This is a genomic window from Bradyrhizobium sp. UFLA05-109, from assembly GCF_054185165.1.
The window spans coordinates 112,976-167,554 of the sequence record NZ_JBBIAR010000010.1 but is presented as its reverse complement, the minus strand read 5'-3'; the positions used below and the strand labels follow the sequence as shown (position 1 = coordinate 167,554).

General features: G+C 63.7%; 59 protein-coding genes (2 of these 59 only partly in view). 23 read left to right on the top strand and 36 right to left on the bottom strand.

Features of this window, described 5'->3' with window-relative positions; all coding sequences use genetic code 11:
• A protein-coding gene (locus Q3C01_RS09890) for a class I SAM-dependent methyltransferase (protein ID WP_458145128.1) crosses the window boundary here: on the top strand, positions 1-941 show its 3' portion. It extends 310 nt beyond the left edge of the window; 941 of the gene's 1,251 nt are visible here — the last part of the coding sequence; its start codon lies off the left edge, out of view; the stop codon is at positions 939-941.
• Positions 942-952: 11 nt separating this feature from the next.
• On the opposite strand, the gene Q3C01_RS09885 is transcribed toward Q3C01_RS09890, so the two are convergent.
• Positions 953-1,153: a transcriptional regulator gene (locus Q3C01_RS09885; protein ID WP_458145127.1), complete on the bottom strand. Its 201-nt coding sequence runs from the start codon at positions 1,151-1,153 to the stop codon at positions 953-955.
• 544 nt (positions 1,154-1,697) lie between these two features.
• Here Q3C01_RS09885 and Q3C01_RS09880 point away from each other — a divergent pair.
• The gene (locus Q3C01_RS09880) at positions 1,698-3,209 is read left to right on the top strand and encodes a replicative DNA helicase (RefSeq protein WP_458145126.1); all 1,512 of its coding nucleotides are present in this window, start codon (positions 1,698-1,700) and stop codon (positions 3,207-3,209) included.
• Between the two features lie 40 nt (positions 3,210-3,249).
• The gene (alr, locus tag Q3C01_RS09875) at positions 3,250-4,533 is read left to right on the top strand and encodes an alanine racemase (protein WP_458145125.1); all 1,284 of its coding nucleotides are present in this window, start codon (positions 3,250-3,252) and stop codon (positions 4,531-4,533) included.
• A 180-nt stretch (positions 4,534-4,713) separates the two neighbouring features.
• Here alr and Q3C01_RS09870 read toward each other — a convergent pair whose 3' ends face one another.
• Complete coding sequence (locus Q3C01_RS09870) at positions 4,714-4,932, bottom strand: cysteine rich repeat-containing protein (RefSeq protein WP_458145124.1); 219 nt, start codon at positions 4,930-4,932, stop codon at positions 4,714-4,716.
• 41 nt (positions 4,933-4,973) lie between these two features.
• Between Q3C01_RS09870 and Q3C01_RS09865 the strand changes: the two genes are divergently transcribed.
• Both Q3C01_RS09865 and Q3C01_RS09860 read left to right on the top strand, forming a co-directional pair.
• Positions 4,974-5,744, top strand: a complete 771-nt coding sequence (locus tag Q3C01_RS09865; protein WP_458145123.1) for an exodeoxyribonuclease III — start codon at positions 4,974-4,976, stop codon at positions 5,742-5,744.
• 100 nt (positions 5,745-5,844) lie between these two features.
• Positions 5,845-7,065 (top strand): lanthionine synthetase C family protein, encoded by a 1,221-nt coding sequence (locus tag Q3C01_RS09860; protein ID WP_458145122.1) that lies wholly within the window; start codon positions 5,845-5,847, stop codon positions 7,063-7,065.
• Between the two features lie 125 nt (positions 7,066-7,190).
• Here the strand turns inward: Q3C01_RS09860 and Q3C01_RS09855 are convergent, their stop codons facing one another.
• Both Q3C01_RS09855 and Q3C01_RS09850 read right to left on the bottom strand, forming a co-directional pair.
• Positions 7,191-7,754 carry a cysteine dioxygenase family protein gene (locus Q3C01_RS09855; RefSeq protein WP_458145121.1) on the bottom strand — a complete coding sequence of 188 codons (564 nt, stop codon included), beginning with the start codon at positions 7,752-7,754 and terminating at the stop codon, positions 7,191-7,193.
• A 254-nt stretch (positions 7,755-8,008) separates the two neighbouring features.
• Positions 8,009-9,574 carry a winged helix-turn-helix domain-containing tetratricopeptide repeat protein gene (locus Q3C01_RS09850; protein WP_458145120.1) on the bottom strand — a complete coding sequence of 522 codons (1,566 nt, stop codon included), beginning with the start codon at positions 9,572-9,574 and terminating at the stop codon, positions 8,009-8,011.
• 150 nt (positions 9,575-9,724) lie between these two features.
• On the opposite strand from Q3C01_RS09850, the gene Q3C01_RS09845 reads away from it, so the two are divergent.
• Positions 9,725-9,967: a DUF1127 domain-containing protein gene (locus Q3C01_RS09845; protein WP_458145119.1), complete on the top strand. Its 243-nt coding sequence runs from the start codon at positions 9,725-9,727 to the stop codon at positions 9,965-9,967.
• A 312-nt stretch (positions 9,968-10,279) separates the two neighbouring features.
• Here Q3C01_RS09845 and Q3C01_RS09840 read toward each other — a convergent pair whose 3' ends face one another.
• Positions 10,280-10,648 (bottom strand): GFA family protein, encoded by a 369-nt coding sequence (locus Q3C01_RS09840; RefSeq protein ID WP_458145118.1) that lies wholly within the window; start codon positions 10,646-10,648, stop codon positions 10,280-10,282.
• A gap of 282 nt (positions 10,649-10,930) precedes the next feature.
• Here Q3C01_RS09840 and Q3C01_RS09835 point away from each other — a divergent pair, with 282 nt between their 5' ends.
• The 6 genes from Q3C01_RS09835 (at position 10,931) to Q3C01_RS09810 (ending at position 17,810) form a co-directional block, all read left to right on the top strand.
• Positions 10,931-11,659 (top strand): sulfite exporter TauE/SafE family protein, encoded by a 729-nt coding sequence (locus Q3C01_RS09835; RefSeq protein WP_458145117.1) that lies wholly within the window; start codon positions 10,931-10,933, stop codon positions 11,657-11,659.
• A 19-nt stretch (positions 11,660-11,678) separates the two neighbouring features.
• On the top strand, positions 11,679-13,124 hold the full coding sequence (gene radA, locus Q3C01_RS09830; RefSeq protein WP_458145116.1) for a DNA repair protein RadA: 1,446 nt from the start codon (positions 11,679-11,681) through the stop codon (positions 13,122-13,124).
• 162 nt (positions 13,125-13,286) lie between these two features.
• The gene (locus tag Q3C01_RS09825; RefSeq protein ID WP_458145115.1) at positions 13,287-13,916 is read left to right on the top strand and encodes a CvpA family protein; all 630 of its coding nucleotides are present in this window, start codon (positions 13,287-13,289) and stop codon (positions 13,914-13,916) included.
• A 31-nt stretch (positions 13,917-13,947) separates the two neighbouring features.
• Positions 13,948-15,459 carry an amidophosphoribosyltransferase gene (purF, locus tag Q3C01_RS09820; RefSeq protein ID WP_458145137.1) on the top strand — a complete coding sequence of 504 codons (1,512 nt, stop codon included), beginning with the start codon at positions 13,948-13,950 and terminating at the stop codon, positions 15,457-15,459.
• A 159-nt stretch (positions 15,460-15,618) separates the two neighbouring features.
• Positions 15,619-16,359, top strand: a complete 741-nt coding sequence (locus Q3C01_RS09815; protein ID WP_458145114.1) for an SDR family NAD(P)-dependent oxidoreductase — start codon at positions 15,619-15,621, stop codon at positions 16,357-16,359.
• A gap of 224 nt (positions 16,360-16,583) precedes the next feature.
• Positions 16,584-17,810: an ABC transporter substrate-binding protein gene (locus Q3C01_RS09810; protein WP_458145113.1), complete on the top strand. Its 1,227-nt coding sequence runs from the start codon at positions 16,584-16,586 to the stop codon at positions 17,808-17,810.
• A 65-nt stretch (positions 17,811-17,875) separates the two neighbouring features.
• On the opposite strand, the gene Q3C01_RS09805 is transcribed toward Q3C01_RS09810, so the two are convergent.
• The 8 genes from Q3C01_RS09805 to Q3C01_RS09770 all read right to left on the bottom strand — a co-directional run bounded on the left by Q3C01_RS09805 (position 17,876) and on the right by Q3C01_RS09770 (position 26,793).
• Positions 17,876-19,150, bottom strand: coding sequence for a TCR/Tet family MFS transporter (locus Q3C01_RS09805; RefSeq protein ID WP_458145112.1), 1,275 nt, complete (start codon positions 19,148-19,150; stop codon positions 17,876-17,878).
• Entirely contained in the window at positions 19,147-20,529 is a 1,383-nt protein-coding gene (gene der / locus Q3C01_RS09800; protein ID WP_458145111.1) for a ribosome biogenesis GTPase Der, read from the bottom strand. Before der ends, Q3C01_RS09805 begins: the two co-directional genes overlap by 4 nt.
• A gap of 50 nt (positions 20,530-20,579) precedes the next feature.
• Positions 20,580-21,143 carry a hypothetical protein gene (locus Q3C01_RS09795; RefSeq protein WP_458145110.1) on the bottom strand — a complete coding sequence of 188 codons (564 nt, stop codon included), beginning with the start codon at positions 21,141-21,143 and terminating at the stop codon, positions 20,580-20,582.
• Positions 21,144-21,173: 30 nt separating this feature from the next.
• Complete coding sequence (locus tag Q3C01_RS09790; RefSeq protein ID WP_458145109.1) at positions 21,174-21,827, bottom strand: tetratricopeptide repeat protein; 654 nt, start codon at positions 21,825-21,827, stop codon at positions 21,174-21,176.
• 170 nt (positions 21,828-21,997) lie between these two features.
• Positions 21,998-23,584: a class I adenylate-forming enzyme family protein gene (locus Q3C01_RS09785; protein WP_458145108.1), complete on the bottom strand. Its 1,587-nt coding sequence runs from the start codon at positions 23,582-23,584 to the stop codon at positions 21,998-22,000.
• 207 nt (positions 23,585-23,791) lie between these two features.
• Positions 23,792-24,376, bottom strand: a complete 585-nt coding sequence (locus Q3C01_RS09780) for an NnrU family protein (RefSeq protein ID WP_458145107.1) — start codon at positions 24,374-24,376, stop codon at positions 23,792-23,794.
• A gap of 77 nt (positions 24,377-24,453) precedes the next feature.
• Positions 24,454-25,020 (bottom strand): hypothetical protein, encoded by a 567-nt coding sequence (locus Q3C01_RS09775; protein WP_458145106.1) that lies wholly within the window; start codon positions 25,018-25,020, stop codon positions 24,454-24,456.
• Between the two features lie 153 nt (positions 25,021-25,173).
• Positions 25,174-26,793: a peptide chain release factor 3 gene (locus tag Q3C01_RS09770; protein WP_458145105.1), complete on the bottom strand. Its 1,620-nt coding sequence runs from the start codon at positions 26,791-26,793 to the stop codon at positions 25,174-25,176.
• Between the two features lie 155 nt (positions 26,794-26,948).
• Between Q3C01_RS09770 and sugE the strand changes: the two genes are divergently transcribed.
• A complete protein-coding gene (gene sugE, locus Q3C01_RS09765; protein WP_458145104.1) occupies positions 26,949-27,263 on the top strand; it encodes a quaternary ammonium compound efflux SMR transporter SugE in 315 nt (104 codons plus the stop codon).
• Positions 27,264-27,302: 39 nt separating this feature from the next.
• Here sugE and Q3C01_RS09760 read toward each other — a convergent pair whose 3' ends face one another.
• From Q3C01_RS09760 to Q3C01_RS09735, 6 genes are all read right to left on the bottom strand, one after another.
• Positions 27,303-28,271: a branched-chain amino acid ABC transporter permease gene (locus Q3C01_RS09760; RefSeq protein WP_458145103.1), complete on the bottom strand. Its 969-nt coding sequence runs from the start codon at positions 28,269-28,271 to the stop codon at positions 27,303-27,305.
• Between the two features lies 1 nt (position 28,272).
• Positions 28,273-29,142: a branched-chain amino acid ABC transporter permease gene (locus Q3C01_RS09755; RefSeq protein WP_254094789.1), complete on the bottom strand. Its 870-nt coding sequence runs from the start codon at positions 29,140-29,142 to the stop codon at positions 28,273-28,275.
• A gap of 73 nt (positions 29,143-29,215) precedes the next feature.
• The gene (locus Q3C01_RS09750) at positions 29,216-30,439 is read right to left on the bottom strand and encodes an ABC transporter substrate-binding protein (RefSeq protein ID WP_458145102.1); all 1,224 of its coding nucleotides are present in this window, start codon (positions 30,437-30,439) and stop codon (positions 29,216-29,218) included.
• A gap of 34 nt (positions 30,440-30,473) precedes the next feature.
• Positions 30,474-31,223, bottom strand: a complete 750-nt coding sequence (locus tag Q3C01_RS09745) for an ABC transporter ATP-binding protein (RefSeq protein WP_458145101.1) — start codon at positions 31,221-31,223, stop codon at positions 30,474-30,476.
• Positions 31,216-31,971: an ABC transporter ATP-binding protein gene (locus tag Q3C01_RS09740; RefSeq protein ID WP_183239622.1), complete on the bottom strand. Its 756-nt coding sequence runs from the start codon at positions 31,969-31,971 to the stop codon at positions 31,216-31,218. Before Q3C01_RS09740 ends, Q3C01_RS09745 begins: the two co-directional genes overlap by 8 nt.
• Before the next feature lie 411 nt (positions 31,972-32,382).
• The gene (locus Q3C01_RS09735; RefSeq protein ID WP_458145100.1) at positions 32,383-32,745 is read right to left on the bottom strand and encodes an ArsC family reductase; all 363 of its coding nucleotides are present in this window, start codon (positions 32,743-32,745) and stop codon (positions 32,383-32,385) included.
• A 103-nt stretch (positions 32,746-32,848) separates the two neighbouring features.
• Between Q3C01_RS09735 and Q3C01_RS09730 the strand changes: the two genes are divergently transcribed.
• The 3 genes from Q3C01_RS09730 to Q3C01_RS09720 all read left to right on the top strand — a co-directional run bounded on the left by Q3C01_RS09730 (position 32,849) and on the right by Q3C01_RS09720 (position 34,843).
• A complete protein-coding gene (locus Q3C01_RS09730; protein ID WP_458145099.1) occupies positions 32,849-33,220 on the top strand; it encodes a tRNA-binding protein in 372 nt (123 codons plus the stop codon).
• A gap of 204 nt (positions 33,221-33,424) precedes the next feature.
• A complete protein-coding gene (locus Q3C01_RS09725) occupies positions 33,425-34,057 on the top strand; it encodes a TetR/AcrR family transcriptional regulator (RefSeq protein ID WP_458145098.1) in 633 nt (210 codons plus the stop codon).
• 3 nt (positions 34,058-34,060) lie between these two features.
• Complete coding sequence (locus Q3C01_RS09720; RefSeq protein ID WP_458145097.1) at positions 34,061-34,843, top strand: sulfite exporter TauE/SafE family protein; 783 nt, start codon at positions 34,061-34,063, stop codon at positions 34,841-34,843.
• A 2-nt stretch (positions 34,844-34,845) separates the two neighbouring features.
• Here Q3C01_RS09720 and Q3C01_RS09715 read toward each other — a convergent pair whose 3' ends face one another.
• The 4 genes from Q3C01_RS09715 to Q3C01_RS09700 form a co-directional block, all read right to left on the bottom strand.
• Entirely contained in the window at positions 34,846-35,550 is a 705-nt protein-coding gene (locus Q3C01_RS09715; RefSeq protein WP_458145096.1) for a glutathione S-transferase family protein, read from the bottom strand.
• 133 nt (positions 35,551-35,683) lie between these two features.
• Positions 35,684-35,830, bottom strand: coding sequence for a hypothetical protein (locus tag Q3C01_RS09710; RefSeq protein ID WP_458145095.1), 147 nt, complete (start codon positions 35,828-35,830; stop codon positions 35,684-35,686).
• Between the two features lie 32 nt (positions 35,831-35,862).
• Positions 35,863-36,231 (bottom strand): hypothetical protein, encoded by a 369-nt coding sequence (locus tag Q3C01_RS09705; protein ID WP_458145094.1) that lies wholly within the window; start codon positions 36,229-36,231, stop codon positions 35,863-35,865.
• Complete coding sequence (locus Q3C01_RS09700; RefSeq protein ID WP_458145093.1) at positions 36,228-36,887, bottom strand: DUF429 domain-containing protein; 660 nt, start codon at positions 36,885-36,887, stop codon at positions 36,228-36,230. The genes Q3C01_RS09705 and Q3C01_RS09700 overlap by 4 nt, the downstream gene beginning before the upstream one ends.
• Before the next feature lie 1,137 nt (positions 36,888-38,024).
• Here Q3C01_RS09700 and Q3C01_RS09695 point away from each other — a divergent pair.
• Positions 38,025-39,350, top strand: coding sequence for a TROVE domain-containing protein (locus Q3C01_RS09695; RefSeq protein WP_458145092.1), 1,326 nt, complete (start codon positions 38,025-38,027; stop codon positions 39,348-39,350).
• A gap of 52 nt (positions 39,351-39,402) precedes the next feature.
• Here Q3C01_RS09695 and Q3C01_RS09690 read toward each other — a convergent pair whose 3' ends face one another.
• The 5 genes from Q3C01_RS09690 to Q3C01_RS09670 all read right to left on the bottom strand — a co-directional run bounded on the left by Q3C01_RS09690 (position 39,403) and on the right by Q3C01_RS09670 (position 42,733).
• Positions 39,403-39,720: a hypothetical protein gene (locus Q3C01_RS09690; RefSeq protein WP_458145091.1), complete on the bottom strand. Its 318-nt coding sequence runs from the start codon at positions 39,718-39,720 to the stop codon at positions 39,403-39,405.
• The gene (locus tag Q3C01_RS09685; RefSeq protein WP_458145090.1) at positions 39,654-40,400 is read right to left on the bottom strand and encodes a DUF899 domain-containing protein; all 747 of its coding nucleotides are present in this window, start codon (positions 40,398-40,400) and stop codon (positions 39,654-39,656) included. The genes Q3C01_RS09690 and Q3C01_RS09685 overlap by 67 nt, the downstream gene beginning before the upstream one ends.
• 34 nt (positions 40,401-40,434) lie before the next feature.
• The gene (locus Q3C01_RS09680; protein WP_458145089.1) at positions 40,435-40,968 is read right to left on the bottom strand and encodes an SRPBCC family protein; all 534 of its coding nucleotides are present in this window, start codon (positions 40,966-40,968) and stop codon (positions 40,435-40,437) included.
• A gap of 11 nt (positions 40,969-40,979) precedes the next feature.
• The gene (locus tag Q3C01_RS09675; RefSeq protein WP_458145088.1) at positions 40,980-41,327 is read right to left on the bottom strand and encodes an ArsR/SmtB family transcription factor; all 348 of its coding nucleotides are present in this window, start codon (positions 41,325-41,327) and stop codon (positions 40,980-40,982) included.
• Positions 41,328-41,545: 218 nt separating this feature from the next.
• Complete coding sequence (locus tag Q3C01_RS09670) at positions 41,546-42,733, bottom strand: serine hydrolase domain-containing protein (RefSeq protein ID WP_458145087.1); 1,188 nt, start codon at positions 42,731-42,733, stop codon at positions 41,546-41,548.
• A gap of 261 nt (positions 42,734-42,994) precedes the next feature.
• On the opposite strand from Q3C01_RS09670, the gene Q3C01_RS09665 reads away from it, so the two are divergent.
• The gene (locus Q3C01_RS09665; protein WP_458145086.1) at positions 42,995-43,537 is read left to right on the top strand and encodes a hypothetical protein; all 543 of its coding nucleotides are present in this window, start codon (positions 42,995-42,997) and stop codon (positions 43,535-43,537) included.
• A gap of 32 nt (positions 43,538-43,569) precedes the next feature.
• On the opposite strand, the gene Q3C01_RS09660 is transcribed toward Q3C01_RS09665, so the two are convergent.
• The 5 genes from Q3C01_RS09660 to Q3C01_RS09640 all read right to left on the bottom strand — a co-directional run bounded on the left by Q3C01_RS09660 (position 43,570) and on the right by Q3C01_RS09640 (position 49,489).
• On the bottom strand, positions 43,570-44,262 hold the full coding sequence (locus Q3C01_RS09660) for a GNAT family N-acetyltransferase (RefSeq protein ID WP_458145085.1): 693 nt from the start codon (positions 44,260-44,262) through the stop codon (positions 43,570-43,572).
• 5 nt (positions 44,263-44,267) lie between these two features.
• Positions 44,268-44,609 carry a Lin0512 family protein gene (locus Q3C01_RS09655; protein WP_458145084.1) on the bottom strand — a complete coding sequence of 114 codons (342 nt, stop codon included), beginning with the start codon at positions 44,607-44,609 and terminating at the stop codon, positions 44,268-44,270.
• A gap of 42 nt (positions 44,610-44,651) precedes the next feature.
• Positions 44,652-46,454, bottom strand: coding sequence for a chloride channel protein (locus Q3C01_RS09650; protein ID WP_458145083.1), 1,803 nt, complete (start codon positions 46,452-46,454; stop codon positions 44,652-44,654).
• 111 nt (positions 46,455-46,565) lie between these two features.
• Positions 46,566-48,206 (bottom strand): acetolactate synthase large subunit, encoded by a 1,641-nt coding sequence (locus Q3C01_RS09645; protein WP_458145136.1) that lies wholly within the window; start codon positions 48,204-48,206, stop codon positions 46,566-46,568.
• Between the two features lie 119 nt (positions 48,207-48,325).
• Complete coding sequence (locus Q3C01_RS09640) at positions 48,326-49,489, bottom strand: MFS transporter (RefSeq protein WP_458145082.1); 1,164 nt, start codon at positions 49,487-49,489, stop codon at positions 48,326-48,328.
• Between the two features lie 147 nt (positions 49,490-49,636).
• Between Q3C01_RS09640 and Q3C01_RS09635 the strand changes: the two genes are divergently transcribed.
• On the top strand, positions 49,637-49,990 hold the full coding sequence (locus tag Q3C01_RS09635) for an MmcQ/YjbR family DNA-binding protein (RefSeq protein WP_458145081.1): 354 nt from the start codon (positions 49,637-49,639) through the stop codon (positions 49,988-49,990).
• A gap of 149 nt (positions 49,991-50,139) precedes the next feature.
• Here the strand turns inward: Q3C01_RS09635 and Q3C01_RS09630 are convergent, their stop codons facing one another.
• Both Q3C01_RS09630 and Q3C01_RS09625 read right to left on the bottom strand, forming a co-directional pair.
• Positions 50,140-50,787 (bottom strand): O-methyltransferase, encoded by a 648-nt coding sequence (locus Q3C01_RS09630; protein WP_458145080.1) that lies wholly within the window; start codon positions 50,785-50,787, stop codon positions 50,140-50,142.
• A gap of 12 nt (positions 50,788-50,799) precedes the next feature.
• Complete coding sequence (locus tag Q3C01_RS09625) at positions 50,800-51,435, bottom strand: PadR family transcriptional regulator (RefSeq protein ID WP_458145079.1); 636 nt, start codon at positions 51,433-51,435, stop codon at positions 50,800-50,802.
• Between the two features lie 206 nt (positions 51,436-51,641).
• Here Q3C01_RS09625 and Q3C01_RS09620 point away from each other — a divergent pair, with 206 nt between their 5' ends.
• Positions 51,642-52,325, top strand: coding sequence for a VOC family protein (locus tag Q3C01_RS09620; protein ID WP_458145078.1), 684 nt, complete (start codon positions 51,642-51,644; stop codon positions 52,323-52,325).
• Between the two features lie 26 nt (positions 52,326-52,351).
• On the opposite strand, the gene Q3C01_RS09615 is transcribed toward Q3C01_RS09620, so the two are convergent.
• Positions 52,352-52,810, bottom strand: a complete 459-nt coding sequence (locus Q3C01_RS09615) for a MarR family winged helix-turn-helix transcriptional regulator (protein ID WP_458145077.1) — start codon at positions 52,808-52,810, stop codon at positions 52,352-52,354.
• A 147-nt stretch (positions 52,811-52,957) separates the two neighbouring features.
• Between Q3C01_RS09615 and Q3C01_RS09610 the strand changes: the two genes are divergently transcribed.
• The 3 genes from Q3C01_RS09610 to Q3C01_RS09600 all read left to right on the top strand — a co-directional run.
• Positions 52,958-53,359, top strand: coding sequence for an Ohr family peroxiredoxin (locus Q3C01_RS09610; protein WP_458145076.1), 402 nt, complete (start codon positions 52,958-52,960; stop codon positions 53,357-53,359).
• An 81-nt stretch (positions 53,360-53,440) separates the two neighbouring features.
• On the top strand, positions 53,441-53,680 hold the full coding sequence (locus Q3C01_RS09605) for a cupin domain-containing protein (RefSeq protein ID WP_458145075.1): 240 nt from the start codon (positions 53,441-53,443) through the stop codon (positions 53,678-53,680).
• A gap of 64 nt (positions 53,681-53,744) precedes the next feature.
• Positions 53,745-54,579 carry the 5' portion of a bifunctional helix-turn-helix transcriptional regulator/GNAT family N-acetyltransferase gene (locus Q3C01_RS09600; protein ID WP_458145074.1) on the top strand. 38 nt of this gene lie beyond the right edge of the window, so 835 of the gene's 873 nt are visible here — the first part of the coding sequence; the start codon lies at positions 53,745-53,747; the stop codon falls past the right edge of the window.

Sequence of the window (54,579 nt, the reverse complement as noted above, 5' to 3'; positions counted from 1 at the left end):
GGCATTTGAGGCAGTTCAACCTGCGTACCCGCGCCAAGACGAATGTTGCCCATCACTACGATCTGGACGGCCGGCTCTATTCGCTCTTCCTTGATGCCGACAAGCAATATAGCTGCGCCTATTTCGAGACCCCGGACACTTCGCTCGACGATGCCCAGCTCGCCAAGAAGCGGCATGTCGCAGCGAAGCTCGTCATCAAACGCGGCCAGTGCGTGCTCGATATCGGTTCCGGCTGGGGCGGGCTCGGCCTCTACCTCGCCGAGATCGCAGGCGCCGACGTCACGGGCATCACGCTCTCGACCGAGCAGTTGCAGGTTGCGAATGCCCGCGCGGCCGAGAAGAGCCTGACCCGGTCGGCCCAGTTCCTGCTCCAGGACTATCGCGACATCGACGGTCCATTCGACCGCATCGTCTCGGTCGGCATGTTCGAGCATGTCGGCATCAACTTCTATGAGATCTTTTTCCAGCGCTGCGCCGAGCTCCTCGCCGAGGACGGCGTCATGCTGCTGCATTCGATCGGCCGGTCGCAAGGGCCGGACTCCACCAATCCCTGGATCGCCAAATACATCTTCCCCGGCGGCTATATCCCGGCGCTGTCCGAAGTACTTCCCGCCATCGAGCACGCCGGGCTCCTCGTCTGCGACATCGAAATCCTCCGCCTGCACTATGCCGAGACGTTGAAGGCCTGGCGTGAGCGATTCATGGCGCGGCGCGAGGAAGCGGTGCAGCTCTATGACGAGCGCTTTGCCCTAATGTGGGAATTTTACCTGGCCGCCTGCGAGATGACGTTCCGCAAGCAGGGCATGATGAACTTCCAGATCCAGGTCACCAAACGCCAGGGCGTGGTCCCGGTGACCCGCGACTATATCGCGCATGAGGAGGCGCGGCTGCGCGGCCTGGAAAGCGGCAGCAGGCCGAGGCTGAAGCTGGCTGGCGAGTAGGAAAAATAAGGCTAGTGGCGCAGGCGCGAGGCCGGATAGCGCAGCGAGACCGGCAGCGCGAGCTGCGCTCGGAACTGCGCCAGCGTCTCGGCCGGCAGCTTGGATCGCTCAGGTTCCGGGCGGGACGCGTCCTCCATGGCAGCAATCAGCGCCGACAGCCAGATCCGGCTGCCCGCCTCGCTTTTCCGCCATGCCTGCAGCTCCTGCCGCATTGTCGCCTCGTCTCCTGACGGTCGTGGACCGGACCAATTCCTTGCCTGCCGGCTGGTTCCGGGCCTTACCCGAAAGATTCCGGGGGTCTGTGATCTGCTTCACAAAGTGGTGGTCGGAATTGTCCTAGACCGTCACCCATGAGCAAGAAGATCCAAACCTCCTTCGACGTGCAGGACGATCTCCGCACCGACTATGCCTTGATCGCCACGGGCGTTGCCGCCGCCCTGGTTGCGCTGGTCTACCTGCTGATCGTCTGAACAGTCGGCCGGCAAGCGCGCCACGCGCCTGCAAAATAGGTCTGCGCGCCGACACATAAGGTTCACATCATCCGGATTTTTCCGTGACCCGGCCTGAGCCAGATCAAGGCGCCCGGGGCGAAATCCGCAAAGCATCAGTCAAGCATCGCCCATGCTGCGACTGCTAATCATCCACCATTTTAAAGACCGGTTGATAGCAACCAGCTTTCGCTTCCGCTTTGGGAGCCGCGGGCGCCTTAATCGCCGCCCCGCATCCCGCCGGAAAAGTTGCTAAGCACATCCGACCATGGCCCTGACTGATTCGACCGTCCTGAAACTCGCGCCCGACGCCGGAACCCCCGCCTACCGGAGCGCACCGCACAATATCGAGGCGGAACAGAGCCTTCTGGGCGCCATTTTGGTCAACAACGACGCCTTCTACCGCGTTTCCGACTTCCTCGAGCCAAAGCACTTCTTCGAACCACTCCACCAGACCATCTTCGAGACCGCCGGCAGCCTGATCCGGATGGGCAAGATCGCCACGCCGGTGACGCTGAAGACGTTCCTGCCCGCCGATACCGACATCGGCGGCATGACCATCGGGCAATATCTGGCGCGGCTTGCGGCGGAAGCGACCACCATCATCAATGCCCAGGACTATGGTCGCACCGTCTACGACCTGTCGTTGCGGCGCGACCTGATCGGCATCGGCGAGGACATGGTCAATGTGGCCTATGACGCGCCGGTCGACTTCGCGCCGCGAGCGCAAATTGAGGACGCCGAGCGACGCCTCTACGAGCTCGCCGAATCCGGCCGCTATGACGGCGGCTTCCAGAAGTTCTCGCAGGCGTTGGCAGTCGCGGTCGACCTCGCGGCAAAGGCGTTCCAGCGCGACGGAAAGCTGTCCGGCATCTCGACGGGCATGCGGGACCTCGACACCAAGATGGGCGGCCTCCAGCACTCCGACCTCATCATCGTGGCTGGACGCCCGGGCATGGGCAAGACATCGCTGGCGACCAACATCGCCTACAATGTCGCCAAGGCCTATGTCGGCGAGCTTCAGGCCGACGGGACCCTGAAGGCCGCCAATGGCGGCGTGATCGGTTTCTTCTCCTGCGAAATGTCGGCCGACCAGCTCGCCACGCGTATCGTGGCCGAGCGCACCGGCGTTCCCTCCTCCCACATCCGCCGCGGCGGCATCTCGGAAGCCGATTTCGACAAGATCCGGGAGGTCTCGATCGAGCTCCAGTCGCTGCCGTTCTACGTCGACGCGACCGGCGGCCTGTCGATCGCACAGCTGATGGCACGCGCGCGTCGGCTGAAGCGCCAGAAGGGCCTCGATCTCCTCGTGATCGACTACATCCAGCTGCTGTCAGGCTCGGGCAAGCGCGCCAGCGACAGCCGCGTGCAGGAAATCACGGAGATCACGACCAGCCTGAAGGCGCTCGCCAAGGAACTCAACGTTCCCGTCATCGCGTTGTCCCAGCTCTCGCGCCAGGTCGAATCTCGCGACGACAAGCGGCCGCAGCTGTCCGACTTGCGTGAATCCGGATCAATCGAGCAGGACGCCGACGTCGTGCTGTTCGTGTACCGCGAGGAATATTACCTCGCCATGAAGGAGCCGCGCCCGGGCACGCCTGAACACGAGAAGTGGCAGCTTGACATGAGTATTGCGCACGGAAAAGCCGAAGTCATCATCGGCAAGCAGCGCCACGGCCCTACAGGCACCGTCGATCTCGCGTTTGAAGCCTCGGTCACGCGGTTCGGCGACCTTGCGCCCGACAGCCAGCTGCCGGCTCGCAGCAACAACGACTATTGAGTTCCTTGAACCAGACCGGCCTCTTGCGTAAAACGGCGCCATGACAGCGGCGTCCGCTCCGAATCTCATCCCGCAAACCGGCTTCCTCTCCGAGGAGGCCAACCAGGCCGCGCCGCTCGCCGCCCATGGCGGCGTGCTCACCGTCGACCTCGACGCGATCGTCGCCAACTGGCGCAAGCTCGAGAAGACCGCGGTGCCCGCCGAATGCGCCGCCGTGATCAAGGCCGACGCCTATGGCTGCGGTACCGAGCCGGTGGCGCGCGCGCTGTACGGAGCTGGCTGCAAGACCTTCTTCGTCGCGACGATCGAGGAAGCACGCATCGCCCGCGCGGCGGTGCCGACCGCGACGATCTATGTGCTCGGCGGCTTTTTCCAGAACACCGGCGAGCACTACGCCAAGATCGATTGCCGCCCCGTGATCGGCGATCTCAACGAGCTCGCTGAATGGGATGTGTTCTGCCGACGCACGGGCTGGACCGGGGGCGCGGCCATTCACGTCGACACCGGCATGAACCGGCTCGGGCTGACACTCCAGGAGGCGCAGGCCATCATTCCGCGCATCAATGCCGGCGATCACGGCATCACGCTGGTGATGAGCCATCTGGTCTCCGCCGAGCAGCTCAACAGCCCGGTCAACGCCAAGCAGCTCGCCACCTTCCGCTCCATCGCGAGCGAGTTCGCCGGCGTTCCCGCCACACTCGCCAATTCCTCCGGCATTTTCCTGGGCGCTCCCTTCCAGTTCGACGTGGTGCGGCCGGGCGCGGCGCTCTACGGCGTCAACCCGACGCCGGAGGCCGACAATCCGATGCAGCCCGTGGTCGATCTCAAGGCGCGCATCGTGCAGATCCGCAACATCGAACGCGGCGAGACGGTCGGCTATGGCGGCACCTGGAGCGCGCGGCGCCCCACGAAGCTCGCGATCATCGCGGTCGGCTATGCCGACGGCTACTTCCGAGCCGCCAGCTCCAATGACGGCACCCGCGGCGCCGAGGTGATCGTGGCCGGCAAACGCTGTCCGGTCGCGGGGCGCGTCTCCATGGATCTGATCGCGATCGACATCACCGATCTGCCGCCGAACGCGGTGCGGCGCGGCCACATGGTAACGTTGCTAGGCGAAGGCATCACCGTCGACGAGCTCGCGCATCATTTCGGCACCATCGGCTACGAGGTGCTGACGAGCCTCGGCCACCGTTATGCCCGGGTCTACAAGGGCGGCAATGTGGTGGAGCCGCTGGCGAAGCCGGAGCCCGTACAGGCAGCCGAGCAGCCGCCCTCCCCGCCGCCGATCGAGCAGCCCGCGAGCCCGCCGCCGCTGCCGACCTAACCGACATTCTCTCGTGCCCCGGAAGCAGCGCAGCGCTACTTCAGCGGTGCGCTGCAGAGCCAGGGCCCATCTTTCCGCATTGTAACCGTGCCGCCTTCCGGGTCCCGGCTCTGCGTCGCACCGCACTGGACGATGCTTCGCATCGCCAGGAGCGCTGCGCCGCGTCCGGGACACGAGTCTCTACTTCTTCCTGCTGTCGAGCGCCGTCTTGCAGGCCGCGCTGAGCTGATCGCGCTTGGCGTTGAGGCAGGCGATGATCTTGCCGCCGCCAGGAGCGATGCCGGCGCAGAATTTGTCATAATCCGCCTTGCACGCGCCGCGCGGATCGGACGATTGTGCCGAGGCCGCTCCGGAGAACGCGACGGCGACGACGATGGCGGCAAACTTCAACTTGGACATTGTATCTCCGGTGACAGAAGGCAGGAGCCGGTTAGCTCTACATGAAGATTGCGACATTCAACATCAACAACATCAATCGCCGCCTGCCCAATCTGCTGGCATGGATCCATGCAGCGAAACCCGATGTCGTCGCGCTTCAGGAATTGAAGGCTAGTGATGGCGAATTTCCGGCGGCGGCCATCAAAAAGGCCGGCTACGGCGCAGTCTGGCGCGGACAAAAGACCTGGAACGGCGTCGCCATTCTCGCGCGCAACGCCGAGCCGGTGTTGACCCGCGACCGCTTGCCCGGCGACGCTGACGACCTCGAGGCGCGCTACATCGAGGCCGCCGTGCGCGGCATCATCTTCACCAGCATCTATTTGCCGAACGGCAACCCGCAGCCTGGACCGAAATTCGACTACAAGCTCGACTGGTTCGCGCGCCTGAAGCGTCACGCAAAAAGCTTCCTCAAACAGGACCTGCCGGTCGTGCTCGCGGGCGATTACAACGTCGCTCCGACCGCGCTCGACATCTATCCGACGAAATCCTGGGACAAGGACGCCCTGATCCAGCCCAAGAGCCGCGCCGCGTTCGCTTCACTCGTCGCGCAAGGCTGGTGTGACGCGCTCCGCACGCTCCATCCCGAGAAACGAATCTACACCTTCTGGGACTACAAGCGTAACCGCTGGCCACGTGACGCGGGCCTCAGGCTCGATCACCTCCTGCTCAGCCCCGCCCTCACGCCGCGCCTGAGCAAAGCCGGCGTCGACAAGAACATCCGTGGCGAAGACGGTGCCAGCGATCACGCGCCGGCGTGGGTGGTGCTGCGTTAGGTGCGTGCTCGCAAATCCACTACCTTGGTTTGCCACGCGGCACGCTTTTGGATAGCTTCGTTCGATAGTGCGATCCTTACTTGCCTCATCTGACGTACAGATGGACAACGCTCAGGACCCCTACGCAATGATTACCCCCGGACGTCATCGTCCGCTTGCCCAGGACACCTGGAATGAATTGGTTGTTCGGGCCGCAATTGAAGAAATTGCAGCCGATGCGACCGCACATTTCCGTCCCGACATCTTCTGGCCGGCTCACCCGAGTGACGATGGGACGGGCGATGGCGACCCTAGCTTCTACAAAGGCGCCGCAGGGGTCATTTGGGCGCTAGATTACTTACACCGCATAGGTGCTACCCGCGTCGCCAAAGACTTTCGCTCTGTGCTGCCAAAGCTGATGGAGCGGACAATCATCGACCACGAAGCCAGTTCGCCGACCGATTATGAGAAGCATGGCTCGCTGCTTCGCGGCGACATGGGCGCGGCACTTCTTGCAATGCGCCTTGAGCCGACATCGAGCCTCGCCGACCTGGTTTATAGGCGCGCCGAAGCAAACAATGGACTGCCTATCCGAGAACTCATGTGGGGTATGCCGGGGTCGATGGTAGCGGCAGTCCATATGGGCGAGATGACAGGGGAAACGCGCTGGCGCGGCCTCTTCGAAGTGCAGGCAGCGCGGCTGTTAGCCGAACTGGAGGACACGCCACAAGGCCCACTTTGGACCCAGGATCTTTACGGTGCCAAAGATCGCTTTCTCGGGCCCGTTCACGGCTTCGCCGGCAACGTTATTCCATTATTGCTCGGATGGGATTGGTTGACGCCGCCACAGCAGGCGCACATAGCCGAATTTGTGCCGAAGTCGCTTGAAGCGAACGCGTGGCGGTACGATGTCGGAACGACGTGGGGCCCGAGAAGCAAGCGCGAGAAGCGGCTTTTCATATGTCAGCACTGTCACGGTGCGCCGGGAATGGTGACGACCTTTGCTGACGCGCCCTTCGCTACGCCAGAATTTGACGCGCTTCTGTTGGATGGCGGGCGCTTTGCCTGGGCCGCCGGACCGCTAACAAAGGGCTCGAACCTTTGCCACGGCACGGGTGGAAATGGCTACGCATTCCTCAAACTCTACCGACGCACGAAGGACCCGATTTGGCTCGACCGCGCGCGCCAGTTCGCCATGACTGCCATCGTCCAGTATCGCGGCGCTCGGATGGTTGCCGGTCGTGGTCGATATTCGCTTTGGACCGGAGACATCGGCCTTGCAATCTACCTCTGGGATTGCATCACAGGGGATGCCCAGTTCCCTACCATCGATGTGTTCTGACTCCAGCGAGTTGGGACCAGCATGGGTCGTGCTGAGGTAGGCCCACGCGGGCGATTTCCGCTGACGGGCCAGATGCGGCAACTCGTCGATCTTGCTCTCGAAGCAGATGTCGGTGGTGCCTTTGATCAAATCCGTTGACTGGCCTCGTAACGTGCATTCGCCTGCTCAAACATGCGGCGCCTCTGCTCGCGGTCCAAGGGGTGCTCGTCGAGGGTCAGCGAGTCCCATTCACTGCGCTCGACTGCAAGGAAATCGCCGCCGTAGATGTGGATTGCACCGGTCAACCGATCGATCGGGTTGATGACCGAGTGGATGATGTCGGGACCGAGTGCCACGGCGTCTCTTTCGCAGAGGGCCTTCGCGCCCGCTGCCTCGACTTTGTGTGGCGTGCTTGGAATGCGTCGCCAGAAGATATTGTCTTCTCGGCCTGAGTAAACGCCGATCACGGCCCACATGCGGTGATCATGAGGCATCACCATCATACCCGGCGCCCATACTACGTTGAGGATTGTAAGTGAGCCCGAATGGAAGAGCGTGCGGCTTTCGGGGCGCTTCGGTTCACCAAGCCCTTTGAGGACTGCCGCCGGATCGGACACCGCGCGCGCAAGGACTTCACGAACTGCCTTGTGGGTTGGGTCCGTTGCGAAAGCTGCGCGGCAGTCGGCAATGAACTGCTCGGATTCAAACATATCAATCTCCTTTTAGAGACCAACGCATAATGACCGGTCAATCGGCCCGTCCGTTAGGGGCAGAAGGGCCACATTCCCCTAAGCTTCAGCTTTGTCTACTTAACGCCCGAAAGCTATCGTCTCGCTTTCACGTTTTCGCATATCGCCTCTCAGATGCAGCAACTCGTCGGTTTGGCTCGCTCGAACCAGATGTCGGTCGCGCCTCTGATCGTTTCCGCCATGGGCCAGAAGCCGGCAATGCTGGAGCTGGGCCGTTACTCGGGCAGCCCTGCTTTTCGCAGGCCGTCCGTCAACCTGGCGAGATCCTCGGCGCGGCGGAACGGCATTTGCTCCCTGAGATTGGAAAGACGGAGCATCGGATCGAGCTGACGCAGGCGGGCTAACGACATCTCAGGGCTCTCTGGCCGGCCGCCGAGCGCGGCGCTGGCGACAATCATCCTTGCGGCCGGAAGGTAGCCGGGATGCTCCCGCGAAGTCCGCTCTGCCCATGACAGTGCGTCGTCATTTCTGCCGCAGGCAAAATGCGCATAGGCGCCGACACACCACCATGCGAAGGCGAAGACATCGGAAGGGCTCAACAGCAGCGCACGTTCGACGTTGGCCAGCGCGAGCTCGGGCTCACCGCGCCATACATGAATCCAGCCATGCAGGCCCAAAGCGGCGGGGGAGTTCGGGTTGAGCGCCCGCGCACGGGCGACCGCATCCGTTGCAACGTCGAGATCGCCTTGCAGATACGCCAGGCCAAAACCGGCCGCGGTCAGGAATAGCGGATCATCCCTTCCGAGGTCGAGCGCTCGTCGGGCAAGTCTCGCGCCTTCAGCGGATTCGGCCGCGTGATCGGTGAACCAACCGAACGACTTCGCCCAAGTGTAGCACTGCGAGGCGAACGCATAGCCCGCGGCTGAGTCCGGGTCGATCTGTATTTCCCGCTGAAAGATTTGCAGCGCTTCCGCATTGGCCTCCCTGGTCAACCGTCTTTGCACCGCAAATCCGTGCATCAAACGCTCCCACGACGTAGCCGCAGGCTTCCGTGTCGCGCGCCGGGTCTCGACCCGCAGGACGACCGGCTCGATCGCACCGACCACGCTGGCCGTCACCTGGTCCTGCAGATCGAAAGCATGTTCCAGGCCGCCGTCGAAGTGATCGGCCCAGACGTGCGTGCCCGTCGCCGTATCGATGAGCTGACCCGTTATGCGAATGCGATCCCCTGTCTTGCGCACGCTACCTTCCAGGATAAAGCGGACGTCGAGTTCGCGACCGATCTGCCTCACATCGATGGCACGCCCCCGGTAGGCGAAGCTCGAATTGCGGGCGACTACCGACAGCCATTGGAAGCCGGCGAGCCCAGTGATGATCTCCTCGACGATCCCATCCGTGAAATGGTCCTGCTCGGTATCGTCGCTCATGTTCTCGAACGGCAGTACCGCGATCGAGGGCCTGTCAGGTGGGAGGGCAGCCTCCGCCGATCCCGTGGGGCGGACCGAGATCCCTGTCGCGCCCGAATGCAGATTCTCTTCGCGAACCGTCCCGATGAAACGAAAACCCTTTCGTGGCAACGTCTTGATGAGGCGCTGCTCCTCGCCGGTATCGCCGATCGCGCTTCTCGCAGCGTTGAGGCGGGTCGTCAGCGCCGCCTCGGATACGATACGTCCCTTCCAGATGGCGTTGACGAGATCGTCCTTGCTGACCACGCGCGCCCTGTTGCAGATCAAGTAATCGAGCAGATCGAATACCTGAGGCGCTGTCGGCACCACGTCATCTCCGCGCCGCAGCTCGCGCCGGTCGGTGTCGAACGCGTAGTGCTCGAACAAATAGCGCAAGGGATATTCCCTCGATTGCCCTTCGAGGTCGCCACGGCACGGTCTGACGCGAAAGAATAAGCCGCCGGTAAGGAAAATGTAAGCCGCCCGTCAAGCGTGCTCGGCCGCATCCGGGCATCCTGACCCAGCGAAACGCCGGGAGGTAGCCCGATGACAACGGCCCTTAACTCGTTGGAGTCACGGCGGACAGTCGTGACGGTGCGGTTTGGCTTCACGATCCTCGCGCATTGCCGCGAAGCGTTTCTCGAATGGCGCAAACGCGGGAAGTTGCGCGCCAGCTTGGACGGTCTGAGCGATCGAGAACTCTTCGATCTCGGTATCGGGCGCGGCGAGATCGACTACGTCTCCTCCAATCGCGCTTTCGACCCACGCGGCGCCGTCGTCTCGCCGTGAGCAAGACCGCGCAGCCGGTTCAAAAACGAACCGGCTGCATAAAGGACGTGTCATGCAGCCGAAAGAGGCTCACCCAAATCAATTCGAACAAGCCACGATGCGCGCATTTCGGGTTCAGCCTGATTGGTATGAGCAATACTGGCTCAGGCAGAACGTGGCCTCCGTTGAAAGACGATGGGGGCGTTCGAGTGTCCTTCTACGTTCGGTCCTGTATGCAGCAATCGTATCCATGCTCGTCTACTTTGGTCATTGAATCTGAACCGGATCCTCGGGCGATTTTGGGTGCGTTTTCGCGCCTCCGAGTACGCGCCCTCACCACAAATTCTTGCCGTCGATCAAGTTCACCGGCACCGCATCGAGATCGTAATCGTCGAACAAACGCGCGTTGATCGCGACCTTGGGATTGTCGAAGTCGGGCTTGCCGGTCGACCAGTCCGGCGACTCCGAATAGGTGCCGCAGCCGCAACTCGCGCAATAATGATGTTTAACGGTGCGGCTGCCCCATTGATAGGTCGCGACGTTCTCCTGCGGAGAGAGCAAGCGAAACTGCGCCGGCTTGTAATAGGCCCATAGCGCCCCCCGCTTGGCGCAGAGCGAGCAAGTGCAGCGCGTCACGCTGGCCGGCGGCTCCGTAACCTCAAACACCGTCTCCCCGCAATGGCAGCTTCCCTCGACCGGCATGGCCCGCTCCTGGTTCCCAAAAATGTCAGGAGATGGTCGTAGCCGAGGCCTGCTGCCAACATGCTGTCAGCATGTGCTGCGGCGCACTGCCCGGTTTGGAGGCAGCGCCCGGCCGGGCAATGCCGGCCTGTGCCCGTGCCAGAGGGTTTCGCGGAGCGCGTCACACTGGCCCTCCGTCTACTTTGCATGGGGTTGTTTTCGAGATTTTTGTCACGCAGGCGAAGCGGTCCGAGTTGCGGCAAGATTTGGCTACACTCGCCCCGATTCCCGGAGCCGTTCCAATTGGCCTTCCTGTTCGTCCTCATCGTCGGCCTGGTCGCCGGCACCATTTCCGGCATCGTCGGCACGGGGTCGTCGATCATGCTGATGCCGGTACTGGTCTATGAATATGGGCCGAAGGAAGCGGTGCCGATCATGGCAGTCGCAGCCGTGATGGCGAACCTGTCGCGGATCCTCGCCTGGTGGCGCGAGGTCGACTGGAGGGCGTGTGCTGCCTATTCCATCACGGGCATTCCCGCCGCAGCGCTCGGCGCGCGGACGCTGCTGGCGCTGCCCTCGCACGCGGTCGATGTTGCGATCGGGATTTTCCTGATCGCGATGGTGCCGGTGCGGCACTGGCTCGCGCGGCACGATCTGAAGGCCAATCTCTGGCATCTGGCGATCGGCGGCGCGATCATCGGCTATCTCACCGGCATCGTGGTCTCGACCGGCCCGCTCAGCGTGCCGCTGTTCCTGTTCTATGGCCTCGCCAAGGGCGCCTTCCTCGCGACCGAGGCCGCCTCCTCGCTCGGCCTCTATCTGTCGAAGTCCGTGACCTTCGAGCGCTTCGGCGCGCTGACCGGCGACGTCGCCATCAAGGGCCTCATCGCAGGCTCCTCGCTGATGTTCGGCGCCTTCATCGCCAAGCGCTTCGTGCTGCACATGAAGCCGGACGTGTTCCGACTGGTGATGGACGCCATCATGGTCGCGGCGGGCCTCTCCATGCTATGGAACGCCACCCAATCCCCCTGACACCGATTCACCAGTTCCCATGGCCAAATCCACGCTCTCCTTCGTCTGCCAGAACTGCGGCGCGGCCTATAACCGCTGGCAGGGCAAGTGCGAGGCCTGCGGCGAGTGGAACACGCTGGCCGAGGAGGACGCGACCGGCAACGTGCCGGTGTCGATCCGCTCCAAGCGCAAGGGGCGCACCTTCGCGCTGGAGAGCCTGGCGGGAAAGAGCCCCGACGCCCCTCGCCTGTCCTCGGGGATGACCGAGCTCGACCGCGTCACCGGCGGCGGCTTCGTGCGCGGCTCGGTGCTGCTGGTCGGCGGCGATCCCGGCATCGGCAAGTCGACGCTGCTGACGCAGGCGACCAGCTTGCTGGCGCGCGCCGGCCACCGGATCGTCTACATCTCCGGCGAGGAGGCGATCGCGCAGGTGCGCTTGCGCGCCGAACGGCTCGGGCTGTCGGACGCGCCGGTGCAGCTCGCCGCGGAGACGTCGGTCGAGGACATCATCTCGACGCTGTCGGAAGGCTCGGTCCCCCGCCTGATCGTGATCGACTCGATCCAGACCATGTGGACCGACACGGTCGAGTCCGCGCCCGGCACGGTGACGCAGGTTCGCGCCTCCGCACAGGCCCTGATCCGCTTCGCCAAGAAGACGGGAGCCGCCATCATCCTGGTCGGCCACGTCACCAAGGACGGGCAGATCGCCGGTCCCCGCGTCGTCGAGCACATGGTCGATGCCGTGTTGTCCTTCGAGGGCGAAGGCTCGCAGCAATTCCGCATCTTGCGCGCCGTGAAGAATCGCTTCGGCCCCACCGACGAGATCGGTGTGTTCGAGATGACGGGTCTGGGTCTGCGCGAGGTCACCAACCCCTCCGAGCTGTTCCTGTCCGAGCGCGACCTCGGCACCCCCGGCACCGCCGTGTTTGCGGGTATCGAGGGCACCCGCCCCGTGCTGGTCGAATTGCAGGCGCTGGTGGCGCCCACCTCGCTCGGCACCCCGCGCCGCGCGGTGGTCGGCTGGGACCCGAGCCGGCTTTCCATGGTGCTGGCGGTGCTGGAGGCCCATTGCGGGGTCAAGCTGTCCGGCCACGACGTCTACCTGAACGTCGCAGGCGGCCTTCGCATCCATGAGCCGGCAGCCGATCTGGCGGCAGCGGCGGCCCTGGTCTCATCCCTGGTTAACGCACAGTTACCCACCGATGCCGTCTATTTCGGCGAGATTTCGCTCTCCGGCGTGGTGCGGCCCGTGGCCCAGACCCCCTCACGGCTGAAGGAGGCCGCGAAACTCGGCTTCAGCCGCGCCGTACTGCCCGAATCGGCCCGGGGCGAGGCCGGCGGTGACGCCGGGCTGTCGCTCAACGCCGTGAACAGCCTGACCACGCTGGTCGCCGAGATCGCCGCCCGCGGCTCTCGCCGGGGCGAATCCGCAAGTCAGCCCGAGAAAAATGCCACACCTGCCAGATTCCGCCGTGGAGAGGGCTAGGTGGAGGTGACGATCCCCGGCCCCGCCGCTATACAGCCGTCACAAAGCAGCGGGATTGCATGGTTCCGGACTTGCCGGGAACACCGTCTGCCCCTCACTTAGGGCGGCGGCCAAAACATCGATTCGCTGAGCATTGAGAGTACGAGCGGACCAGACCAGCCGATGCCGATTACACTCCTTGATCTGATCCTGCTCGGCGTGATGTTGATCTCGGGTCTGCTCGCCATGGTCCGTGGCTTCATGCGCGAAATCCTGTCGATCGCGGCCTGGGGCGCGGCGGCAATCGTGACCCTCTATTCATTCTCGAAGCTGCTGCCGACGGCAAAGACCTATTTCAACAACGACACGGTCGCGAGCGTCGTGGTTGTGGCTGGCGTGTTCGTCGGCACGCTGATTGTGGTCTCCGTGATCACGGTCCGGATCTCCGACATGATTCTGGATTCCCGGATCGGCGCGCTGGACCGTACCCTGGGCTTCCTGTTCGGCCTGGCCCGCGGCCTCCTGATCGTCGTGGTCGCCTTCCTGTTCTTCACCTGGCTGGTCCCGGACAAGCAGCGCCCGGACTGGGTGACGGGGGCGAAGTCCCGTGTGGTCTTGCAGGGAACCGGAGATTGGCTGATGTCGCTCTTGCCGGATGACCCCGAGAACACCATCTTGAAGAGATTCAAGAAAAACAAACCAGATGATGATCAAGCTGATACCGAGCAGCAGCCTCCGGGCGGCAGCGACGGCTACAGTAAACCGGCTCGCGACAGCCTTAAAAAGCTGATCGAGAAACCCGCGGCGCGTTGAATTGAGCCCGAAGAGAGGCGCGATGGACGAGATGCAAAACCCCGACTGGAACGCCCAGCTTGATCTCGACCTCCCCCCGGCCGGGCTCGAGCTTCAGGACGATCTCGAGGGGGATACGCTGCGCGAGGAATGCGGCGTGTTCGGCATCTACGGCCATCCCGACGCCGCGGCCATTACCGCCCTCGGCCTCCACGCCCTTCAGCACCGCGGCCAGGAAGCCGCCGGCATCGTCTCCTACGACGGCTCCCGCTTTCATTCCGAACGCCGCCTCGGTCTCGTCGGCGACACCTTCTCCCGCCGCGAAGTGATCGACCGCCTGCCCGGCAGTGTCGCGGTCGGCCATGTCCGCTACTCCACCACCGGCGCCACGATCCTGCGCAACGTGCAGCCGCTGTTCGCCGAGCTCAATGCCGGCGGCCTTGCGGTCGCCCATAACGGCAACCTCACCAATGGCCTGACGCTGCGCCGCGAGCTCGTCAGGAACGGCGCGATGATGCAGTCGACCACCGACACCGAGGTGATCCTGCACCTGGTCGCGCGCTCCAAGCGCAACCGCTTCATCGAACGCTACATTGACGCGCTGCGCGAGATCGAAGGCGCCTATGCGCTGGTGTCGGTTACCAACAAGAAGCTGGTCGGTGCGCGCGATCCACGCGGCATCCGCCCCCTCGTGCTCGGCGAGCTCGACGGCTGCCCGATCCTGACGTCGGAGACCTGCGCGCTCGACATCATCGGTGCGCGCTTCGTGCGCGACATCGAGCCCGGCGAAGTCATCGTGTTCGACGAGAACGGCCAGGACGTCCACAAGCCGTTCCCGCCGATGGCGCCGCGCCCCTGCATCTTCGAATACATCTATTTCTCGCGTCCGGATTCCATCGTCCACGGCCGCTCGGTCTACGAGGTTCGCAAGGCCTTTGGCGCGCAACTCGCCAGGGAGAGCCATGTGCCGGTCGACGTGGTGGTGCCGGTGCCGGATTCCGGCGTGCCCGCTGCAGTCGGCTACAGCCAGTTCTCCGGCGTGCCGTTCGAGCTGGGCATCATCCGCAACCACTATGTCGGCCGCACCTTCATCCAGCCGACGCAGGCGATCCGCGAATCCGGCGTGCGCATGAAGCATTCGGCGAACCGCGCCGCGATCGAAGGCAAGCGCATCATCCTGATCGACGACTCCCTGGTGCGCGGCACCACCTCGAAGAAAATCGTACGCATGATGCGCGATGCGGGCGCGACCGAAGTGCACTTCCGTCTCGCATCGCCCCCGATCCTCTATCCCGACTATTACGGCATCGACCTGCCCGATCGCGGCGGCCTGCTCGCCGCAACGCATTCGCTGGAAGAGATGCGCGAGATCATCGGCGCGGACTCGCTCGCCTTCCTGTCGATCGACGGCATGTACCGCGCGATGGGCGAGCCCGGCCGCGACCCGGCCAATCCGAAGTTCTCCGATCACTGCTTCACCGGCGCCTATCCGACGCATCTCACCGACCAGACCCAGACCGAGCAGCAGCCGCGGCAATTGTCGCTGCTGGCGGAAGCGAGTTGACGGCGTAGCCGTCATCCCGGGGCGGTCCGCAGGACCGAACCCCAATGCGCAATTGCGCATTGTGGGGCCTCGAGATTCCGGGTTCGATGCTTCGCATCGCCCCGGAATGACGACCAAGCGGGGGCTTGTCTCGGCCATCCACGCCTGTAAAACCCCGCCATGACAAAGCCCCTCGCCAATCGCATCGCTCTCGTCACCGGCGCCTCGCGCGGCATCGGCTACGCCACCGCAATCGCGCTGGCGAAAGCCGGCGCGCACATCGTCGCCGTCGCGCGTACGCAGGGCGGGCTGGAAGAGCTCGACGACGAGATACGGAAATCAGACGGCAGCGCCACGCTGGTACCGCTCAACCTCACCGACTTCGACGGTATCGCGCGGCTCGGCGCCGCACTGCACGAGCGCCACGGCAAGCTCGACATTCTCGTCGGCAATGCCGGCGTGCTCGGCCCCTCCTCGCCGCTCGGCCATATCGAGCTGAAGACCTTCACCGACGTGATGGCGACCAACGTGTCGGCGAATTTCCAGCTCATCCGCTGCATGGAGCCGCTGCTGAAACAATCGGACGCCGGCCGCGCGGTGTTCATCACCTCGGGCGCAGCCAACAAGGCGACCGCCTATGTCGGCCCCTACGCCGCCTCCAAGGCCGCGCTGGAAACGCTGGCGCGCGCCTGGGCACAGGAGACCGCGAGCACCACTCTGCGCGTCAACCTCTTCAATCCTGGGCCGATCCGCACCCGCATGCGCGCGACGCTGATGCCGGGCGAGGATCCCTTGACGCTCGACACGCCCGAGCAGGCGGCGGAGTTCATCGTGCCGATGTGCGCGCCCGACTGGGCGGAAACCGGCAAATTCTACGACTACAAGTCGCGCACCCTAATGAGCTTCCGTCCGCCGGCCTGAAGTCCGTGCATGCTGGCCGCCACGCGGCCATGCGACCGGTTGATGAAATTTAAGTCAGTGGAAGGACGATCGGGTTAACCGATCGGCCGGCCCGCTACGATTAGCGCATTGCCGCAAGCATCAGGACAGGCTATCGGGAACATCAAGATCGTGACCGATCGCGCCGATGGTCAAAAGCCCCAATCAAGAGGGCCGTCCCGGCATCAACAGTTGGAGGGAATACAATGAAAAATTTGCGCGCGTGGCGCTACGCCGCGCTGTTGACCTGTGCCGGCCTCGGCTTCGCCACCTCGGCTTCCGCCCAAGACAAGACCATCAAGATCGGCGTGCTGAACGACATGTCGAGCCTCTATGCCGACATCGGCGGACCGAACTCGGTCGCCGCCGTGAAGATGGCGGTCGAGGATTCCGGCATGAGGGCCAAGGGCTGGACCATCGAGGTCGTCTCCGGCGATCACCAGAACAAGCCCGACGTCGGCGTGAACATCGCAAGGCAGTGGATCGACAACGACAAGGTCGACGTCGTTTCGGACGTACCCAATTCTGGCGTTGCTCTGGCCGTAAACAATCTGGTCAAGGAGAAGAACTCGGTTCTGCTCAACTCGGGCGCAGCCTCCGCCGACCTCACCGGCAAGGCGTGCACGCCGAACACGATCTCCTACACTTACGACACCTACATGCTCGCCAACGGCACCGGCAAGGCACTCACGAAGGCCGGCGGCGACACCTGGTTTTTCCTGACCGCGGACTATGCCTTCGGCCACGCACTGGAGCGCGACACCTCCGCCGTCGTCACCGCCAGTGGCGGCAAGGTGCTTGGCGCGGTCAGGCATCCGCTCAACACGTCAGACTTCTCCTCCTTCCTGCTGCAGGCGCAGTCCTCAAAGGCCAAGGTGGTCGGCCTCGCCAATGCCGGCGGCGATACCACCAACGCGATCAAGCAGGCGTCCGAATTCGGCATCGTCGCGGGTGGCCAGAAGCTCGCAGCGCTGCTGCTGTTCATCAACGACGTGCACGCGCTCGGCCTCAAGACCGCGCAGGGGCTGACCTTCACCGAGTCCTTCTATTGGGATCTCAACGACCAGACGCGCGAATGGTCGAAGCGCTTCCAGAAGGTCTCGCCGAAGGGCTCGATGCCGTCGATGACGGTCGCCGGTCTCTATGCAGGCATCCTGCATTATCTGAAGGCGATGGACGCGCTGGGCAGCAACCCGCATGACGGCGCCAAGGTCGTCGCCAAGATGAAGGAACTGCCGACGGATGATCCGCTGTTCGGCAAGGGCCCGCTGCGCGCAGACGGCCGCCGCCTCATCCCAGCCTATCTGTTCGAGGTGAAGAAGCCGGAAGAGTCGAAGGGCCCGTGGGACTACTACAAGCTGGTCGCCACCATCGCACCGGAAGACGCCGCCAAGCCACTCGAGGCGAGCGAGTGTCCGCTGGTGAAGAAGTAAACGATGGTATCGTAGGGTGGGTTAGCCGAAGGCGTAACCCACCACTTCTCTCATCGTGTGGCGGATTACGCTTCGCTAATCCGCCCTTCCTGTGATTTGGCACCAGCCAGCGTTCGCATCGCGATCATCACCGCCATGACCATCAATACGGCCGCAAGCAAGAACGGCGCGCCGGGCAGATGCCAGAACGCGCTGCCGCTGATGAAATAGGAGAACGTCAGCGTGAACAGGAAGGGTCCTACGAGCTGCGACACGCTCTGCACGCTCGTGGTTGCACCCTGCAATTGTCCCTGCTGATCGGGTGCGACGAGCCGCGTCATCAGCGATTGCGCGGCCGCGCCTGACACGCCCGACAGCGACATCACGGGAATGCCGAGCCAGAACAAGGGGCCGGTCGGTGCACTCCCAAAGATCAGAAAGCCGATGGCGCCGCAGCTCAAGCCGAGGAGCAGCGCGTTGCGCTCGCCGAGCGCACGCACGATTGGGCCGACGCCGAGCCCCTGCACCACCATGGCGCAGATGCCGACCATCGCGAGGGTGAGCCCGACGGTCTTGGAGTCCCAGCCATAACGATAGGTCGCATAGAGCACGAAGGTCGAGGGTAGCACGACGTGCGCCACCTGCGCGATGAAATTGACGACGGAGAGGCCCGCGAGCACCGCGTTCGAGCGCAACAGATGCAGCGCGCCGAGCGGATTTGCGCGGCGCCAACGGAACGGCGAGCGTCTGTCCGGCGCGAGCGATTCCGGCAGGATTAGAAGACCATAGATCGCATTGGCAAAGCTCAATACCGCCGCAGCCCAGAATGGCAGCCGCGGATCGATATCGCCGAGCAGCCCGCCCAGCGCCGGGCCAAAGATGAACCCCGCACCGAATGCCGCACCGATCCTGCCGAAGACCGCGGCGCGGCGCTCCGGCGGTGTCAGGTCGGCGATATAGGCAAAGGCGGTCGAGATGCTCGCCGACGTGATGCCTGAGATGATGCGCCCAATGAACAGCCAGATCAGGGACGGCGCCAGCGCCATAAGCACGTAGTCGGCGGCGAGGCCGAAGTTCGACAAAAGCACCACCGGCCGCCGGCCGAAGCGATCGGACAGCGCACCCAGCACCGGCGAGAACACGAACTGCATCAGCGCCCATGCGGTGCCGAATAGGCCGAAGATGCGGGCCGCGTGCGCGGTGTCGTTGCCGACGAAACTCTCGATGAGCTTTGGCAGGATCGGCATGATCACACCAAGCGCGAGCATGTCGAGCAGAATGGTGACGAAGATAAAGGCGACCGCACCGCGCCGGATCGGCGCAGCATCCGAGCTTATCGTCTCACCCGCCTTGCCGCTCACGACAGCCGCTTGCGCTTGTGCGCAAACGGGTTGGCCTTCTCGCGCAACGTGATCCGCACCGGCGTGCCCGGCAGCTCGAAGGCGTCGCGCATGGAGTTGGTGAGGTAGCGCAAATAGGCCTGCGGAACGGCGTCGGCGCGCGAGCAGAACAACACGAAGCTCGGCGGGCGCGCCTTGGTTTGGGTGATGTAGTTGAGCTTCAGCCTGCGCCCCGAAACCGCCGGCGGCGGGTTGGCCTGGATGGCCTGCTCGAACCACCGGTTCAATGCCGATGTCGGCACGCGCCTGTTCCAGACCGCATAGGCGTCCTGGATCGCCTGCATCAGGCGGTCGATGCCTTCCCCCATCAGGCCGGAGACGGCGACGATCGGCACGCCTTTGACCTGCGGCAGCCAGTGATCGGCATCGCGGCGCAGATTGGAGATCGCGCCGCCGCCCCTGCTTTCCATCAGGTCCCATTTGTTGACCGCCAGCACGACGGCGCGGCCCTCGCGCTCGATCAGGTCGGCGATGCGCAGATCCTGCTCCTCGAAATGGTGCTGCGCGTCCATCATCAGCACGACGACTTCGGCAAAGCGCACGGCGCGCAAGGCATCGGCGACCGAGAGCTTTTCCAGCTTCTCCTCGATGCGCGAGCGGCGGCGCAGGCCCGCGGTATCGAAGACGCGGAAATTGCGCCCCTTCCAGTTGATCTCGACCGCGATCGAGTCGCGCGTGGTGCCCGCCTCCGGGCTGGTCAAGAGGCGCTCCTCGCCGAGCAGATGGTTGATCAGCGTCGACTTGCCGGCATTGGGGCGGCCGACGATCGCAACCCGGATCGGGCGCCTGGCGGCCTCCTCCTCGGACAGCTCCTCCTCGTCCTCGACCTCATCCTCATCGAGCGGCTCGGGCAGGAGCCTGCTCAAGGCATCGTAGAGCTCGCCCATGCCCTCGCCATGCTCGGCGGAAATCTGGATGGGATCGCCGAGCCCCAACGCAAAGGATTCCATCGCGCCGGCATCGCCGTGCTTGCCCTCGCTCTTATTGGCAACGAGCAGCACCGGCTTGTTGGCGCGGCGCGCAAAATCGGCGAAGGCGCGATCGGTCGGCGTGAGGCCGACGCGGGCGTCGATGACGAAGAACAGTGCGTCGGCTTGCGCGATCGCGGTCTCGGTCTGCTCCTGCATCCGCGCGGTCAGCGAACCCTTGGCGCCTTCGTCGAGACCGGCCGTGTCGATGATGGTGAATGCGAGATCGCCGAGCTTTGCATCGCCCTCGCGGCGGTCACGGGTCACCCCGGGGAGGTCATCGACGAGCGCGAGCTTCTGTCCCACCAGGCGGTTGAACAGGGTCGACTTTCCGACATTGGGCCGGCCGATGATGGCAATCGTAAAAGACATTGGTCATTCGTGCGCTGCCGAGGCTGCGCCTGTCAATGCAGTGAAAAATATCAGCGCGTGAAGCTGCCGCTCGGCATCGGCGCCGGGAAAGCTCCCTGCGACTGCTGCTGCGTGGTCTGGGTCGATTGCGCGGGCTGGCTGGTCTGATCCTGATCCGGCGGCGGCGCGGTGGTGCGCTTGCGGACGATCTTCTGCTTCGGCGGCGGTGCCGCGGGGGCCGGCGCCGCTTCGGGCTGGGCCTCGCCGTCGACTTCGCCAGCCGGCGCCTCGGCCGGCGCAGCGGCGGCTGCCGCCGGTTGCTTGGTCTTCTTCGACTTCGCGGCCTTGGCGGATTTCGGCGGCTCGGGCGGCGGTGCGGCAGCAGCAGCCGCGGCGTCCGCATTCTGCTGGTCCTGCTGCTGCTGAGCGCCCTTGTAGAGATCTTTCGGCACGCCCTGCTCCAGGCCCGGCACGCCCTCGGGGAAGACCGGCTTGCGATCGCCCGGCAGCTTCTTCTTGGTGTCGAGCCAGTCCATAAGGTCGCTCGGATCGAATCCGCCGCTCGAGCAGCCGCCAAGGAGGCCCGAGAAGGCGATCAGAACGGCAGCTGCGATCAAACGTTGCGTACGGCGCATCTCAGGTCTCGTCCAACTGTTCTCGGTCCGTCAGCTCTTGGCGACCGGCGGCAGCAGAGCCTGCAAGGCCTCGGCACGAGAGCGCAGGCCCTGCGGGGTTTCACCATCTTCGGCAATCGCATCCAGCCATTTGCGTGCGGCGGCCGCATCGCCATTACGCCAGGCCGACAGGGCCAGCATTTCACGTGCGCTATGGCGGAAGGTAGAGCCGGCCTCGGCGGATGCCTCCAGCCGCTGCTGGATGTCGGCATAGGGCGCCGTATCGATCAGAAGCCCTGCGGCGCGGAGTTTTGCGAGCGCCTGCTGCTCGGCACCAGCGCTGCTGTCGGCCGCGATATCGTCATACATCTTGACGGCAGCCTTGGGGTCGCGTGCAGCAGCCTCGGCAGCGGCGCGCAAGCGCGCCAAGGTGCGATAGCCTCCGGGTGCCTTGGCGGCGAGCTCGGTGAAGGCCGCCTCGGCCTCGGCATGCTTGTTCTGCTCGGACAGTTCCACTGCCTTCTCGAAGGCGGCGCCGGCCTCCGCGGCCTTCTTGGCCTCCAGGTACTGATAACCGCGCCACCCACCGACGGCGGCCACGATCAGGACCATCAGGGCGATAAAATAGATCGAATACTTGTCCCACAGCTTCTTGAGCTGTTCACGACGTACTTCCTCGTCGACTTCGTCAAATAATTCAGACACTTATGCTAATCCCATGCCCGGTCGGGAGCGCGCGCCTTAGCGTTCGCGTCAGGAATCCCGTCCCCGCGTCGCGGCTGCGATACGCTATCGATATGGCGGTGGCAAGGCAAAGCGAGCCGGATCAAGGCGTTAACCCTCCGCAGCCGCCCCTACCGGGTTCCGGCCGGAGTTCATGATCCGGCCAGCGTCTCTCGCAACTGCCGCTTGAGCACCTTGCCATTGGCGTTGCGCGGCAGCGGGTCGACGGTGAGGAAAATCGTCTCTGGCACCTTGTAGTCGGAGAGCCGCTCGGCGCACCAGGCACGCAGCGTCTCGCCTGCAACCGCCTCGCGCATGACGACCACGGCATGGACGCGCTCGCCGAGCACCGGACACTGTTTTGCGATGATCGCGCTCTCAACCACGGCCGGATGTCCGGCCAGCACGGATTCCACCTCGGCGGAGTAGATCTTCAGGCCGCCGCGGTTGATCATGTCCTTCTGGCGGTCGAAGACGCGGACGAAGCCTTCGGCATCGACCGAGCCGAGATCGCCGGAGTGCCAGAAGCCGCCGGTAAAGCTCTCGGCGGTCGCCTTCGGATTATTCCAGTAGCCCTTGATCACGGACGCGCTTCCGATCCAGAGCTCGCCGATCGCGCCACGCGGCAACTCGCGCCCCTCTGTATCGACCGCGACGATCCGCGCGCCGGGACAGGGCAAGCCGACGCTGTCGATGTGGCGTGCGGTAAGCTCTCCCGGCATGATCGTCGACGGCGACGTTGTCTCGGTCGCCCCATAACAGTTCATCAGCTTCAGGCCGGGAATTTTTTCGTCCAGCTTCTCGATGGTCGCAATCGGCATCGGCGCGCCGCCAAAGCCACCGATGCGCCAGCTCGAGAGATCATAACTGTCGAAGTCCGGCTGGAGCAGACAGAGATTATACATCGCCGGCACCATCACCGTGTAGGTGACGCGCTCCCGCGCGGCGAGCTTGAGATAGTCGGCCGCCCTGAACTCCGGCATGATGATCAGCGTGCCGGCGCAGCGGATCATCGTCGTGATGTTGGCGACGATGCCGGTGACGTGACCGAGCGGCACCGCCGCGATCGAACGATCCGCCGCCGTGAGCTTCAGGCAAGTCGCGAAGACCATCGAGGAGTGGATAATGTTGCAATGGGCGAGCATCGCCCCCTTCGGCTTTCCCGTGGTGCCGGAGGTGTAGAGGATCATCGCGGTATCCTCTTCGCCGACATCAGCCGGCGCATCTGCAGGCGCGTGATCGCTGAGCTCGGACAAACGCATGTCATCGTCGACCGCGATACGATGCACGACATCGGGGACATCGCGCGGCTCCGGAAGACGGTCGGCAAGCGCCGCCTCGTGCATCAGGACCTTGGCGCCGCAGTCGGCCAGCACATAGGCGATCTCGGGTTTCTGCTGGCGCGTGCTCAGCAGCACGGTGACGAGGCCCTCATGCGCGGCGGCAAACAGGATCAGCGGAAATGCGATGCGGTTGCCCAGCAGGAGCGCGACGCGATCGCCGCGTTGCAGACCGAGCGTGCGAAGTCCGGCAGCGATCCGCGCCGACTGCTCGACGGCCTGCCGCCAGGTCAGCCGGATGCTGCCGCACATCAGCGCCTCACCATCGGGATTGCGGTCGGCTGCTTCCGCGATCATCGCCCAGATGCTTTTCGGCCGCTCACAAAATGCGCTCACCATGCGGTCGGCGAAGCGCGCCTCGAGCCGCATCGGGGGAAGCTGAGATTGCGACCAGTCCATCGGGATGCTCCCGGCTTGTTTTTTGTCATCACCTTCCCTGCATGGACAGCCGGTCTTGTCTTGCGCTGATCGGCTGTCGCTAAAGCGCGATGAGATTGGGATGAATCGTCATCGCGCGTTAGGTTATTGTTTGAGCATGATCTCCGCGCAAACACATTCTGCGTTTGTCGCGAGGAGAAACCGCTTCACACTTTTCCGGAACATGCTCTAACCTCCCATCACCGGAACGCCGATCACGACGGGATGGAAGGCAAAGGCGAGCGCCAGATAAGCGACGACGCCGACGGCGACGGCGATCAGATCGTTGGTGACGCCGCCGACCGGAATCGGCGGGCCGCCAGCATCCTTGCGATGCTTCAGCGAGATCCGGTCATACACCGCCCAACCGAGGAACGAGCCGAACAGGATGATGGAGCCGAGATCGCCATTGGCCAAGAGATGCGCCGCCGCCCACAGCTTGATGCCGGCCAGCATTGGATGCTTCAGCGTCGCATAGATGCGGCCGCGGATGTAGGACGCCACCACCAGGATCACCGCCGGCAGCATCAGGGCGACGGTGATATGCTTCATCGCCTTCGGCGGGTACCAGACGTCGATCCAGCCAGTTGCACGATACTGGGCAAAACCCCACACGATCATCGCAAGGCCGGCCAGCGAAACCACCGAATAGAGGATCTTGTAGGTGCCCTCGCCGAGCCGCGCGATCGCCTGTGCGCGCGCCTCGCGCTTGGTCGTAAAGATGTGGGCCGCGAAAAACAAAGCAAGCCCCAGGATCATCACCAGCAGACCCATGACGTCGTCCCCTCAATTAGCGCCCCCTCTATCGGGTATCACTTCACGCCTGCCGCCCGCAATGCGTCATTCGCGGATCACTGCTGCGTCCCGGGCTTGTTCAGCTCGCGATTGTCGACGTAGCGGATCGCGATCGGCCGTCCCGCCAACGCCCCGGCAAAACCGTCGGTGAGCTTCAGCGGCAGGCAGGCATTCAGCGACGCGTTGATCGCATCCAGGTACGTGGTTCGTGTGTCCGCCGACGCGCCTGCCGTCGCAAATGTCAGGCGCGGCGGGCCGATCAAGCTGCCCGACCTGTTGAGACTGAAACGCACCGACATTTGCATGCCCTCCCGCGCAAGATCGACCGAGGGAGGCGACCAGCATGAGCGCAACTGGGCCATCAGGTCGCTGATCGTGTCGAGGTCGTGATCCGGCTTCTGGTACTTCGCGCTGTCGGCTTGCGATGGAACTGTCTCGACAGTGACCTGGAGTGTCTCGCCGAATGGAAAGGGTATCTCGGTGATGCAGGGCCCCTGAAATGGTCCGCCGCAAGGCTCGTAGGGCTGGTAGAAGTACGGAATCGAATGGAAGTGTCGGTACCGCGCATCGGCAGAGACCGACGTTACCGTCGCCAAGAGCAGAACAAGGATGCAGCGCCACATGACCGCCAGACCGCAAAGCCACATGCTTCAAACGTGGCACCGGCCGTCGACCCGTCAAGCCCGCCGGCGTTCACATGCGCGCGTTCAGTTCGTGGTCGTCGCGCGGCCTGCCGCCCTTGCTGAAGCTCCAGCAGAGAGAGAGGGCTCCGCGCCCTACCCCTTCTTCTTCACGTCCTTGACGTTGGCGAATTCGATCCCCTCGGCGCGCTCCCTGGTATAGCCGAGATAGAACTCATTCTTGGCCAGATACACGGGGTCGCCGTCGACGTCGTCGGCGATGCTGGAGGTGTTCGCGGCGACAAACGTGTCGAGTTTCTTGCGGTCATCCGAGGAGACCCAGCGCGCAAGCTGGAACTCGCTCACCTCGAACTCGACCGGCAACGAATATTCCGCCTCGAGCCGCGCCTTCAGCACGTCGAGCTGCAGCGCGCCGACGACGCCCACCAGCGCTGGCGCGCCGTCGCGCGGGCGGAACACCTGCACCACGCCCTCTTCGGACATCTGCTGCAGCGCTTCCTTAAGCTTCTTCGCCTTCATCGCGTCGGTAAGCCGCACGCGGCGGACGATTTCCGGAGCAAAACTCGGCACGCCAACGAAGGTGAAATCCTCGCCTTCCGTCAGCGTGTCACCAATGCGCAAGGTGCCGTGATTGGGAATGCCGACGACGTCACCGGCGAAGGCTTCATCGGCGACCGAGCGGTCCTGCGCGAAGAAGAATTGCGGGCTCGACAGCGGCATGCTCTTGCCGGTGCGCACGAGCTTGGCCTTCATGCCGCGGCTGAGCTTGCCCGAGCACAGCCGCGCGAAGGCAATGCGGTCGCGATGGTTCGGATCCATGTTCGCCTGGATCTTGAACACGAAGGCGCTCATGCGTGGGTCGGTTGCTTCGACCTTGCGCTGGTCGCTCTCCTGCGCGCGCGGCTCGGGCGCGAATTTGCCAAGGCCTTCCAGGAGGTCGCCGACGCCGAAATTGCGCAGCGCGCTGCCGAAATAAACCGGTGTCAGATGGCCTTCGCGAAACGCCCCCAGATCGAATGGCTTGGACGCCTCGGTGACGAGCTCGAGCTCGTCCTTGACGGCGGCGGCGTCGAGATTGGCATTGAGCTTGGCCAGCTCGGCGATCTCGATCTGCTGGGCGGCACCAGTCTTGGCGCCACCGCCTTCGAGCAGACGCAGGCCGCCATTGACGACGTCATAGGTGCCGAGGAAGTCGCGGCCGCGACCGACCGGCCAGGTCATCGGCGTGGTATCGAGCGCCAGCGTCTTTTCGATCTCGTCCAGGAGCTCGAAAACGTCGCGGCTCTCGCGGTCCATCTTGTTGATGAAGGTGATGATGGGGATGTCGCGCAGGCGACAGACCTCGAACAGTTTTCGCGTGCGCGCCTCTATGCCTTTTGCTGCGTCGATCACCATTACGGCGGAGTCGACCGCCGTCAGCGTGCGATAGGTATCTTCCGAAAAGTCCTCATGGCCGGGCGTGTCCAGGAGGTTGAACACCAGGCCCTCGAACTCGAAGGTCATCACCGAGGTAACGACGGAGATGCCGCGCTCGCGCTCGATCTTCATCCAGTCCGAGCGCGTGTTACGCCGCTCGCCCTTGGCCTTGACCTGGCCTGCAAGATTGATGGCGCCGCCGAACAGCAGCAGCTTTTCAGTCAGCGTGGTCTTGCCGGCGTCCGGGTGGGAGATGATCGCAAAGGTACGCCGCCGCGCCACTTCGGCAGCAAGCGGGGAACGGGCCGGCGATTCGGCTGTGATGGCGATGTCGGACATGGCGGGAGCGTTTGGCAGGGAAAACGGGGCTAATCAAGGATCATTTGGTGATTGCGGGGCGCCAAGGCCAGCCCCATATCCCCGTGGGAAGGACGACCTTCCTCTAATCAGCACATCGGTCGCGGGGACGACCCTGCCTTGAACGGAGGGGCGTCATGGCCTGGACTATCCTGTTTGTCGCCGGTCTTTTGGAGGTCGGCTGGGCGATCGGCCTCAAATACACCGATGGTTTCTCGCGGCTCGTTCCATCCGTGCTCACGCTCGCCGCCATGGCTGGCAGCGTCATCCTGCTCGGATTGGCACTGAAGTGGCTGCCGATTGGAACCGCTTATGCGGTCTGGACCGGGATCGGCGCGGTCGGTACCGCCACGCTGGGGATCATCCTGTTCGGCGAGCCGGCCACGGCACTGCGCCTCGCCAGCATTGGGCTGATCGTCGGCGGCATCGTCGGGTTGAAGCTCGTGACGTAATGGAGCTGCCCATTTGGAAATGACCGTTAAGTCAACCGCTTAAAGCGATCTCCGGAAGTAATGCGCGATTTCGCCGACGACGCCGCGGCGGAAGGTGAGCACGCAGATCACGAAGATCGCGCCTTGAATCACCGTCACCCACTGGCCGTAGCTCGCCAGGTACTGTTGCATGGCGATGATCACGAAGGCGCCCACCACGGGCCCGAAAATGGTCCCGAGACCGCCGACCAGCGTCATCAGCACGACTTCACCCGACATCGACCAGTGCACGTCCGTGAGCGAGGCGTTCTGCGCCACGAACACCTTCAGTGAGCCCGCAAAGCCCGCCAGCGTGCCCGAGAGAATGAAGGCCAGCAGCTTGTACTGATCGGTGCGGTAGCCGAGCGAGATCGCGCGCTGCTCATTCTCGCGGATTGATTTCAAGACCTCGCCGAATGGCGAGTTGATGATGCGGTAGATCAGCAGGAAGCCGGCAAGGAAGCCTACCAGCACGACGTAATAGAGCACAGTTGGCTTGGAGAGATCGAAGATCCCGAACAGATGGCCCTGCGGAATGCCCTGAATGCCGTCTTCGCCATGCGTAAACGGCGCCTGCAGATAAATGAAATAGAGGAGCTGCGACAGCGCCAGCGTGATCATCGAGAAGTAGATGCCCTGCCGGCGGATCGAGATGTAGCCGGTTACGATCGAGAGCACGAAGGCCGCGGCAACGCCGGCGAGTATGCCGAGCTCTGGCGGCAGGGCCCACACCTTCAGCGCATGCGCGCTGCAGTAGCCGGCGGTGCCGAGAAACATCGCGTGGCCGAACGACAAGAGACCGCCATAGCCGATCAGCAGGTTGAAGGCGCAGGCGAGCAGCGCGAAGCACAGCGCCTGCATCACGAAGAACGGATAGATGCCGGTGAACGGCACGGCAGCCAGGGCCAGCGCCATGAATACGAACACGATCATCTCGTCGCGCATCGCGCGCGCCGTCATCGGCAGGGTATCGTCCGTCAAGGCTGTCATATCAGGCCGCCCTTCCCGTCAGTCCCGTCGGTTTCACGAGCAGCACCAGCACCATCAGCACGAACACGACGGTGTTGGAGGCCTCGGGGTAAAAATACTTGGTCAGGCCTTCGATCACCCCGAGCGCGAAGCCGGTGATGATCGAGCCCATGATCGACCCCATGCCGCCGATCACCACCACCGCAAACACCACGATGATGAGGTCGGCACCCATTAGCGGCCGCACCTGGTTGATCGGCGCGGAGAGCACGCCGGCGAGTGCGGCAAGACCGACGCCGAGACCGTAAGTCAGCGTGATCATGCGCGGCACGTTGATGCCGAAGGCGCGCACCAGCGTCGGGTTTTCGGTCGCGGCACGCAAGTACGCGCCGAGCTGGGTCTTCTCGATCAGGAACCAGGTCGCGAGGCACACCACCAGCGAGAAGACGACCACCCAGCCGCGGTAGACGGGTAAGAACATGAATCCGAGATTCATGCCGCCCTTGAGCTGGTCGGGAATGGCATAGGGCAGACCGGACGAGCCGAAATAGTTCTGGAACACGCCCTGGATGATCAGGGCCATACCGAACGTCAACAACAGGCCATAGAGGTGGTCGAGCCCGGTCAGCCATTGCAGCATGGTCCGCTCCAGGATCATGCCGAAGATGCCGACCACGATCGGCGCGATGATCAACGCCGGCCAGTAGCCGATACTGAGGTAATCGTTGTTGAGCAGAAAATATGCGACGAACGCGCCCATCATGTAGAGCGCGCCATGGGCGAAATTGATGATGTTCAGCATGCCGAAGATCACGGCAAGCCCGAGACTGAGCAGCGCGTAGAACGAGCCGTTGATCAGTCCCACCAGTAGCTGTGCATAGAGAGCCTGCATCGATCCCGCACCCAGTCCCTTCAGCGTTCCTCACGTGGTTCGCCGGCGTCGGCCGGCGAACCGTTATTGCCGCTTACTTCTTCAACAGCGCGCACTTGCTTTCGGACAACGGCGTGAAGGCCTGATCGCCCGGCACCGTACCGACCAGCTTGTAGAAGTCCCACGGCGCCTTGGATTCGGAGGGCTTCTTCACCTCGAACAGATAGGCGTTGTGGATGGTACGGCCGTTCGGCTGGATCTCGCCCTTGCCGAACAGGTCGTCCTCGGTCGGCATCGACTTCATCTTCTCGACGACCTTGACGCCGTCGTGCGGATTGCCGCCGAGCGCTTCCAGCGCCTTGAAGTAATGACGCAGGCCCGAATAGACGCCGGCCTGCACCATGGTCGGCGGTGCACCATTCTTCATCTTCGCGGCGAAGCGCTTCGAGAAGGCGCGGGTCTGGTCGTTCATGTCCCAGTAGAAGGTCTCGGTGAAGTTGAGGCCCTGCGCGGTCTCGAGCCCGATCGCCTTGACGTCGGTGAGGAACAGAAGCAGCGCCGCGAGCTTCTGGCCGCCCTTGGTGATGCCGAACTCGGCCGCCTGCTTGATCGAGTTGGTAGTATCGCCGCCCGCATTGGCAAGGCCGATGACCTTGGCCTTGGACGACTGCGCCTGTAGCAGGAAGGAGGAGAAGTCCGGCGTGTTGAGCGGATGCTTGACGCCACCGACGACCTTGCCACCATTGGCCAGCACCACCGCCGTAGTGTCGCGCTCGAGCGCCGCACCGAAGGCGTAGTCGGCGGTCAGGAAGAACCAGGTGTCGCCGCCGGCCTTCACCAGCGCTTGGCCCGTGGTGTGGGCAAGCATGTAAGTGTCGTAGGTCCAGTGCACGGTATTGGGCGAGCACTGCGCGTTGGTGAGATCGGAAGTCGCGGCGCCCGAATTGATGTAGACGCCGTTCTTCTCCTTGATGACGTTGTTGACGGCAAGCGCCACGCCGGAATTCGGCACGTCGACGATGACATCGACCTTGTCGACGTCGAACCATTGCCGCGCGATGGCGGTACCGATGTCCGGCTTGTTCTGATGGTCGCCGGAGATGATGTCGATCTTCCAGCCCTTGGCGGCTAGGCCGGAATCCTCGACCGCCATCTGCGCCGCCAGCGTCGAGCCGGGGCCGCCGAGATCGGCGTAGAGACCGGACTGATCGGACAGCGCGCCGATCTTGACGGTCTTGTCCTGTGCGCAAGCCGCGCCCACTGCGGTGAGTGACAGCGCGGTGCCGAGCAGAAATGACGCAATCGACCTTGTCTTCATGCACTTTCCTTTTTGAAGTTTCTCGTTGGCAGTTCTAGACGCCGAGATAGGCGTGGAGCTTGTCCATATTGGCGGCAAGCTCCGCATTGGAGAATCCGTCAATGATCTTGCCGTGCTCGACGACATAATAGCGGTCGGCGACGGTCGAGGCGAAGCGGAAGTTCTGCTCGACGAGCAGGATGGTAAAACCCTCCTTCTTCAGCCGCGCAATGGTGTGGCCGATCTGCTGGATGATGACCGGCGCGAGGCCTTCCGTTGGCTCGTCCAGCATCAGGAAGCTCGCGCCGGTGCGCAGGATGCGCGCAATCGCCAGCATCTGCTGCTCGCCGCCGGAGAGCTTGGTGCCCTGGCTCGAGAGGCGTTCCTTCAGATTCGGAAACAGCTCGAAAATCTGATCGAGCGGAAGACCGCCTGCCCGCACCACCGGCGGCAGCATCAGGTTTTCCCGCACGTCGAGGCTTGCGAAGATGCCGCGCTCCTCTGGGCAGAAGGCAATCCCCATGCGCGCGATCTTGTCCGAGGTTACGCGGATGATCTCCTGATTGTTGAACCGCACCGAGCCGGTGCGCTTGGCGATGACCCCCATGATCGACTTCAGCGTGGTCGTCTTGCCGGCGCCGTTGCGCCCAAGCAGCGTCACGACCTCACCCGCGTTCACGTCGAAATTGATCCCGTGCAGGATGTGGGACTCGCCATACCACGCCTCTAGATTGCGAACCTGGAGGATGTTACCGCCGGTCGTTGCGGCCTTTGCCGGTGCCTCGGCGATCGCAGTGTCAGGCATGACCGGCTCCCAGATAGGCTTCCTTGACCCGCTCGTCCTTGGTGAGCTCGCTATAATGGCCCTGCGCAAGGACCTGCCCGCGCGTCAACACCGTAATGATGTCGGAAAGGTTGGCCACGACGCTCAAATTATGCTCGACCATCAGGATGGTGTATTTCGCGGAGATGCGCTTGATCAGCGCCGCGATCTTGTCGATGTCCTCGTGGCCCATACCGGCCATCGGCTCGTCCAGCAGCATCATCTCGGGGTCGAGCGCGAGCGTCGTTGCGATCTCGAGTGCGCGCTTGCGCCCATAGGGCATCTCGACCGCAGGCGTGTTCGCAAACTCGCTGAGGCCGACATCGTTCAACAGCTCGCGCGCGCGATCGTTGAAGCGGTTGAGCACCGACTTGGAGCGCCAGAAGTCGAACGAGCTGCCATGCTGACGCTGCAACGCGACCCGGACGTTCTCCAGCGCGGTGAGATGCGGAAATACCGCCGATATCTGGAACGAGCGTACCAATCCCATGCGCGCGACGTCGGCCGGCGCCATCGCGGTGATGTCCTGCCCTTTGTAGAGGATTTTTCCGGCAGAGGGCCTGAGGAACTTGGTCAGGAGATTGAAGCACGTCGTCTTCCCGGCCCCGTTCGGACCGATCAAGGCGTGAATGCTCCCACGGCGGACCTTGAGGGCGACATCGCGGACGGCGAAGAATCCCGCGAACTCCTTGGTCAGCCCTTCCGTTTCGAGAATGAACTCATCGGCCAAACAAATTTCCCCCTGCCCGCGCGACGCGCTGGCCGCGCGTAGCTTTGCTTATTGCTATCGGCTCCGAAGGCCTTGGAGCCTTCCCGGAACGCCGCCTCCGGCGGCGGAATATGCCGGAGGTGACGGGGGTTAGGCAAGGCGGAAAGCTGAGCCGGTCACATTGCCGACTACGGGATGGATGCTCCCTTAGTCGAAGGCATTGATGTCGCACCTGCCCGATGACCTCGCGCGCAAAGCATCGATCGTCAAGCCGTCGCTTCGAGATCATGAATCTGATGCGCGGAAATGACACGACGCCGGTGATCGACGCGATCTCTTTCATCGCATCGCAGCCGCAGACGTTATCGAATTCGCCGACCAGCCCGCACTTGGCGTGCCCCCCGAGATCATCGAGCCGAACCAGCCTCTGCTTTAGCGTTTCTTGGCGCCGACTTCCTTGGCATAGATATCCGGCTTGAATCCGACCAGGAGCTTGCCGCCGCCCATCTCAAGAACTGGCCGCTTGATCATCGAGGGCTGCGCCAGCATCAACGCGAGCGCCTTCTTCTCGTTGAGGCCGTCCTTGTCGGCCTCGGGCAGCTTCTTGAAGGTGGTGCCGGCACGGTTGAGCAGCGTCTCCCAGCCGACCTTGTCGCTCCACACCTTGAGCTTCTCCTTCTCGACGCCCGCGGCCTTGTAGTCGTGGAAGTCATAGGCCACACCCTTGGAATCCAGCCAGGCGCGCGCCTTCTTCATGGTGTCGCAGTTCTTGATGCCATAAATCGTGGTGGGCAAGGCCGCTCCTCATGCATGGGTCGCGTGACGATGATCGGCGTTGTACGAAACTACCGCGCGCCCCACAATATTCGCCAACCAAGTTCGCCACACGGATTTCACCATGCATGTCAATCACGATTCCGCTGCCGCCGCGGCGCCGACGATCGACTTCGACACGTTTCTGAAGGTCGACATCCGCGTCGGCACCATCATCGACGCAAAGCCGTTCCCCGAAGCGCGCAAGCCGGCCTGGCGGTTGTGGATCGACTTCGGCCCCGTGATCGGCGTGCGCAAGAGCTCGGCGCAGATCACCGAAAACCATCCGCTGGAAACGCTGGTGGGACAGCAGGTCGCAGCCGTCGTCAATTTCCCCCCGCGCCAGATCGGGCCGGTTGTTTCCGAGGTGTTGACGCTCGGCTTCCCCGACGCCGGGGGCAAGGTCGTGCTGATGCAGCCTAGCAAACCCGTGCCGAACGGCGGCCGGCTGTTCTAGCCACCTCAGTCCATCAGCCAACGTACCGTCGTTCGATTTCTGGCATGCCGGCGATGGCCGGCCTGGCACTTGACGTGGCCGTTCGCCAGCGATAAAAATGACTGACTGATCGTTTTTTATATTCCACGACATTTCTTCTTTCAGAGAGAAAAACCTCAAGCAAAACGATCACGTGGTCAGGTTATTTAACGAGGCGGGCCACCAATGCCGAAGATCAGCGAAAGACAGCGCGAGAGCCGCCGCCAGCAGATTCTCGAGGCCGCTCTCGCCTGCTTCTCCGAAAACGGCTTCCACCAGACCGGCATGGCCGACATCGTCAAACGGTCCGGGCTCAGCCACGGCGCCGTCTATCTCTACTTCCAGAGCAAGGACGATCTCATCGAGGCACTGGCCGACGACCGGCATCGCCGCGAGGCCATGCTCAATTCCGTCGCACAAGGGTCGGCCGATCCGCTGGAGCGATTGCAGGCGCTGGTCCGCGTCTACGCGCAATGGCTCACCGATCCCATGGGCGAGGCGCGCCGGCGCGTCGGAATCCACGGCTGGGCCGAGGCGCTGCGCAACCGCCGAGTCCGCACCAGCGTCGTCGAGGGCATCGACATGCCGCGCGCGCTGATCGTCGCGCTGGTCGAGCGCGCCCAGCACGATGGCCTCGTCAAGCGCGATCTCGAGGCGGATGCGATCGCACGCGTGCTGATCGCAATCTTCCAGGGCTTCGTGCTGCAAAAAAGCTGGGGCGAGGAGTTCGACCTCAAAGCCTGCATGGCGGCCGTCACCGGCGTGATCGAGAGTTTTCGCACGACCAAGCCGGACTTCAAGCGACGAACCAGGACGTGAGCGATGTCGACGCTTCACGACCTCCTAGCAGGCATCGGCGTCGGTCTTGTCGGCGGACTGACATCCGGCTTCATGGGCACGAGTCCGGGCGGCGGCCTCGTCATCTTCTGCATGCTGCTGCTCGGCGCGGAGCAACACGTCGCCCAGGGCACCGCGTTGATTGCACAGGTCCCGCCGACAGGACTCGCCGGTGTGCGCCGCTACTGGCAGAGCGGCAACCGCAGCCCGCTGCAATGGATCTTCTGGATCGGCATCGGATTTCTCGTCGGCGGCGCGGGCGGCGGCTATGCGGCGGCCGCCGTCCCCGACACGGTCCTGCAATCGACCTATGTCGTCTATCTCGTCGCGCTGATCGCTCTCCTGATCCTGCGTCGCGACCGCAAGGACAGCAGCAGCGACGCCGGTGATCAGGACCAACGATCCTGGCTCCCCCTGCTCCTGATCGGCGTGCTTGCCGGCTTTTCCTCCGGCTTCATGGGCATCGGCGGCGGGCTCGCGATAACGGTCGGTCTCGCTGCCGGTCTCCGCGTACCGCAGCATCAAGCGCAGCTCATCAGCCTCATCTTCTCGGTCATCCCGACCAACATTCCCGCGGCCTGGATCTATTGGAGCAAGGGGCTGATGGTCGGTTGGCCGGCCATCATTGGTATCGTTGCCGGCCTCTGGGTCGGCACCGATCTCGGTGCACGCATGGCCAACAACGTCAGCAAATCGGTGCTGCGCCAAACCATCATCGGGTTCGTCGGGCTGACGGCGCTCTACATGACCTACAAGGCCCTGAGTTGATCTTACGGCCGCTTCGGAATGTTGAGCCCGCGCTGCACGGCAGGCCGCGCCAGCCCGCGTTCGAGCCAGGCCGCGACCGACTTGAACTGGCCGAACGCGACGAGATCGCCGGCGCCGTAGAAGCCGATGAGATTGCGCACCCAGCCGAGCATGGAAATGTCGGCGATGGTGTAGTCGTCATCCATGAACCATTGCCGGCCGGCGAGATGCGTTTCCATGACGCCAAGCAGACGCTTGGACTCGCTCACGTAGCGCTCGAGCGGCCGCTTGTCTTCAAAATCCTTGCCGGCGAATTTGTGGAAGAAGCCGACCTGGCCGAACATCGGCCCGATGCCGCCCATCTGGAAGTGCACCCACTGGATGGTCTGGTAGCGGCGCGCCGCGTCCTGCGGCAGAAGCTTGCTGGTTTTCTCCGCAAGGTATTGCAGGATCGCGCCGGATTCGAACAGCGGCAGCGGCCTGCCACCGGGCCCGTTGGGATCGAGGATCGCCGGAATCTTGCCATTCGGATTGAGCGAGAGGAATTCCACCGTCTTCTGGTCGTCCTTGCCGAAGTCGACGAGATGGACCTCGTAAGGCAGCCCGATCTCCTCCAGCATGATCGAGACCTTGACGCCGTTCGGCGTCGGCAGGGAGTAGAGTTGAAGAAGTTCGGGATTCTTCGCGGGCCAGCGCTTGGTGATGGGGAAGGCTGAGAGATCGGACATCGGGACCTTGGATGCGTATGTTGGAGCGCATCTAATCTAGGCGAGACGCCGACCAACGCAAGATCACCGGCTTACTACGACCTGCACGTTATGGTCACGACGATAAAATCCAGCACGAGTCTGTCTAACGCAACTATGGTGGCAGCGTCATCAACGCTGCGATCGGAATCGTCGAGTCATGTTGCAGCCGATACTCCATGAACCATTGCCCCGTCACCAGCAGCATCGCCGTAAAGGCGATCGCAAGCATCGCGGTCGCCAATTGGCTGACATCGTTCATTGCATTTGTCCCTCAGCAAAAAACTTGATCTCTCAACGTCGGCCCGTTCGCCATGTTCCCCGCTCCCGCGAAAAGATTGCCACTCTTTCCCACTCCGAGCACAAGATAAGCACTCTGTTCCAAAACCAGAGCGAGGGACCATTGAGCCACGCGCGCGTTGTCGGGAGATGAATATCGAGAAGCGCGCCTTGCTCGATCATGCCGAGCGTTGTCGCCGGGTCGCGGACGACCTTGCCCATAACGAAGCAGCGCGACGGCTGCGGGCGATGGCCGAGGAGTATGAAGCCAGAGCTTTGAGGCTGGAGCACCAGGAAGATCAACTTCGGCAGCATCTCAAGCAGCGCCGTGCGAGTCCCGGCCGCACCGGAGCGGAGGCGATCGGGGCAACTGATCGCGCTCAATAGTTGATCTCCATCCGCAACCCGCGCGGATCTGGATCTTCGCCATCGAGGCATCTGGTGCTGTCGCGCGCCGCGATCGCGCAGGCGCAGGCATCGATCAGATCGTCGCGCCCGATGCCCGTGCCGTGACGCTGCATCAGCCATTTCCGGAGCTTGGCAAAGCCCTGTTTCTCCAGCAACCTGATGCGCTGTTCGTGCCCGGCCGCCGACGTCTTTCGTTCCAGCTTCCGCTGGCCCGCAAGAGTCCAGAAGATCAACTCCGGATGCGCTTCGCCGATCGTCTTCTGGCGCTCCGGTGTCATGACGTCGTCGAGCTCCCTCATCTTGTCTCTGATGTTCCAGAGCTGACACGACACGCCCTTGTCGTTCTGTTGCCAATAGTGCCGGTTCGCAGCAGCCATGTCCGGAAACGTCCAGAGATCGCGACGCGCGCCGAGGAAGACCGCGGCTCCAACCAATTCGCGGGCGCGAAGATCGCAGGCTCGATAGCCTGTCATCTTCAATCCGATCGGCATGTCGATCATTGCTCGCTTGTGCGGCATCGCGAGCAAACGCGTAAGGCCCGGCGCATAGTCGAACCCATGATCGCCGCGCCGATCTATCCAGGCTGCGACCCAGCCGAACCGAAAGCCGTCGAGGCCGAGATAGGTTGGCATTCCCTCTTCCGTCCGCTGCATGTCTTCGAGCGCGCTTGACATCCGCAAGTTGCGGGCGTATGTCCCGCGCCCTCGCGAACACTTCCGTTCGCGAAAGGATCATGAACCGAGTGATGAAGCATCGCTACGAAAGATTTGCACGACTGTCGAACGGTCTCGGACCGATCGATAGCGCATGCCCGGCTCATGGGAGCGATCTCGCTTGAGAGCGAGATCGAAAGTCCGCTTCTCACGGACCCTCCCGAGCCAGTCGCTCCGGAGGGTTTTTTGTTGCCCGCCGTGCGGCCCGTTCGAATACCCCGGCATGACGCCGGAACGGGAGACCCGGATCCCGGGGCTCGCGCTGGAGAAGCGCGCGCCCAAGCGCGCGGGGCCTGCCGGAGGGAACAAGGCGATGAGCCGGACACCGATGGCAGAGCGGACCTCGAAAGGGTTCGCAAACGGCGGCGCGTCGACAGCGCCGCAATCAAGAATTTCGTAGTCCGGTTTGCCGCGGTCTTCGCGGCTCAACCGACGCTGGTGGTGAAGATGTCGAATACTTCGCACGATGGAAGAGCGGGTGAGGAAAAACGCTGCGCACCATCCCAAAAGCCGATATCAAGCGTTCCCCAGCGTACCCATCACGGCCGATGCGAATGCATCGGCTTGGCGGTGGTGAAGATGACTGTTACTTCGGTTAGAGCGCCGTGCTGGTTTGCCAGAACGGAGGTCGCGGGTTCGCATCCCGTCGGCTGAAATGCCGTAGCTCAGACTCGCAGCATCGCCCGTTCCCCGCCAACCCCATCACGATCCGTGGTGAAGATTTCTGTTACTTCGCCTGCAACGCGAGAGGTCGCGGGTTCGAATCCCGTCCGGTGTTCCATGCGCCGGTAGCTCAGTGGACAGAGCGCTTTCCGGCTAACGTCAGTTGGCCGGGTCACAGCAATCGCCTGTTCCCGGATCGTGTCCCTTTCGTCCCCACCGCCGGTGGTGAAGAGCGCTGTTACTTCGGGATCGCAAGGACGGAGGTTCAAGTCCTCCCGGACGCAAGTCCGTAGCTCAGAGGGAGAGCGTGCGACAAGCCTGCAAGGGCAGTACAGCCTCGCTTGTTCCCCGGCACCCGTTTCCATTCCACCATCAACCCTAGAGGAGGCCGTCATGGTCAGGCTCAACAAGATCGTTCGCGCCTTCACGCGTGAGGGCGCGCGCGCGACTCGCTTCACGCCCGAGATGGAGCTGAAGCGCGCGCTGATGAACTGCCTTCTCTGGGAGGACCAGTTCTACGAGGACGGCGTCTCGATCGCCGATCGCATCAAGGCACTCGTCCCCAAGGTCGCCCCTGCCCGCGTGGCGCAGCTTGCGATCGAGGCGCGCGAGGTCATGAAGCTGCGGCACGCACCGCTCCTCGTGGTCCGCGAGATGGCGCGCAGCGAGAAGCATCGTACTCTCGTTGCCGATACGCTCGCGCAGGTGATCCAGCGCCCCGACGAGATGACGGAGCTGCTCGCGATCTACTGGGCGGACGCGCTCGGCCCGCAGCAGCAGCGCAAGCGTCAGCCGGTCTCGGCGCAGGTCAAGAAGGGCCTTGCCCGCGCACTGACCAAGTTCGACGCCTATCAGCTCGCGAAGTACGACCGCGACGGCGCGGTACGGATCAGGGACGTGCTGTTCCTGGTGCACGCCAAGCCGAAGGATGCCGCGCAGGAGAAGGTGTGGAAGCAGATCGTCGATGGCGAGCTCGCCTCTCCCGACACCTGGGAGGTCTCGCTTTCGGCCGGAAAGAGCAAGCGCGAGAGCTTCGAGCGGCTGATCGCCGAGAAGAAGCTCGGCGGTATGGCGCTCCTGCGCAACCTGCGACTGATGCAGAATGCGCAGGTGCCGCGCGAGGTGATCGCGGGCGCGATCGAGGCGATGCGGACGGATCGTATCCTGCCCTATCGCTTCATCACGGCCGCGCGCTACGCGCCGGATTTCGAGCCCGAGCTCGAAGGTGCGATGCTGAAGTCGATCAAGGATCATGTGCGGCTGCCCGGCCGGACGCGACTCCTGATCGACGTGTCGGGCTCGATGTTCGCGGCCCTCTCCGCGCAGTCGGAAATGACGCGCGCGGAGGCGGCGTGTGGTCTGGCCATCCTCGCACGCGAGATCTGCGACGAGGTTGAGATCTTCACCTTCTCCAACGAGGTCGTGAAGGTTCCGCCTCGCCGCGGTTTCGCGCTCCGGGACGCGATCATCGACTCACAGCCGCACGGCGGAACCTATCTCGGCAAGGCCGTTGCCGAGATCGACCGCAAGGGCGACCGCCTGATCGTCTTCACCGACGAGCAGAGCCACGACCAGGTGCCCGAGCCCAAGGCGCGCGGAACGCTGGTCAACGTCGCCTCGTATCAGCATGGCGTCGGCCACGGCGGCTGGACCCGCGTCAACGGCTTCTCGGAGGCCGTGATCGCGTGGATCGCGGCGTCGGAGACGGCGCTGCACTGATGCGTCACACGGACGAACCGGGCGCGGCCTGCCGCGCCCGGTTCACTCGGTTTTACGTCGTGCCTTCACCCACGCGGGACAACCTGGCCCGGCTGCCGATCAACTTCAGCCAGGGTGCCAAATGGAAGGCACTCATCAGCACGTACATCGGAACCATTCCACCGAACAGCGACACCCCCGCAGTCGAACACAACGCATCCATTGATCCGCCGCCAAGAACGGCCGTCAGCAGCGCCATGATCGCGAAGGTCGGCGCTGCCGCGAGGCGTAGCCAATTGGCTGCGCCGATCGCCGCGGTCCCGCTCACGACTTTGCGCTCGCCTGCTGCTTCCGGAACGCCGCCTCTCCGGCATCCGACACCTCGACCCATCTCTTGTCGGGCGCCGCACCTGCCTCGTAATTGTCATGCCAGTTCCACCACTTGTAGGTCGGCGTCTGGGGATAGCCCTCGGGCGAGTCTTCCCACACCTCCTGCCGGCCCAGCGGTGTGATGTCGAGGTAGTTCCAGGTACCTCCCATCTGCTCATCGCCGCGATTATTGATGAAATAGGTGCGGAAGATCTGGCTGCCGTCGCGGAAAAACACGTTGGTGCCGTGCCACTCGCCCACGCCGAAGTCGGCGTCGAAGTCATCCGTGATCGTGTACCACGGTATCTCCCATCCCATCCGTGCCTTGAGACGTGCGATGTCCGCCTGCGGAGCACGCGAGACAAAGACGAGCGTGGTGTCGCGCGCGTTCAGATGAGCGAGATGGGCCACCTGATCGGCCACCATGGAGCAGCCCCGGCAAGCGTGGTCGGGCCAGCCAAATACGCCCGGCTCGAAAAAGGCGCGGTAGACGATGAGTTGATGGCGGCCCTCGAATAAATCGAGCAAGCTCGCTTTGCCCTCGGGTCCGTCGAACGCGTAGCTCTTCTCCACCGCGAGCCACGGCATCCGCCGCCGCTCAGCGGCCAGTGCGTCACGGGCTCGGGTTGCAGCCTTCTCCTTGACGAGCAACTGCTGACGCGCTGCTTCCCACTCCTGCGCCGAAACGACATGAGTTTGCATAGCTGACCTCCTGTTTGTTGTTTGGTGCGTACCGTCAGGCCGGCAGCCGCCGGTCGTAGTCCTGCTGGAGCCGAGCCCAGCCATCCCAGAACGGCGCCGGCTCTTCGCCGGAGATGCGCGCGACCAGAATGTCGAGATGCATGTGCCAGCCGGCGCCGACCTTGAGCATGGTCGAGCGGTCGGGCAGACGACGATGGATCACGGTGAGCACAACGCCCTTTCCCCTCGGCTCCAGTTCGAAGGTCACGTCGCCGCTGTTGCTCCAGGCAATCGAAAGCTTTCGTGGCGGATCGCACTCGGTGATCCGGCTCTGCATCCGATGCTCTTCGGGAAAGCCGAGCGGGCGCTTGCTCGGGGGATCGTTGAGGTCATCGTTGCGCCAGACGAACTCGAAGGACGCACCGACCCTCGTCTCCATCACGCCCGCCGCCAGCCATTTGCGGCGAAGGTCGCTGTCGGTGAGATACGCCCAGACACGCTCGATCGGTCCGGGTAGCAGGCGCTGAAGCTTCAGCGTCGCCGGTTCGATCAGTTCGCCATAGGCATCGGGCTTTATCTTTGCATCCATCGTTCTGCTCCTCACTTCTTTTTTGCCTTCGCCTCGTCTTCAGCGCGCAGCAACGCCTCCAACGAGTCGAGCCTGTCATTCCAGAAGCGTTCGTAACGTCGCAGCCAGGCATCGGCTTCCGCGAGCCGAGCGGCTTGCAGCCGACAGAGATGGGTACGGCCGCGGATCGTGCGGGTGACGAGGCCTGCATTCTCCAGCACCCGAACGTGCTTCGAGGCGCCCGCGAAACTCATGCTGAACGGTGTCGCAAGCTCCCCGATCGTGAGCTCCCGTTCCGCCAGATGACCAAGCATCGCCCGCCGCGTTGGATCCGCGAGGGCATGAAAAACGGCGTCCAGATGCGGGAATTGTTCAACCATATAGTTTAACATAATCGACTGAAGCCAATTGTCAACCAATCGGTTTAATTTTTCTTTGGCCTAGTTCCGACGGCTCTGAACAGCGCGAGCTAGCGGCGCCGTCGCCATGGTCGGCAAGGTGAGTTCGATCCCTGGAAGGACTGACGCAAACAATGAGTGGGAGGCGATGCCTCCCACTTCGCTTGCGCCGTTCGCTTGAGCGATCTTCGCGGAGCGCGTCAGCCTGCCCCCAACGCCTCGTAAGCGAGGCGCTTGAATTCGAAGAAGAATGGATTCCAGAAGCCCATGTACCGCTGCGCCATCAGCACGCCGGCGGTATCGGCCCCAGGACAAATCCACCAATGCGTCCCCGCGAGGCCACCCCACTGGAATTCGCCTGTGGAGTTGGGGGGATCGAACGGCGCCGGCGCGAAGGTCACTGCGCCACCAAGGCCAAACCCCTTGCCCGGAATCGGCCCGAGCCCCGCAAAGCGGATGGTTCGGCCGTCGGAAAGCTGGTTCGTCATCATCTGCCGCAGCGTCTCCGGCTTCAGCAGCATATCCCCGCCCGGTACCAGACTGCGCACAAGCGCGAGCATATCCTGCAGTGTCGACACCAGGCCGCCCCCGCCCGACAGCTGCGGGAACGGCCGGCGGTACGCCTGCGGATAAGGCAGATCGTCAGCCCGTGTCAGACCGGGCTTCATCGGGTCCAGCACGTCCGCACCGTTGTACAGAGCAACGAGCCTGCCCTGCTCCGCGTCCGGCACGAAGAAGCCAGTGTCGACCATGCCGAGGGGATCGAAAATGCGCGCCTTGAGGAAGACGTCGAGCGTCTTGCCGGAGACAACCTCCACGACGCGTCCGAGCACGTCGATGGCAACCGAATATTCCCAGCCGGTGCCCGGCTGATAGGAAAGCGGCAGATCGGCAAGCTTATCGATCATGTCGGAGAGTGTCGTGAACGGATTGAGGATACCCGCCTCGTTGTAGCCCTTGAACAGCACCGTGCCGGGATCGAAGATGCCGTAGCTGAGGCCTGAGGTATGCGTGAGCAATTGTCGGATCGTGATCGGGCCCCGCGCCGGCTCGACATCGGCGATGCTCGTCGCGCCCTGCTTCAGTACCTTACGATTGCCAAGCTGCGGCAGGAATTTCTCGATCGGATCGTCAAGGCCGATACGGCCCTCCTCGACCAGCAGCATAATCGCGCAGGTAACGATGATCTTGGTGTTGGAAAAGGCGCGAAAGATGTGATCGGGCCGGAGCGCCACATTCGCCTCGCGATCGGCCAGCCCCACGCATTGCTGGTCGACGACCTCCCGTCCGCGCAGCACCGCCCAGGACACGCCGGCGACGATCTCCTGATCGACGTAGCGCTGCATCGCCGTCCGTGCGGCGGAAAATTTGGGTGTCCTGACGTCCATCTGCTGCTGTCTCCCTGAACTGGTTGACATCGATATAACGAGGAATCCCCGACAGGAAAGCCCTTCCTTCGAGCCGGTCCGGTGCACGCGAGCGCCGACTTTTTTGTTTCGCCGCGTGTTCATCCGGATGCGAGCAACACAACGAAAAGCTCTGCAACCTTCCAGGCAAGCGCCTGGCAAGAGCCCGTTAAGGGCGCGACCTTTAGCCTCACACCCATGTTAGGCGTACCTCAATCCATTCACGATCACGGGTGACCGGCAATGACCTCGATCTCTGCAACCTCCACCAGTTCCTATTCGCCACTCGACCTCCTGAAGAGCGAGCTCACCAAGGAAGTCTCCGCGGGCACGATCAGCTCGAGCGACGAGTCTGCACTCTCGTCCGCGCTCGACGATATCGATTCCGCGATGAAGAGCAGCGCGAGCAGCTCCAACTCCTCCTCGACGCCGCCCTCGCCCGACGAGATGCAGTCCAAGATCGACGACCTCATCCAGAACGAGGTGTCGAGCGGCAAGCTGACCAGCGATCAGGCGGACGAGCTCAAGAACGTGTTCGCCAACACGTTCTCCAACGGTGCCGGCGCTCCGCCTCCGCCGCCGGATGCGAGCAGCGACTCATCGAGCACGAGCAGCACTGACTCCAGCTCTTCGTCCAGCTCATCCTCCACGAGCACCGCTGACCTGATGAAGGAGCTGATCGCGCTGCTTCAGAATGCGACCAGCCAGTCGAATTCCTACAGCTCCAGCGGCAACGCGTCGTCCTCCTCCTCGTCGAGCTCGCTGCTCGTCGACTACAAGACTTGAGCCAAGGGGCCCGGTCGCAGCGCCACCGGGCCTCACGCCTCCTTCTGCAGCACGGTGACATGCAGGCGGCGGCGAATGCTCATTCCCTGCCGCTGGTAGAGCGCGATCGCCGACGCGTTGTTGGAAAACACGTGCAGGAAGGGAGTTTCGCCGCGCGCCACGATCTGGCGCGCAATCGCTCCAAGCAGCGCCTGCGCGTAGCCACGTCCGCGATGATCGGGATGCACACAGATTGCCGTCATCTCCGTGAAATTGCCGGGCTTCATCCGTTCGCCCGCCATTGCGACCAGGTCGCCCCCGACGCGGATGCCGAGAAAGGTTCCGAGCTCGTGCGTCCGTTTGCTGAACGGACCGGGCTTGGTCATCGCTGCCAACGCCACCATCGCCGGAACGTCATCGATGCCGAGCGTCACGATCTCGGCATCGTGAAGCGGACTCTCGACGGGCGTGCCGATCATCTGCTCGCCCGTCTCTGCCAGCAGCACTTTGAAGCCGGCCGGCGCGACCGCCGCGTCATGCGTGAACAGCACGATATATTCTGATGGCGACATCAACTCGCCGAGTTCCGCGTAGCTTGCTGGCGACAGGTCGCCCAAATCGGCGAAGGGCCCGATCGCGGAGGGATAACGCAGCGCTCGCGCATCGCCTTGCGCCAGATGCCGCTGTCGTGTCGTCAGTGCGCTCCAGATCGGTCGGTCCAGCAGCGCCAAATCGGAATCGGACACGGGCTCTATTCCTTGTCGAGACTCACGATCACGGCCGCATTGGCGATGATGATGGCGTCGCTGCCCTGCTCGGCCGGAATTTCGAGGCCGCCCTTGACTGCATTGACGGTCACGGTGCCGTAAGGCAGCTCCTTGGCCACCGCCCCCTTGTCGACGGCTTCCGGATTTGGCACCGCAATCGTGACGTCGACGAACATGTCATTGGCGGTCTTGCCGAGCATGCGGAAGAATCCGAGGCTCGAGTGCCTGATCGCATCCGACACCGCGCGCTTGGCCGCTTTGGTCGCGTCCTTGCCATGAACGTCGACGCCCATGCCCATCTCGGTGATACAGCGTACGCGGGACATTTCCATTCCTGTTGTTAATTTCGACGCGCAAGCTTCCGCGATCTAGCCCATCGGTACAAGCACCTTTTCGCGCGGGAAATAGGCGCTGCGATCCTCCTCCTGGGCATTGACGACAGCGCGAATGCGCAACAAGTCCTTGCGCGCGACGAGGCCAACCACGCGATGCGCCTCGCGATCGACGACCGGGATGCGGCCGAGATCCGAGGAGACCATGAGATCGGCGACACGTCCGAGCACTTCATCGGGATAGGCGACCACCGCCGAAGTATCCGAGACGACGTCGTCGACTGTCGCGGCCTGGTGATCGCCCTCCGTGCGCCAGCGCAACACGTCGGCCCGCGTCACCATTCCGACAAGACGGCCATTCGCGGCCACGACGGGATAGGACTTATGGCGCCGCTCCTCCGACGTGAAGAGCTTGACTGCCGCGTCGACAGGCATGTCGACCGGCAGGGTGTCGACGCTCTTCACCATGACGTCGGCAACCCGCAACAGTTCGAACGGGTCGACGGTGTATTCGCGCGTGATGTGCTGGCCGCGGCGCGCGATCTTCTCAGTGAGGATCGAGCGCTTGAGCAGCAGCACCGTCACGGCGTGCGCCGCGCCGGTCGCAGCCAGCAGCGGCAACAGCATCTCGTGATTACCGGTCAGTTCGACCGCAAACATCACGCCTGTCAGCGGCGAGCGCATCGTGCCGCCCATCATCGCGGCCATGCCGACCAGTGCCCAGAACGACCCGCCGCCAAGCAGCATCTGCCCCTCCAGCCACCCGGCGGTTCCACCGAGAATAAGGAGCGGCGCCAGCACGCCGCCCGACGTTCCGGAGGCCAGCGCAACGACCCAGATCACGGACTTCACGAGCAATATCCTGATCGCTTCATCGCACATCATGTGGCCCGAGAGGAGATCGGCGATGACGTCGTAGCCGACACCGAGCGCGCGCGGATCGATGAGACCGCCGAGCCCGACCACGAGGCCGCCCAGCATCGGCCACCACATCCAGTGCAACGGCACATGGTCGAACAGATCCTCGGCCGCGTAGAGCAGCCGCGTCATCAGTCCGGACTGGAGGCCGGCAACGATCCCGACGCCAATCGCGACCGCAAGTCCCCACCACGGCAGATCCAGCCGCTCCGCGAAGGGAAACAGCGGGCCCGTCCCAAACAACAGGGGACGCCACGCTGCCGAAACGACCGCGCCCGTTACCACGGGGAGGAAGCTGCGCGGCTTCCATTCGAACAACAGGAGCTCGACCGCAAGCAGCACCGCCGCAATCGGCGTGCCGAAGATCGCCGTCATGCCTGCGGCGGCACCGGCGACCAGCAGCGTCTTGCGCTCGGCAGCCGTGAGGTGGAAGCACTGGGCGAAGATCGAGCCGATCGCGCCGCCGGTCATGATGATCGGACCTTCGGCGCCGAACGGGCCGCCGCTGCCGATCGAAATGGCCGACGACAGCGGCTTCAGGATCGCCACTTTCGGCTGCATCCGGCTGCCGCCGATCAGGATCGCCTCGATGGCTTCGGGAATGCCATGGCCGCGGATCTTCTCGGAGCCGAAACGCGCCATCAGCCCGATCGCGAGACCGCCGAGCGCGGGCGCCAGCACCATCCACAGCCCTGGCCGGGCGTTCGCCAGCGAGACGCTCTCTGTGCTGACATGGCCGAACCAGATGAGGTTCGTCACCAAGGCAATCAGCTTCAAGAGCACCCATGCGGCCGCCGCCCCGAAGCTACCGACAACCAAGGCCATGCCGATCAGCACCAGCACACGGGCGTCCGCCGTGAAATCTCCGGGCTTGCCGCGATGACGCGGGAGCCCGCGGGCTATGTCGAGGGTCTGGCGCATGACTGCTCTTTTTGGGAGGATTTCCAACGCCACGCCAATATATCGTGATGCGATATATATCAAGGGAATGGCTGGCATGACCTGGCGCCATTCGGACATGGCTCGGGAAAACTACCGCTTGTCGCGGGCCCTGAGCTCATCGACAAGCACCCGTACGTTCTCCGAATAGTCGATCGGGATCGAGATCAGGTGCACGCCGCCCTCCCCGAAGGCGGCATCGAGCGTCGGTACGAAACTGTCGATCGTCTCGATGCGATGGCCCTTGGCGCCATAGGATTTCGCATACAGGACGAAATCGGGATTGCCGAACGTCAGGCCGAAATCGGCAAAATGATCGACCGCCTGCTTCCACCGGATCATGCCGTAGGCGTTGTCCTCAAGGATCAGCACGACCAGGTTGAGCTTGAGCCGGACGGCGGTCTCCATCTCCTGGCTGTTCATCATGAAGCCGCCGTCGCCGGCAACCGCGAGCACGCGGCGTTCGGGATACAGCATCGCGGCCATCATCGCCGAGGGCAGGCCTGCGCCCATCGTCGCGAGCGCATTGTCGAGCAGCAGCGTGTTGGCTACTCTGGTGCGGTAGTTGCGTGCGAACCAGATCTTATACATGCCGTTGTCGAGCGCGACGATGCCGTTCTCCGGCATCACCTGTCGGATGTCGTGCACGATACGTTGCGGTGTCGGCGGCCAGCGCGATTCAGTCGCGCGATCGGCGATATGCTCAAGAATCTGCTCGCGCAGCGGTAACAGCGCGCCGGCATCCGGCAGCCGGCCTTCGAGGCGGTCGGCCAGCAATTCGAGGCTCGGCCCGACGTCGCCGACGACCTCCGCATCGGGGAAATAGACCTGCTCGACGCTCGCCGGCGTGTAGCTGACGTGGATCACCTTCGGGCCCGACGGCCCCATGATAAAAGGTGGCTTCTCGATCGCATCGTGACCGATCGCGATGATCAGGTCGGCAGCGTCGATGGCCTCGTGGACATAATCACGCTCGGACAGTGCCGCGGTACCCATATAGAGATTGGTACCGCCAGGGACGGTGCCCTTGCCCATTTGGGTGGTGAAGAACGGAATCTGCGTCCGCCGCACGAAGTTCGCGATGCCGTGGGTCGACCGTGGCCGGCTGGTCGCCGCGCCCATCATGACCAGCGGGCGTTTCGCCGCCAGGATCATCTCGGCGGCGCGGTCGAGTGCGGCCCGATGGGCGACGGGAATCTCGATCGGATGTACCGGGACCACCGGCACGGACGCCACCTCCTCGCCCGCGACGTCCTCGGGGAGTTCGAGATGCACAGGCCCCGGCCGCTCCTCCATCGCAACGCGGAAGGCGTCGCGGACCACGGTCGGAATGCTCGACGCGCTGACGATCTGGCGCGCCAGTTTTGTGAGTGGCTTCATGCTCGCGACGACATCGACGATCTGAAAGCGCGCCTGTCGGCTGCTCATGATCGCTTTCTGACCGGTGATCATGATCATCGGCATCGCGCCGAGATGCGCATAGGCCGCTCCCGTCGACAGGTTGAGCGCGCCCGGGCCGAGCGTGGAGAGACAGACTCCGGGCTTGCCCGTCAACCGTCCATGGGTTGCGGCCATGAAGGCTGCAGCCTGCTCGTGGCGGGTCAGGATCAATTCGATCTTGGAGTTGCGCAAGGACTCGACCAAGTCGAGATTTTCCTCGCCGGGGACGCCGAAGATGCGGTCGACGCCCTCGTTCTCGAGGGCGGCGACAAAAAGATCCGATCCCTTCACCATCCGCGCCTGGCCGCCCATGTGGTCTCCCCTCAACAATGTCTCCGGCATTTCGCCGGAAAACTTGAATGGCATGGTAGCCGTCCGTGATGACAACTCAACTCACAATGCGGGGCGCCGCGCTAGCGGCTGCGTCCGCCTGATCGGTCGCCCGATGTCACGACACCTGCCGATAGTGTGACGAGGCACAGGAGCGCGCCGAGCATCGCAAAAGCGACCGGCAGACTCGCGACCCGCGCCACGAAGCCAACACCGGCAGGCCCGACCAGAACGCCCGCGTAACCCGCGGTGGTGATCGCAGCGACGGCAAGTCCCGTGGGCATGGCCTGTTGCGAGCCCGCACGGCGAAACAGCACCGGTACGAGGTTCGAGGCGCCGAGGCCGATGAGGACGAACCCGGCCATGGCGACGAAGTCGAGCGGAGCGACCAGCAGCACGACGAAGCCGGCAATCGCCAACAGGCTGCCGACGATCAACGTGGCGCGATCGCCGACCCGCGCCACCACGGCGTCGCCGCCGAGCCGGCCCGCAGTCATCGCGATCGAGAACAGCATGTAGCCGAGCCCGCCTTGCGTCTCCGGCACGAGGCCCGCGCCGACGATGAGCAGCGCGCCCCAGTCGAGCATGGCGCCTTCGACGAGGAAGGTGACGGCGGCCAGCGCAGCAAGCAGCAGAACGATGCCGTGCGGCAGGACGAACAGAGGTCCGTCCTGCGCCTGTGCGCTGCGCAGCAACAGCGGCGAGGCCACGATCATCGCCGCCAGCATCAGGACCGACGCGATCAGCGTGCTCGCAAGCGGGCCGAGATTGATCGACAGCAGCAACGTCATCAGGCTCGATCCGGCAAATCCGCCAATGCTGAACAACGCATGGAAGCCCGACATCAGCGGACGCGGCGCGGCGCGCTCCACCTCGACCGCGTGAATATTCATGGCGACGTCGATCGAGCCGAGCGCGGCGCCAAAGCCGAACAGGACCAGGCCCAGCGCGGCCGGCGTGCTCGCGACGACGAGCCACGGCAGGATCACTGCGAGGCCAAAGCCGCCGGCGAGAATGATCGGCTTGCTGCCGTAGCGTGCGCTCAAGGCACCCGTCAGCAGCATCGCGGCAACCGAGCCGATGCCGAGGCAGAGCAGCAGCAGGCCGAGGATGCCGTCGTCGACCGCCAGCCGTTGCTTGGCAAATGGCACCAGCGGCGCCCAGCAGGCGATGCCGAAGCCTGCGACGAGGAAGGACAGCCGTGTGGCGAGCCGGGTGGCCGGCCGGTCGGCTGACAGCGTGTGCATGGGAACTCCGCGAGGGCTGAGGATTCGAAGAGCTGCTGGTAATGCGCGCCTCGGGCAAAACTGTGAAGCTCCATGGAAGTTTCGGCTTGTCGGGCTTCGCGCACTCGGCCAATGATCTTGCCGCACTCCTTTCGCTTTTGCCCTGATATGACTCCCAGACGCTTCGAAGCCCATTGCCTGCGACTACCTGCCGCAACAAAGGTGGTGCAGTGGGAAGGCACCTCGGTGTTCAAGGTCGGCGGCAAGATGTTCGCGCTCGCGCGCGGCTTCGTCGAGCAGTCCGGTGGCTTCATGTTCAAGACATCGAACATGGCTTACGCCCTACTGATCGAGCAGGGTCTTGCACGGCCTGCTCCGTATCTCGCGCGGGCCAAATGGGTGCAGCTCGTCGACAACGACGCCCTGCCCGACCCCGAACTCGCTGCCTATCTCGACCAGGCGCACGCGCTCATCGTTGCGAAGCTGACGCGCAAGACACGGAATGAGTTACGGCTGGGATGATGACCGTGCGATTCCATAGATTCGTCATCGCGAAGGACGGTAGGGTGGGTTCGTCGAAGGCGTAACCCACCTCTTCTCGTCAGTGCCGTTAGAAAAGTGGTGGGTTACGCTTCGCTAATCCACCCTACAGAACGTCTCCGCCCGTGGCGTCACGCCACCTTCAGGCTGAGCTCCGTCCCGCCCTTGAGCGGCAGCGTCATCGAGACGAAGCCGTTGTTGGGATCGCGGACGAACTCGAGGAAATCGGGTTCGGCATTGTCGTTCATGACGTAGCCACCAATGCGAAGCTGCGGCGCGACGATCTCGATCACCTGCCGCGCGAGCGAAGGCCCCTCCTCGCCCGGCCAGCCGTCGATCAGGATGAAGTCGACGGGGCCGCCGAGATCGCGCAGCGTCTTGCGCGCATCGCCTTCGCGGATCTCGGCGTAGGCGCCAAGGCCTGCGTCGTCGAGATTGCGTTGGGCGGTTGCGACCTTGGCCGGCACGATTTCCGAGCCGATCACTGTGCCTCCGCCATTGTCGCGCATGGCGGCCGCGAAATAGAGCGTCGACATGCCGACGGACGTTGCGAACTCGGCAACGCGCGTCGCGCGCATGCCCCGGCACAACAGGTAGATCAGCTCGCCCTGCTCGGGATGAATTGAAAACCCCTGCTCGGCATAGGCATGCGGATCGCGGCTACCGAAGCCGCCGCGCGGTCCGCCGCCCGGTGGACGGTGGCGAGCGGCCTGCATGCGGTCGATCACGGCGTTGACACGCGCATCCTGGATCGGGCTGTGCGGTTGATCTTGCGACATGATCGTATTCCCTCAGCTCCGCAGAATCTCGGCCGCCGCACGGTCGAGGATTTTGGCGATGCGCCTTGCCTCATCGGCATCGCAGCCGTGCTTGGCACGCAACGCGCGCTTGAGGCCATGGCGAGCGCGATGCAGCTCGTCGGAGGCATCGCCATCGAGATCGCTGACGCCGGCAAAGGCCTCGCGCACCTCGTCCATGCGACGTCCGATCCGCGACAGCGCCTGAAGGATCGCATCTGCGGTGGCGCGATGCTCGGCGAGATGAGCCTGGCCCTGCGCGGTGATGCTGTAGCGCTTGCGGCCGGCGTCCTGCTCGACGCTGGCGTGCCCAACCTCTTCGAGATAGGTCAGCGCCGGATAGATCACGCCGGGGCTCGGGCTGTAAAAACCATCCGAGCGCTCCTCAATCGTCTTGATCAGCTCATAGCCGTGTGCCGGCTGGTCGGCGAGCAACGCGAGGATGACGAGCTGGAGGTCCTGCGACGAAAGTCGCCGCGCACCTGGAAAGTCGGCGCCACCACCGCGGCCGAAGAAGCCATGCCCGCCGCGGCCGAAGCGATGCCGCCCACCATGCCGGCCCATGGCGAATGCGAAACGGAATTCCCGGTCGTCCCTGTCGTGCCGACCGTGATTCTTATCTCGAAACATATCTTACGTCTCCTATGTTGGATATATCGTAAGATATGTTTTGAGATGAGAGGCGCAAGGCACGTCTTCGTGATCGGCCACAACCGCGGAAATCCAGGTTTGTGAGCGACAATGCGCCGCTCAGGTCGCTCCGCCGGATCGCTGAAGCCGTCACATTTGGCGCGCAAGATGCGTGGACCGCTTTACGGACATCACGGGAGGAGCCCATGGCCACCGCGGAGAACAGCAAGGCTGCCAGCACCCCGAAACTGCGCAGCGTCGATTTCAAGCTCGAGATCGTCGTCGTGCCGGTATCGGACGTCGATCGCGCCAAGGCGTTTTACGCAAAACTCGGCTGGCGGCTCGATGCCGACTTCGCCTCCGGCGACGACTGGCGCGTGATCCAGTTCACCCCGCCCGGCTCGAATGCCTCAGTCATCTTCGGCAGGAACGTCACGCCGGCCAAGCCCGGCTCCGCGCAGGGCCTGTACTTGATCGTCGCCGACATCGAGGCCGCCCGCGATGCGCTCGTTGCCCGCGGCATCGAGGTCGGCGAGGTCTTTCACGGCAGCGGCGAGACGCATAGCGGCCCCGACGAGCCCTACATCTCAGGCTCGCGCCGCGTCAGCGGCCCGGATCCTGCCCGCGGCAGCTACCGCTCCTTCGCCTCGTTCCGCGACCCCGACGGCAATGGCTGGTTGCTCCAGGAGATCACGACGCGCCTGCCCGGTCGGGTCGAAGCCGACACGACGTTCAATTCGACAACCGAGCTCGCAAGCGCGCTGCGGCGCGCGGCCACGGCTCATGGCGAGCACGAGAAGCGGACCGGCGGCAAGCACGATGACAACTGGCCAGACTGGTACGCCGACTACATCGTGAAAGAGCAGGCAGGCCAGCCGCTGCCTAATTGACCGAAACTGGCGCAGGAGTTTGCGGCTTAGTCGTCGCCCTGCGTCGCGCGCAGCAGATTGTCGCGCAGCCGGCTCACGGTCTTCTGTACGACCGGGAATTCGTCGCCGAGTCCGGAGGCTGTAACCAGGGACGCGCCGAGATCCTTGTCGAGCAGCTTTCTGCCCGAGGGCGTCAGGCTCACCCTGACCTGCCGCTCATCCGCGGGATCGCGATGGCGGCGAATGTAGCCCATCTGCTCCAGCTTCTTCAGGATCGGCGTCAGCGTGTTGGATTCCAGAAACAGCTTTTCGCCGAGCACACTGACGGTCTGCTCGTCTTCTTCCGATAGCGCCACCATGGCGATGTACTGGGTGTAGGTCAGCCCGACTGCATCAAGGATGGGCTTGTAGGCGCGGCCGAAGGCGAGATTGGCCGAATAGACCGCAAAGCACAGGAAGTTCGAGAGTTTTCGGCCATTTGGCGCGGGTTTTGGCAAGCGGGTCACAGGAACCTCCGGAAGTCGTGATGATCAAACCAATATAAATCGTATCCGATTAAATCGGAAGAGCTTGACCTCGCGACCGGTCGGATTTATTTAGATCGCATTCGATTAGATCGGACGCGATACATATCTCACCGAAAGGACTTCGCCATGACCACCCCCGCAAAGCTTCTCTTCACCGGCAAGACCCACGTCACCGCTGGCGCCGAAGGCGCTGCGCGCTCCACTGACGGCTTTCTCGACATCAAGTTGCCGCAGCCCCACCCGGCCGCCGAAAATCTCTTCGCCGCAGCTTGGTCGGCCTGCTACCTCGGCGCGCTCCAGCTCGCAGCCCAGCAGCGCAAGGTGAAGCTGTCGGGCGAGCCCGCAGTCGATACCGAGATCGACCTCAACAATGCCGGCGGTTCGTTCTTCCTCCGCGCGCGCCTCAACGTCAGCGTCCCCGGCATCGACCGCGCGATCGCGCAGGAGCTGATCGAAGCCGCGCACGGCATCTGCCCCTACTCCAAGGCAGTCCACGGCAACATCGAGGTGACCACCACCCTCACCTGAAACCTGCACCTCTCCGATGCGGCCGAGCACAGGCTCGGCCCGCGCGGTGCGGTGGTTCGGACAAAGCACAATGAGTTGACCATGAGCCATCGTCGTTCGAGAACCACGCGCATGCTGGCGAGCGCCATCCTGCTCGCCGGAAATCTTCTTACGCTGCCGGCGGCGGCGCAGCCGCAAGGCGTCACGCGGACCGACCTGCGACGCCACGACCTCAGCGTCGGCGGCCATGAGGCGGTCCAGACGGTCCATGCGGCTAAGAACGTCGGCCGCGAGACCACGAGCTTGCGACCTATATCGTCGAAAAGGACAAGCCGCTGCTGACGCCGGTGAAGTGAGGGCGCTTGCCCGATTGACGCCCGGAAATTATCTGACTAAAGTCAGATATATGCTAGACCGCATCTCCCGTATCCGTCGCTTCAACCGCGCCGTCACGTCCGCTGTCGGCGCGCTTGATACCTCCTTCCTTGGCCGCGGCCGGCCCCTGGGCGCCGCGCGCGTGCTCAACGCGATCGGGCATGGGCGCGAGGACGTCGCGGAGATCCGCGACTATCTCGGCCTCGACTCCGGCCTGATGAGCCGCCTACTCCGCAGTCTCGAGGAGGAAGGGATGATCGAGACGAGCCCGCACGAGGACGACGCGCGGCGCCGCGTCGCCCGACTGACGCGGGGGGGCCGGCGCGAGCACAATGCATATGAGGCGTTGTCGAACGCGCAAGCCGAGGCCCTGCTCTCCAGCCATTCGCAAGCCGACGCGCTGCTGGCGGCGATGGATATGATCGGTTCCGCACTTGGGCAGGGCCGCACCGAGTTGATGGAAATGAACCCGCGCGGCGACGAGGCGCGCTATTGCCTCGGCGAGTACTATGCCGAGCTCGGACGCCGCTTCAAACAGGGCTTCGACGTCAAGCTGTCGCGCGATCCCGATGCCAAGGACATGGTCCGACCGCGCGGCACGTTCATCGTCGCGATGTCCGACGGCTTGCCGCTCGGCTGCGTCGGGTTGAAGGGAACGGAGCACGGCTATGCGGAGATCAAGCGGCTGTGGGTCTCCCCGTCCGCGCGCGGTCTGGGGCTCGGCCGACGCCTGATGGAAGCCGCCGAGAGCGCTGCGCGCGAGCTCGGCATCACCGTGCTGCGGCTCGACACCAACAGCGCGCTGCCGGAAGCGGGCCAGCTCTACCGCAGGACCGGCTGGAGCGAGATCCCGCGCTTCAACGACG

Bases quoted from the DNA above. Each gene is read 5' to 3' on its own strand.
- Q3C01_RS09845 (WP_458145119.1), top strand. From the start codon at position 9,725: ATGACAACGGCCCTTAACTCGTTGGAGTCACGGCGGACAGTCGTGACG.
- Q3C01_RS09610 (WP_458145076.1), top strand. From the start codon at position 52,958: ATGACCACCCCCGCAAAGCTTCTCTTCACCGGCAAGACCCACGTCACC.
- alr (WP_458145125.1), top strand. From the start codon at position 3,250: ATGACAGCGGCGTCCGCTCCGAATCTCATCCCGCAAACCGGCTTCCTC.
- Q3C01_RS09710 (WP_458145095.1), bottom strand. From the start codon at position 35,830: ATGAACGATGTCAGCCAATTGGCGACCGCGATGCTTGCGATCGCCTTT.
- der (WP_458145111.1), bottom strand. From the start codon at position 20,529: ATGTCTTTTACGATTGCCATCATCGGCCGGCCCAATGTCGGAAAGTCG.
- Q3C01_RS09780 (WP_458145107.1), bottom strand. From the start codon at position 24,376: ATGGGTCTGCTGGTGATGATCCTGGGGCTTGCTTTGTTTTTCGCGGCC.
- Q3C01_RS09715 (WP_458145096.1), bottom strand. From the start codon at position 35,550: ATGTCCGATCTCTCAGCCTTCCCCATCACCAAGCGCTGGCCCGCGAAG.
- Q3C01_RS09755 (WP_254094789.1), bottom strand. From the start codon at position 29,142: ATGCAGGCTCTCTATGCACAGCTACTGGTGGGACTGATCAACGGCTCG.
- Q3C01_RS09675 (WP_458145088.1), bottom strand. From the start codon at position 41,327: ATGGTTGAACAATTCCCGCATCTGGACGCCGTTTTTCATGCCCTCGCG.
- Q3C01_RS09605 (WP_458145075.1), top strand. From the start codon at position 53,441: ATGAGCCATCGTCGTTCGAGAACCACGCGCATGCTGGCGAGCGCCATC.
- Q3C01_RS09865 (WP_458145123.1), top strand. From the start codon at position 4,974: ATGAAGATTGCGACATTCAACATCAACAACATCAATCGCCGCCTGCCC.
- radA (WP_458145116.1), top strand. From the start codon at position 11,679: ATGGCCAAATCCACGCTCTCCTTCGTCTGCCAGAACTGCGGCGCGGCC.
- Q3C01_RS09795 (WP_458145110.1), bottom strand. From the start codon at position 21,143: ATGCGCCGTACGCAACGTTTGATCGCAGCTGCCGTTCTGATCGCCTTC.
- Q3C01_RS09630 (WP_458145080.1), bottom strand. From the start codon at position 50,787: ATGTCGCAAGATCAACCGCACAGCCCGATCCAGGATGCGCGTGTCAAC.
- Q3C01_RS09690 (WP_458145091.1), bottom strand. From the start codon at position 39,720: ATGGGTCGAGGTGTCGGATGCCGGAGAGGCGGCGTTCCGGAAGCAGCA.
- Q3C01_RS09720 (WP_458145097.1), top strand. From the start codon at position 34,061: ATGTCGACGCTTCACGACCTCCTAGCAGGCATCGGCGTCGGTCTTGTC.
- Q3C01_RS09775 (WP_458145106.1), bottom strand. From the start codon at position 25,020: ATGTGGCGCTGCATCCTTGTTCTGCTCTTGGCGACGGTAACGTCGGTC.
- Q3C01_RS09825 (WP_458145115.1), top strand. From the start codon at position 13,287: ATGCCGATTACACTCCTTGATCTGATCCTGCTCGGCGTGATGTTGATC.
- Q3C01_RS09700 (WP_458145093.1), bottom strand. From the start codon at position 36,887: ATGCCAACCTATCTCGGCCTCGACGGCTTTCGGTTCGGCTGGGTCGCA.
- Q3C01_RS09785 (WP_458145108.1), bottom strand. From the start codon at position 23,584: ATGGACTGGTCGCAATCTCAGCTTCCCCCGATGCGGCTCGAGGCGCGC.
- Q3C01_RS09620 (WP_458145078.1), top strand. From the start codon at position 51,642: ATGGCCACCGCGGAGAACAGCAAGGCTGCCAGCACCCCGAAACTGCGC.
- Q3C01_RS09655 (WP_458145084.1), bottom strand. From the start codon at position 44,609: ATGTCCCGCGTACGCTGTATCACCGAGATGGGCATGGGCGTCGACGTT.
- Q3C01_RS09815 (WP_458145114.1), top strand. From the start codon at position 15,619: ATGACAAAGCCCCTCGCCAATCGCATCGCTCTCGTCACCGGCGCCTCG.
- Q3C01_RS09680 (WP_458145089.1), bottom strand. From the start codon at position 40,968: ATGGATGCAAAGATAAAGCCCGATGCCTATGGCGAACTGATCGAACCG.
- Q3C01_RS09730 (WP_458145099.1), top strand. From the start codon at position 32,849: ATGCATGTCAATCACGATTCCGCTGCCGCCGCGGCGCCGACGATCGAC.
- Q3C01_RS09860 (WP_458145122.1), top strand. From the start codon at position 5,845: ATGGACAACGCTCAGGACCCCTACGCAATGATTACCCCCGGACGTCAT.
- Q3C01_RS09885 (WP_458145127.1), bottom strand. From the start codon at position 1,153: ATGCGGCAGGAGCTGCAGGCATGGCGGAAAAGCGAGGCGGGCAGCCGG.
- Q3C01_RS09685 (WP_458145090.1), bottom strand. From the start codon at position 40,400: ATGCAAACTCATGTCGTTTCGGCGCAGGAGTGGGAAGCAGCGCGTCAG.
- sugE (WP_458145104.1), top strand. From the start codon at position 26,949: ATGGCCTGGACTATCCTGTTTGTCGCCGGTCTTTTGGAGGTCGGCTGG.
- Q3C01_RS09750 (WP_458145102.1), bottom strand. From the start codon at position 30,439: ATGAAGACAAGGTCGATTGCGTCATTTCTGCTCGGCACCGCGCTGTCA.
- Q3C01_RS09880 (WP_458145126.1), top strand. From the start codon at position 1,698: ATGGCCCTGACTGATTCGACCGTCCTGAAACTCGCGCCCGACGCCGGA.
- Q3C01_RS09665 (WP_458145086.1), top strand. From the start codon at position 42,995: ATGACCTCGATCTCTGCAACCTCCACCAGTTCCTATTCGCCACTCGAC.
- Q3C01_RS09625 (WP_458145079.1), bottom strand. From the start codon at position 51,435: ATGTTTCGAGATAAGAATCACGGTCGGCACGACAGGGACGACCGGGAA.
- Q3C01_RS09810 (WP_458145113.1), top strand. From the start codon at position 16,584: ATGAAAAATTTGCGCGCGTGGCGCTACGCCGCGCTGTTGACCTGTGCC.
- Q3C01_RS09745 (WP_458145101.1), bottom strand. From the start codon at position 31,223: ATGCCTGACACTGCGATCGCCGAGGCACCGGCAAAGGCCGCAACGACC.
- Q3C01_RS09870 (WP_458145124.1), bottom strand. From the start codon at position 4,932: ATGTCCAAGTTGAAGTTTGCCGCCATCGTCGTCGCCGTCGCGTTCTCC.
- Q3C01_RS09760 (WP_458145103.1), bottom strand. From the start codon at position 28,271: ATGACAGCCTTGACGGACGATACCCTGCCGATGACGGCGCGCGCGATG.
- Q3C01_RS09855 (WP_458145121.1), bottom strand. From the start codon at position 7,754: ATGTTTGAATCCGAGCAGTTCATTGCCGACTGCCGCGCAGCTTTCGCA.
- Q3C01_RS09840 (WP_458145118.1), bottom strand. From the start codon at position 10,648: ATGCCGGTCGAGGGAAGCTGCCATTGCGGGGAGACGGTGTTTGAGGTT.
- purF (WP_458145137.1), top strand. From the start codon at position 13,948: ATGCAAAACCCCGACTGGAACGCCCAGCTTGATCTCGACCTCCCCCCG.
- Q3C01_RS09770 (WP_458145105.1), bottom strand. From the start codon at position 26,793: ATGTCCGACATCGCCATCACAGCCGAATCGCCGGCCCGTTCCCCGCTT.
- Q3C01_RS09645 (WP_458145136.1), bottom strand. From the start codon at position 48,206: ATGGTGAAGGGATCGGATCTTTTTGTCGCCGCCCTCGAGAACGAGGGC.
- Q3C01_RS09725 (WP_458145098.1), top strand. From the start codon at position 33,425: ATGCCGAAGATCAGCGAAAGACAGCGCGAGAGCCGCCGCCAGCAGATT.
- Q3C01_RS09670 (WP_458145087.1), bottom strand. From the start codon at position 42,733: ATGGACGTCAGGACACCCAAATTTTCCGCCGCACGGACGGCGATGCAG.
- Q3C01_RS09640 (WP_458145082.1), bottom strand. From the start codon at position 49,489: ATGCACACGCTGTCAGCCGACCGGCCGGCCACCCGGCTCGCCACACGG.
- Q3C01_RS09695 (WP_458145092.1), top strand. From the start codon at position 38,025: ATGGTCAGGCTCAACAAGATCGTTCGCGCCTTCACGCGTGAGGGCGCG.
- Q3C01_RS09635 (WP_458145081.1), top strand. From the start codon at position 49,637: ATGACTCCCAGACGCTTCGAAGCCCATTGCCTGCGACTACCTGCCGCA.
- Q3C01_RS09650 (WP_458145083.1), bottom strand. From the start codon at position 46,454: ATGCGCCAGACCCTCGACATAGCCCGCGGGCTCCCGCGTCATCGCGGC.